The sequence below is a fragment of the Streptosporangium sp. NPDC050284 genome (genome assembly GCF_044459525.1).
Classification (GTDB): domain Bacteria; phylum Actinomycetota; class Actinomycetes; order Streptosporangiales; family Streptosporangiaceae; genus Streptosporangium.
In genome coordinates this window covers 57,672-115,342 of sequence record NZ_JBITIZ010000013.1, presented here as the reverse complement: position 1 = coordinate 115,342, position 57,671 = coordinate 57,672, and the positions used below count along the sequence as shown (strand labels likewise).

General features: G+C 70.9%; 41 protein-coding genes (2 of these 41 cut by a window edge). 27 read left to right on the top strand and 14 right to left on the bottom strand.

Annotation, left to right across the window (positions count from 1 at the left end; translation table 11 throughout):
• Positions 1 to 505: the 5' end (the start) of an MFS transporter gene (locus ACIBH4_RS27985; RefSeq protein ID WP_362515537.1), read on the bottom strand. Its footprint begins 716 nt before the window's first position; the window shows 505 of its 1,221 coding nt (coding positions 1-505); its start codon is at positions 503 to 505; its stop codon lies off the left edge, out of view.
• Positions 506 to 551: 46 nt separating this feature from the next.
• On the opposite strand from ACIBH4_RS27985, the gene ACIBH4_RS27980 reads away from it, so the two are divergent.
• A complete protein-coding gene (locus ACIBH4_RS27980; RefSeq protein WP_362515535.1) occupies positions 552 to 2,006 on the top strand; it encodes a PLP-dependent aminotransferase family protein in 1,455 nt (484 codons plus the stop codon).
• Positions 2,007 to 2,160: 154 nt separating this feature from the next.
• Here ACIBH4_RS27980 and ACIBH4_RS27975 read toward each other — a convergent pair whose 3' ends face one another.
• A complete protein-coding gene (locus ACIBH4_RS27975) occupies positions 2,161 to 3,018 on the bottom strand; it encodes an NmrA family NAD(P)-binding protein (protein WP_362765920.1) in 858 nt (285 codons plus the stop codon).
• A gap of 115 nt (positions 3,019 to 3,133) precedes the next feature.
• Between ACIBH4_RS27975 and ACIBH4_RS27970 the strand changes: the two genes are divergently transcribed.
• From ACIBH4_RS27970 to ACIBH4_RS27950, 5 genes are all read left to right on the top strand, one after another.
• The gene (locus tag ACIBH4_RS27970; RefSeq protein WP_362515530.1) at positions 3,134 to 3,550 is read left to right on the top strand and encodes a helix-turn-helix domain-containing protein; all 417 of its coding nucleotides are present in this window, start codon (positions 3,134 to 3,136) and stop codon (positions 3,548 to 3,550) included.
• A gap of 139 nt (positions 3,551 to 3,689) precedes the next feature.
• Entirely contained in the window at positions 3,690 to 3,818 is a 129-nt protein-coding gene (locus tag ACIBH4_RS27965) for a hypothetical protein (RefSeq protein WP_362515528.1), read from the top strand.
• A 197-nt stretch (positions 3,819 to 4,015) separates the two neighbouring features.
• Positions 4,016 to 5,419, top strand: coding sequence for a helix-turn-helix transcriptional regulator (locus ACIBH4_RS27960; protein WP_362515526.1), 1,404 nt, complete (start codon positions 4,016 to 4,018; stop codon positions 5,417 to 5,419).
• Positions 5,420 to 5,522: 103 nt separating this feature from the next.
• On the top strand, positions 5,523 to 6,575 hold the full coding sequence (locus ACIBH4_RS27955) for a hypothetical protein (protein WP_362515524.1): 1,053 nt from the start codon (positions 5,523 to 5,525) through the stop codon (positions 6,573 to 6,575).
• 59 nt (positions 6,576 to 6,634) lie between these two features.
• The gene (locus ACIBH4_RS27950; RefSeq protein ID WP_362515522.1) at positions 6,635 to 7,471 is read left to right on the top strand and encodes a maleylpyruvate isomerase family mycothiol-dependent enzyme; all 837 of its coding nucleotides are present in this window, start codon (positions 6,635 to 6,637) and stop codon (positions 7,469 to 7,471) included.
• 150 nt (positions 7,472 to 7,621) lie between these two features.
• On the opposite strand, the gene ACIBH4_RS27945 is transcribed toward ACIBH4_RS27950, so the two are convergent.
• A complete protein-coding gene (locus ACIBH4_RS27945) occupies positions 7,622 to 8,263 on the bottom strand; it encodes a response regulator transcription factor (RefSeq protein WP_350947273.1) in 642 nt (213 codons plus the stop codon).
• A 173-nt stretch (positions 8,264 to 8,436) separates the two neighbouring features.
• Between ACIBH4_RS27945 and ACIBH4_RS27940 the strand changes: the two genes are divergently transcribed.
• On the top strand, positions 8,437 to 9,456 hold the full coding sequence (locus ACIBH4_RS27940) for an iron chelate uptake ABC transporter family permease subunit (protein ID WP_362515519.1): 1,020 nt from the start codon (positions 8,437 to 8,439) through the stop codon (positions 9,454 to 9,456).
• A 40-nt stretch (positions 9,457 to 9,496) separates the two neighbouring features.
• Here the strand turns inward: ACIBH4_RS27940 and ACIBH4_RS27935 are convergent, their stop codons facing one another.
• Positions 9,497 to 10,693, bottom strand: coding sequence for a transposase (locus ACIBH4_RS27935; RefSeq protein ID WP_362515886.1), 1,197 nt, complete (start codon positions 10,691 to 10,693; stop codon positions 9,497 to 9,499).
• 110 nt (positions 10,694 to 10,803) lie between these two features.
• Here ACIBH4_RS27935 and ACIBH4_RS27930 point away from each other — a divergent pair, with 110 nt between their 5' ends.
• Together ACIBH4_RS27930 and ACIBH4_RS27925 are read left to right on the top strand one after the other, a co-directional pair.
• The gene (locus ACIBH4_RS27930) at positions 10,804 to 11,832 is read left to right on the top strand and encodes an iron chelate uptake ABC transporter family permease subunit (protein ID WP_362515517.1); all 1,029 of its coding nucleotides are present in this window, start codon (positions 10,804 to 10,806) and stop codon (positions 11,830 to 11,832) included.
• A 160-nt stretch (positions 11,833 to 11,992) separates the two neighbouring features.
• On the top strand, positions 11,993 to 15,643 hold the full coding sequence (locus tag ACIBH4_RS27925; protein WP_362765917.1) for an amino acid adenylation domain-containing protein: 3,651 nt from the start codon (positions 11,993 to 11,995) through the stop codon (positions 15,641 to 15,643).
• A 128-nt stretch (positions 15,644 to 15,771) separates the two neighbouring features.
• Here ACIBH4_RS27925 and ACIBH4_RS27920 read toward each other — a convergent pair whose 3' ends face one another.
• Together ACIBH4_RS27920 and entS are read right to left on the bottom strand one after the other, a co-directional pair.
• A complete protein-coding gene (locus ACIBH4_RS27920; protein WP_362520889.1) occupies positions 15,772 to 16,197 on the bottom strand; it encodes a hypothetical protein in 426 nt (141 codons plus the stop codon).
• Between the two features lie 181 nt (positions 16,198 to 16,378).
• Positions 16,379 to 17,668: an enterobactin transporter EntS gene (entS, locus tag ACIBH4_RS27915; RefSeq protein WP_362770010.1), complete on the bottom strand. Its 1,290-nt coding sequence runs from the start codon at positions 17,666 to 17,668 to the stop codon at positions 16,379 to 16,381.
• Between the two features lie 78 nt (positions 17,669 to 17,746).
• On the opposite strand from entS, the gene panD reads away from it, so the two are divergent.
• Both panD and ACIBH4_RS27905 read left to right on the top strand, forming a co-directional pair.
• Positions 17,747 to 18,154, top strand: a complete 408-nt coding sequence (gene panD, locus ACIBH4_RS27910) for an aspartate 1-decarboxylase (protein ID WP_362520883.1) — start codon at positions 17,747 to 17,749, stop codon at positions 18,152 to 18,154.
• A 3-nt stretch (positions 18,155 to 18,157) separates the two neighbouring features.
• Positions 18,158 to 19,726, top strand: coding sequence for an AMP-binding protein (locus ACIBH4_RS27905; protein WP_362770012.1), 1,569 nt, complete (start codon positions 18,158 to 18,160; stop codon positions 19,724 to 19,726).
• A 269-nt stretch (positions 19,727 to 19,995) separates the two neighbouring features.
• Here the strand turns inward: ACIBH4_RS27905 and ACIBH4_RS27900 are convergent, their stop codons facing one another.
• Positions 19,996 to 21,417, bottom strand: a complete 1,422-nt coding sequence (locus tag ACIBH4_RS27900) for a salicylate synthase (RefSeq protein ID WP_362770014.1) — start codon at positions 21,415 to 21,417, stop codon at positions 19,996 to 19,998.
• Positions 21,418 to 21,511: 94 nt separating this feature from the next.
• On the opposite strand from ACIBH4_RS27900, the gene ACIBH4_RS27895 reads away from it, so the two are divergent.
• The 4 genes from ACIBH4_RS27895 to ACIBH4_RS27880 all read left to right on the top strand — a co-directional run bounded on the left by ACIBH4_RS27895 (position 21,512) and on the right by ACIBH4_RS27880 (position 37,141).
• Complete coding sequence (locus ACIBH4_RS27895) at positions 21,512 to 34,240, top strand: amino acid adenylation domain-containing protein (protein WP_362770016.1); 12,729 nt, start codon at positions 21,512 to 21,514, stop codon at positions 34,238 to 34,240.
• 92 nt (positions 34,241 to 34,332) lie between these two features.
• The gene (locus tag ACIBH4_RS27890; protein WP_362770018.1) at positions 34,333 to 35,364 is read left to right on the top strand and encodes an iron-siderophore ABC transporter substrate-binding protein; all 1,032 of its coding nucleotides are present in this window, start codon (positions 34,333 to 34,335) and stop codon (positions 35,362 to 35,364) included.
• 76 nt (positions 35,365 to 35,440) lie between these two features.
• A complete protein-coding gene (locus ACIBH4_RS27885) occupies positions 35,441 to 36,715 on the top strand; it encodes a lysine N(6)-hydroxylase/L-ornithine N(5)-oxygenase family protein (protein WP_362520867.1) in 1,275 nt (424 codons plus the stop codon).
• A gap of 120 nt (positions 36,716 to 36,835) precedes the next feature.
• Positions 36,836 to 37,141: a hypothetical protein gene (locus ACIBH4_RS27880; protein ID WP_362770020.1), complete on the top strand. Its 306-nt coding sequence runs from the start codon at positions 36,836 to 36,838 to the stop codon at positions 37,139 to 37,141.
• Positions 37,142 to 37,237: 96 nt separating this feature from the next.
• Here ACIBH4_RS27880 and ACIBH4_RS27875 read toward each other — a convergent pair whose 3' ends face one another.
• Positions 37,238 to 37,648 (bottom strand): DUF2000 domain-containing protein, encoded by a 411-nt coding sequence (locus tag ACIBH4_RS27875; protein WP_362770022.1) that lies wholly within the window; start codon positions 37,646 to 37,648, stop codon positions 37,238 to 37,240.
• Positions 37,649 to 37,714: 66 nt separating this feature from the next.
• Here ACIBH4_RS27875 and ACIBH4_RS27870 point away from each other — a divergent pair, with 66 nt between their 5' ends.
• From ACIBH4_RS27870 to efeB, 6 genes are all read left to right on the top strand, one after another.
• The gene (locus tag ACIBH4_RS27870; protein WP_362770024.1) at positions 37,715 to 38,545 is read left to right on the top strand and encodes an AraC family transcriptional regulator; all 831 of its coding nucleotides are present in this window, start codon (positions 37,715 to 37,717) and stop codon (positions 38,543 to 38,545) included.
• Positions 38,546 to 38,625: 80 nt separating this feature from the next.
• Entirely contained in the window at positions 38,626 to 39,411 is a 786-nt protein-coding gene (locus tag ACIBH4_RS27865; RefSeq protein ID WP_362770026.1) for an SDR family NAD(P)-dependent oxidoreductase, read from the top strand.
• Entirely contained in the window at positions 39,401 to 40,054 is a 654-nt protein-coding gene (locus ACIBH4_RS27860) for a TetR/AcrR family transcriptional regulator (protein ID WP_362520843.1), read from the top strand. Before ACIBH4_RS27865 ends, ACIBH4_RS27860 begins: the two co-directional genes overlap by 11 nt.
• A 181-nt stretch (positions 40,055 to 40,235) precedes the next feature.
• Positions 40,236 to 41,087 carry an iron uptake transporter permease EfeU gene (efeU, locus tag ACIBH4_RS27855; protein WP_362520840.1) on the top strand — a complete coding sequence of 284 codons (852 nt, stop codon included), beginning with the start codon at positions 40,236 to 40,238 and terminating at the stop codon, positions 41,085 to 41,087.
• Between the two features lie 21 nt (positions 41,088 to 41,108).
• Positions 41,109 to 42,254: an iron uptake system protein EfeO gene (gene efeO / locus ACIBH4_RS27850; protein WP_362520837.1), complete on the top strand. Its 1,146-nt coding sequence runs from the start codon at positions 41,109 to 41,111 to the stop codon at positions 42,252 to 42,254.
• Between the two features lie 28 nt (positions 42,255 to 42,282).
• Entirely contained in the window at positions 42,283 to 43,536 is a 1,254-nt protein-coding gene (efeB, locus tag ACIBH4_RS27845) for an iron uptake transporter deferrochelatase/peroxidase subunit (protein ID WP_362770028.1), read from the top strand.
• 42 nt (positions 43,537 to 43,578) lie between these two features.
• Here efeB and ACIBH4_RS27840 read toward each other — a convergent pair whose 3' ends face one another.
• Both ACIBH4_RS27840 and ACIBH4_RS27835 read right to left on the bottom strand, forming a co-directional pair.
• Positions 43,579 to 44,190, bottom strand: a complete 612-nt coding sequence (locus ACIBH4_RS27840) for a helix-turn-helix domain-containing protein (RefSeq protein ID WP_362520831.1) — start codon at positions 44,188 to 44,190, stop codon at positions 43,579 to 43,581.
• Positions 44,191 to 45,843 carry an MFS transporter gene (locus ACIBH4_RS27835; protein WP_362520828.1) on the bottom strand — a complete coding sequence of 551 codons (1,653 nt, stop codon included), beginning with the start codon at positions 45,841 to 45,843 and terminating at the stop codon, positions 44,191 to 44,193. It lies immediately after the preceding gene.
• A 110-nt stretch (positions 45,844 to 45,953) separates the two neighbouring features.
• Here ACIBH4_RS27835 and ACIBH4_RS27830 point away from each other — a divergent pair, with 110 nt between their 5' ends.
• Positions 45,954 to 46,595 carry a TetR/AcrR family transcriptional regulator gene (locus ACIBH4_RS27830; protein WP_362520825.1) on the top strand — a complete coding sequence of 214 codons (642 nt, stop codon included), beginning with the start codon at positions 45,954 to 45,956 and terminating at the stop codon, positions 46,593 to 46,595.
• Positions 46,592 to 47,749 carry an acyltransferase family protein gene (locus ACIBH4_RS27825; RefSeq protein ID WP_362770030.1) on the top strand — a complete coding sequence of 386 codons (1,158 nt, stop codon included), beginning with the start codon at positions 46,592 to 46,594 and terminating at the stop codon, positions 47,747 to 47,749. Before ACIBH4_RS27830 ends, ACIBH4_RS27825 begins: the two co-directional genes overlap by 4 nt.
• Positions 47,750 to 47,854: 105 nt before the next feature.
• Here ACIBH4_RS27825 and ACIBH4_RS27820 read toward each other — a convergent pair whose 3' ends face one another.
• The gene (locus tag ACIBH4_RS27820; protein ID WP_399173102.1) at positions 47,855 to 49,183 is read right to left on the bottom strand and encodes an RNA-guided endonuclease InsQ/TnpB family protein; all 1,329 of its coding nucleotides are present in this window, start codon (positions 49,181 to 49,183) and stop codon (positions 47,855 to 47,857) included.
• A 24-nt stretch (positions 49,184 to 49,207) separates the two neighbouring features.
• On the opposite strand from ACIBH4_RS27820, the gene tnpA reads away from it, so the two are divergent.
• Both tnpA and ACIBH4_RS27810 read left to right on the top strand, forming a co-directional pair.
• Positions 49,208 to 49,636, top strand: coding sequence for an IS200/IS605 family transposase (gene tnpA, locus ACIBH4_RS27815; RefSeq protein ID WP_362769871.1), 429 nt, complete (start codon positions 49,208 to 49,210; stop codon positions 49,634 to 49,636).
• Positions 49,637 to 50,078: 442 nt separating this feature from the next.
• Entirely contained in the window at positions 50,079 to 51,446 is a 1,368-nt protein-coding gene (locus ACIBH4_RS27810; protein ID WP_362520814.1) for a family 16 glycosylhydrolase, read from the top strand.
• A gap of 214 nt (positions 51,447 to 51,660) precedes the next feature.
• Here ACIBH4_RS27810 and ACIBH4_RS27805 read toward each other — a convergent pair whose 3' ends face one another.
• Both ACIBH4_RS27805 and ACIBH4_RS27800 read right to left on the bottom strand, forming a co-directional pair.
• Positions 51,661 to 52,422, bottom strand: coding sequence for a Mut7-C RNAse domain-containing protein (locus ACIBH4_RS27805; protein ID WP_362520811.1), 762 nt, complete (start codon positions 52,420 to 52,422; stop codon positions 51,661 to 51,663).
• A 214-nt stretch (positions 52,423 to 52,636) separates the two neighbouring features.
• Positions 52,637 to 54,532: a ricin-type beta-trefoil lectin domain protein gene (locus tag ACIBH4_RS27800; protein WP_362520808.1), complete on the bottom strand. Its 1,896-nt coding sequence runs from the start codon at positions 54,530 to 54,532 to the stop codon at positions 52,637 to 52,639.
• Positions 54,533 to 55,485: 953 nt separating this feature from the next.
• On the opposite strand from ACIBH4_RS27800, the gene ACIBH4_RS27795 reads away from it, so the two are divergent.
• Positions 55,486 to 56,853, top strand: a complete 1,368-nt coding sequence (locus tag ACIBH4_RS27795; RefSeq protein WP_362769875.1) for a PHB depolymerase family esterase — start codon at positions 55,486 to 55,488, stop codon at positions 56,851 to 56,853.
• Positions 56,854 to 56,912: 59 nt separating this feature from the next.
• The gene (locus ACIBH4_RS27790) at positions 56,913 to 57,344 is read left to right on the top strand and encodes a DUF397 domain-containing protein (RefSeq protein ID WP_362769869.1); all 432 of its coding nucleotides are present in this window, start codon (positions 56,913 to 56,915) and stop codon (positions 57,342 to 57,344) included.
• 146 nt (positions 57,345 to 57,490) lie between these two features.
• Here ACIBH4_RS27790 and ACIBH4_RS27785 read toward each other — a convergent pair whose 3' ends face one another.
• Positions 57,491 to 57,671, bottom strand: the end of a protein-coding gene (locus ACIBH4_RS27785) for a PIG-L deacetylase family protein (RefSeq protein WP_362520802.1). Its footprint extends 506 nt past the window's final position; the window shows 181 of its 687 coding nt (coding positions 507-687); its start codon lies off the right edge, out of view; it ends in the stop codon at positions 57,491 to 57,493.

Genomic DNA, 57,671 nt, shown 5'->3' with positions numbered 1-57,671 from the left:
CGTGCTCGCTCAGCCAGAGTCCCAGCGGCAGGCAGGCGATGGAGGGGACCCCGACGGCCACCCCGTACAGTCCCAGTCCCTCGCCGCGCCGATCGGCGGGAACCAGTTCGGCGATCAGGGCCGCACCGGCCACCACCACGAGCCCGAGCCCGGCACCCCGTGCCAGGCAGATCCCCAGTACCGAGGGCATCGACGCCGACGCGGGCAACAGGAGAGCGGGTGCTCCGAGCAGGAACAGGCCCAGTCCCATGACCGCCCGGTAGCCGTGCGCACGCAGCAGTGCGGGCACCGCGAACTCCGTCAGCACGGTCCCCAGCATCATGGCGCCGGTCGACAGGCCCGCCCCCACGCCGCCCGCGCCGGATGTGGCCGCGTACAGGGGGACGACGGGCGCCAGCAGGTAGAAGCCGCCGAGGGCACCGAGCGAGGCGGTCAGCAACAGGACCAGCGGGCGGTTCAGGATGCCGGCGCGAGTCTTCGCGGAGGTGCCCTTCTGGTGATCCATGGGCCGACCCTAGAGCGGAACCGGCTCGGCGGTAAGGTCCGGTTTCATGTCGATCGAGTGGACCGGTTCGGGACCCGAACTCCTGTTGCGTGTCGACAGGGACCGGCCGGAACCGCTGCGTGTGCAGCTCGAACACGCGCTGCGCGAGAGCATCCGCGCCGGTCGGCTGGCAGCCGGGGAGCGACTCCCCTCCTCACGTGTCCTGGCCCGGGACCTCGGCGTCTCCCGAGGCCTGGTGACCGAGTGCTACGCGCAACTACAGGCCGAGGGCTACCTCGTCACGCGTGGCGGCTCGGCCACCCGCGTGGCTGCCGCGGCCCGCCCGCCGGTGGCCGAGCCGCAGCCCGTGCCCGCTGTGCCGTCCTTTCTCACCCCGTCGCCGGAGTCCACCGTGTTCACCGGGCCCGTTCGGATCGACTTCCGGCCAGGGGTGCCCGACCTGTCGAGCTTTCCCCGCGAGCGGTGGAGCCGCGCCCTGCGGCGCGCCTGCCGCGATGCGCCCGGTGACCTGCTCGGTTACGGCGATCCTTACGGTGACCCTGTGCTGCGCGATGTGCTCGCCGCCTACCTGCGGCGGGTCCGCGCGGCGGCCGCGGACCCGTCGCACACCGTCGTGTGCGCGGGGTACGCGCAGGGACTGCGACTCGTTCTGCGGGTGTTGGCGGGGGAGGGGGTGCGCGTCGTGGCGGTCGAGGATCCCGGTGACCCCGACTGCCGCGCCGTCGCCGCGACGCTGGGCTTCGACCTCGTCGCGGTGCCTGTCGACGAGCGCGGTATCGACGTCGGCGCGCTCGCGACCTCCGGCGCGCGTGCCGTGCTCCTCACCCCCGCCCACCAGTCGCCCACCGGTGTCGTACTGGCTCCCGACCGGAGACAGGCACTGATCGCCTGGGCCGTCGCCCGTGACGCGACGATCGTCGAGGACGACTACGACGCCGAGTTCCGCTACGACCGCGAACCGGTCGGTGCCCTGCAGGGCCTCGCCCCCGACCGGGTGGCGCTCATCGGTTCGGTGAGCAAGTCGCTCGCCCCGGCTCTGCGTCTCGGATGGATCCTCTGCCCGCCTCGTCTGTCCGCCGACGTCGCGCATCAGAAGCGGCTCGCCGACCGTGGCTCGCCGGTCTTCGACCAGATCGCGCTCGCCGACCTGTTGAGGTCAGGTCAGTACGACCGCCACCTGCGTCACATGCGGCCACGTTACGCCGCCCGGCGCGCGGCCCTCGTCGAGGCGCTGGGACGGCACGCGCCCGAGGTCGAGCTGCGCGGGCTGGCCGCCGGGTTCCACGCGGTCGCCCAACTGCCGCCGGGCACGGACGAGCGTGTCGTGGTCGAGGCCGCCCGCCGCCGGTCCATCGGGTTGTACGGGATGAGCGGCTATCTCCTCGGTCCCCAGGAAGGGCGGCCGTCACCCGCGCGGCTCGTCCTCGGATTCGGCAATCTGACCTCGGACGCCGTCTCCGACGGCATCGCCATCGTCGCGGACCTGCTGCGGGGCTGTTGAGCCGCGGAAAGCCCTGTTGGCGCGAGAGTGCCGCTGCCGTTTTCTCGCGGGGTTCACACCCACGTCAGAACGGCTTCTTCCTGGGGGTCCACACCCGCGTTGGAGCGACGGGGCCTTCACGCCCGATTCGGGACGGCGGCCTCGTCGTGAGGACTCACGCCTCCTTGAGGATGGCGGCCACCGACTCGCGCAGCGGTGTGGTGGGGCGGCCGATGAGGGCGCTGAGCTCGCCCGGGGTGGGGGAGAGGGCTCCGCGGACGATGTCGAGGTCGATGTCGGCGTACATGGTCGCCGCCGGCTCGGGCAGGCCCGCGTCGATCAGCGCCTGGCGGTAGTCGGCGTGCGGCAGGTCCTGGTAGACGACCGGCCTGCCGGTGGCCGCCGACACCTCGGCGGCCAGCTCGGGCAGGCTCCAGGCGGTGTCGCCGGAGAGTTCGTAGATCTTGTCGCCGTCTTCCTCGCGGGTGAGCACGGCGACGGCCGCGGCCGCGAAGTCGGCCCGGGCCGCGCTGGCGACGCGGCCCTCAGCGGCGGCGCCGAAGATCACACCGTGCTCGACGCCCTGAAGGACGGACGCCGCGTAGACCTCGGTGTAGAAGCCGTTGCGCAGGAAGGTGAACGGGATCCCGGAGGCGCGGATGTGTTCCTCGGTGCCTCGGTGGTCGGCGGCCAGCGCGAGGGGCGTGGTGTCGGCGTGCAGCACGCTGGTGTAGACGATGCGGGCGACCTCGGCCGCTCTGGCGGCGTCCACCACGGCGCGGTGTTGTCCGAGGCGTCGTCCGACGGCGTCGCCGGAGATGAGCAGGACCGTGTCGCCGGGGGCGAAGACTCCCTTGAGCGTCTCCGGCCGCTCGTAGTCGGTCTCCTTGATCTTGACGCCGCGCGCGGTCAGGTCGGCCGCCTTGCCGGGATTCCTCACGGCGGCCACAACATGATCGGCGGGCACGCTCTCCAGCAGTCCGTCCACCACCAGGCGGCCGAGCCGGCCGGTGGCACCGGTGACAACGATCATTTCACTTCTCCTCGCTCGAAGGGTTCGCCGCCAGGTTAGTACTAACTAATAGATAGCGCCAACTAAAAGTTAGTACTCTCTTTGGGGTGGTGTGGCGAGAAAGTAGGGTGGAAGGATGGACGACCGGGTCGCGACCCCGCAGGACGAGTTCAGTCAGCTCACCTTCGACGTCTTCATGCGCGGATGCGTCTCGCGCGAGACGATGGAGCACATCACCGGCCGCTGGGGCATCCTGGTCATGGTCGCGCTCCACGAGGGGACCTATCGCTTCAATGCCCTGCGCCGCCGGGTCGACGGAGTGAGCGAGAAGATGCTCGCCCAGACCCTGCAGGCCCTGGAGCGCGACGGCCTGGTCCACCGCGAGGCCGAGCCGACCATCCCCCCGAAAGTCGAGTACAGCCTCACGCCGCTCGGTGCCCAGGCGGCCGCGCGCCTGCTCGACCTCATCGAATGGCTGGAGGGTGAGATGCCCGCGGTGATGGAGGCTCGTGCACGTCACGACCGGACCAGAGACGATCACCGGACGACGTAGGCGGGCCACCCGTCGCGTCGGTCCGGCGGCCGGGCGACCCTCATCGCGGAACGAGGCTGCGAGGAGAGCGGGGCCGGATCGGTGCGCGGCCGGAAAAGCGGATCAAGAAATGTCGCCGGGGGCCGATAGCGTGTCCGGCATGAGCGACAAGATCATTGATTCCCCCACCGACCGCGTCTCCGCGCCCCTTCGCGCCTACGTCGAGTCGAACGGCGTCGCGGCGGTCGTCGCTGGAGCGCGCGGTGCGCGGTCTCGACCGGGCGGGTAACGAACCGAGCCGGCAGCAGGGGCGAGCGGGCGTGCCGCGCGCTCCGGTGACACTCGCCGTGAAACCCGGATAAAACGGTCAGCCGCTACGGCTCCGCTAGCCAGGAAGAGCAGTACGATCTACTGTAATTGACAGTAAACCGTGCGTAAGGAGTGGGACGTGGATCTTATCGTGCCGCCGACGGAACGGCTCTGGTGATGGCCGGTCAAGCAACCATCGGTGACCGCATCCGCGGATTGCGGTTGAGCAGGCACATGTCCCAGGCGCAGTTGGCCGGGCCAGACCTGTCTGACAGTTATGTTTCGCTCATCGAGTCCGGAAAACGAACCCCCACACCGGTCGTCACGCGCCTGCTCGCCGACCGGCTCGGCTGCGGCATGGAGTTCCTCCTCCACGGGATCGAGCCGCACCAGCGCGTCGACACCGGGCTCGCCCTGCGTCAGGCCGAGCTCGAACTGTGTCACGGGGACCCGGCCGCCGCGGCCGAGCTCTTCGCCGACACGGCCAAGGCGGCGAGTGACGACAGCGCCGTGCTCGCGGCGCAGGCGCGTTTCGGTCATGCTCGCGCGCTGGAGGCCCAGGGGGACACGGCGCGGGCGGTCGAGGCCTACGAGCGGCTTCGCCACGAGGCCGTGACGCATCCCGAGCGTCTCGCCGTCCTTCCCGTCGCCGTGGCGCTCTGCCGCTGCTACCACCGTGCCGGTGACACGATGCGTGCCCGGGATCTCGGGCTGGAGGCCCTGGTCCAGGCCGAGCGGCTCGGGATCGACCGGGGTGAGCTCGCCCTCGACCTCGCCGCGGTGCTCGCCGAGACCGAGATCGACCTCGCGTACGTCGAGCGCGTGCTGGTGATCTCCCCGCTGCCCGACGCCGTTGACCGCGACTCGGAGGTTCTCAGCCTGTGGCGGGCCAGCACGGCCGCGGCGGAGGAGGAGGACTCGTCGCTCGCCGCGCGGCTCGCGGCGGAGGCCGTCGCCGCGGGCCGGCCCGCGCGGATGGCCATCCGCCACGTCCAGAGCGCGATGCGCTGGGCATGGATCGCCACCGTGCGTCCTGAGGACGCCGACCTCGACCGGGCAGGTGAGTTCGCCGCCTCGGCGGTCGAGATTCTCTCGCGGCTGTCGGCCGGGACGATCGAGCACGCCCGTGGCCTGGTCGTTCTCTCCCGCGTACGGCTGCGCTCCGGTGACGTGGAGGTCGCCACCGGTCTGGCCGAGCAGGCTCTCGGCCTGCTCGCCGACATGCGGGGGACGGTGCCGGCGATGGCACACGTGGTTTTGGCCGAACTGGCTCTGGCACGCTCCAAAAACGGAGGCGCGGCACTGGTGAAGGCGCAGGAGCTGCTCACCGATCCGGACGCCTCCGCGGCTCCCGTCGTCGACCGGGAGTCGGCCAGGCTCTGGCGTGAGATCGGTGACCTCTGGGGCCGGACCGGGGCGGCCGAAGAGCAGATGAACGCCTATCGCAGGGCGCTCGAAACGGTGGGGGTCGGTCCACGCACGGAAACGCCGTCCAGTTCGAAGTGGCGTGAGGTGGTGATCCCGGCGAGTCCGGCGATCCCCGCGCACCTCGGGGTGTCGCACGAGTCGAGAGCCGGGTGAGATCTTCGCCCTGACGCATTGACGCCGTGCCCCTCCGGCCTTTTGGAGTGGGCACGCGTCGATGAAGCCGGTGGATTTCACCCGGTTACCGTACGTCGATCCCATGACGAAACGGGACGTCCGGCCAGGAACCCCGTACATCAGCGAGGAGAATCTCCCGGACCCCTTCGAGGGACAGGACTTCCTGCTCGGGCCGGGAGTGCACCTGCACTGGTCGCTTCCGGACGCGCTGACCCGGCTCGTCCAGGAGGGCGGGAAGACGCGGGTGCCCGTCGTGCCGAACCGGTGGCTGGTGACGCGCCGCAGGGAAGGGGTATTGGAACGTTCCCGGTTGGTCGAGAGCGACTACCTGGCCGCACCGGACGACGCGAACGCGGCCGGGATCGCGTTCCCCGTGACCGACGGCGGAGTTCCGTTCCGCAGGCTCGGCCGGGCCGTGCCCCTTGGGAGGTGGCGGCCCGGCCTGTCGGGAGACAGGCTGCCGCAGGTGACGGCGATCGGGTGCGGCGATCCCACCTTCGCGGCCTTCTACCCGGGCTGCCACAGCGTGTTCGGTTTCCACGACACCGACTTCACCGGCTCCCGCCCGCCGAGCGGCACCCGGTACGAGGTCGCGGGCTGGTTCTCGGCCGCCGCGCAGGACACCCTCGCCGACCTGACCACCGGAGCCGGATGGCGGGCCGCGCCGGCGGACGGGTTCGGCTGGGGTGTCCCCGACGGCAACGCCCGCCCGGCGTCCACGGTGTGCTACGCGTCGCTGATCTTCAGACCGGACGTAAGGGCCGCCACGTCCCTGTCCAGCGACCCGGCCTTCCCCTGGACGAAGCTACCGGCGTTCACCCGGGCCGCCGACCAGGGGCTGGACCTGGCGGCCGGGGCGCGGACCCGCTCGGCCCAAGACCCTGCGCGCCGCCGACGGCTCGCCGAGCCCGTCGATCCCCTCCCAGACGCTCGGCACGTCGAGAACGGTGCCCGTTACGGCCCTGGCGAACGCGATGGCGGAGACCCTGAGGGTGTCTCCCTCCACCTTCGACTCGGCCGCCTTCGCCCGCCAGATGATCGAAACCGCGGAACGGGTCACGTTCCTCCGCATCCCCTGAGGCCGTTCACGGCGCGGCAGCCGATATCCGGCACGCGCCCCCCTGCGGTGTCGTGAAGCCCTCGGCACGAAAACCTGTGGCCAGGTGTCGTGCCGAGGCGGTTTACTGTCACGGCATGATGATCTTCGGTCCCGTGATCGACACCCGGCCTCTGTTCTCACGCGAACGTCGCGCGCTGCTCGACCTGCTCGGATCACTGGATCCGCAGGATTGGGAGCGGCCGACGGTCTGTCCGGGGTGGAACGTTCATGATGTCGTCGGACACGTACTCAACGACTACCTGCGTCGGCTCTCGGGCGGTCGGGACGGGTACCATGGTGCCGTTTTCGCCGACGATGAGACGTTGCCCGCCTACCTGGCACGTGTCAACGAGGAGTTCGTCCGGGCGTTTCGTCAATGCAGCCCGCAGGTGATGATCGAGCTGCTGGCCCACCTGGGCCCCGAGCTCGACGCCCTGTGGTCGGTCCGCGACTTGGACGCCCCCGCCGATCTGGACGTGTCCTGGGCCGCCACCGATCTGACCAGTCCCGCCTGGCTCGACATCGCCCGCGAATACACGGAGTTCTGGGTCCACCAGCAGCAGATACGCGATGCCGTCTCCCGCCCGGGCGCCGACGACCCGGATCTGCTGGGCCCCGTCATCGACACGTTCCTGCGTGCGCTGCCCCATACCCTGCGGGCCGAGACCCGCCCCGAGGGCACGGTCATCCGATTCGACGTCACCGGCCCGGCAGGCGGTGTCTGGTTTGTCGCACGACAGGCCGGTCGATGGCACATGGCTCCTGGCGACACGGTGGACGAACCCGTCGCGCATGTCACGATGGATCAGGATGTGCTCTGGCGTCTCGCCAGCCGTGGAATCACCGTTGAGGAGGCGCGACGACGCTCGGACACGCGCGGCGACCTCGGCCTCACCTCGGCCGCCACCACTCTCCTCGCGGTCGTCCGGTAACCCACACGGCGGGTCCTTCGTCACCGAGACACCGGAACGGGGTGGCACCCGGCCAGGGTGGAGCGTCCCGCGCGACCGGAGTGGTGGCGACGACCGAAGCGGTGGCGATCCGCCCGATGCCGGTGACCCCGGCGTCGGGCGGAGGTCCTGTCAATCCTGCCGGCGGGACTTCAGCCGCGCGGACAGGGCCGCCGCCTGGGTGCGGCGCTCCATGCTGAGCTTGGACAGCATGTTGGAGACGTAGTTCTTGACGGTCTTCTCGGCCAGGTGCATCCGCTCGCCGATCTGCCGGTTGGTCAGGCCCTCGCCGATGAGTTCCAGGATGTGCCGCTCCTGGTCCGTCAGCGCCTCCAGGGGATCCTTGCGGGCGGCCTGCTCGCGCAGCCGCGCCAGCATGGCCGAGGTCGTCTGCGGGTCGAGCAGCGACTGGCCGCCGGCCACCGTACGCACGGCGCCCACCAGGTCCGAGCCGTGGATCTGCTTGAGCACGTAGCCGGACGCGCCCGCCATCACCGCGTTGAACAGGGCGTCGTCGTCGGCGAAGGAGGTGAGCATCAGGCAGGCCAGATCCGGGACCCTGGAGCGGACCTCCCGGCACACGTCCACCCCGTTGCCGTCGGGCAGGCGTACGTCCAGGACGGCGACGTCGGGCCGCAGCGCCGGAATACGGGCCACCGCCGACTCGGCGGTCCCCGCCTCGCCGATCACCTCGATGTCGCCCTCGGACTCCAGCAGCGCGGCCACGCCCCGCCGTACCACTTCGTGATCGTCGACCAGGAACACGCGAATCATGCCTCGGATGGTAGTCCTCCCACGACCTCGCCTGTAGGGACCTAGGTCCTTAGCGGGTCCTCAGCGGGTCCTTGGCGCCGCCGCCGTACGACCTCGCGGGTCACGGGCCGGGCTCCCCGGGGAGCGAGATCTTTCCCTCGCCACCCGGGTTAGGTTAGGCTAACTTTAATCGCGTGCCTCCTCCCGTAAAGAGCGCGTACCTCGCCAAACGGCTCGCCGGTCTGTGCCTGCTGGGCGGCCTGCTGCTGCTCGCCGTACTGGCCGGAATCGTGATCGGCGCCAAGCACATCCCGCTCGACCAGGCGATGGCCGGGGTGTTCTCCCCGGACGGCTCGGAGAACGCGCTGATCATCCAGGAGTTGCGGCTGCCGCGCACACTGCTGGGGGTCGCCGTGGGGGCGGCGCTCGGACTGGCGGGCGCGCTCATGCAGGCACTGACCCGCAACCCGCTGGCCGAGCCGGGACTGCTCGGCGTCAACGGCGGCGCGGCGGTGGCGGTCGTGACGGTGATCGGTCTCTTCCAGGTGGACGACGTCCTCGTCTACGTGTGGGCGGCGTTCCTCGGAGCCGCCGGAGCCGCACTGCTCGTCTACCTGATCGGGTCGCGCGGCCGTTCCGGCGCCACACCCGCGCGGCTCGTCCTCGCGGGCGCCGGGATCAACGCGGTGTTCAGCTCACTGACGGCGGGGATGATGCTGATCAGCCCGCGCAGTTTCAACGGCTTCCGCTTCTGGCAGGTGGGCTCGCTGTCCGGACGCGACCTCGCCCTCTTCGTGCGGATCGGCCCGTTCCTGCTGGCGGGAACGGTGCTGGCGCTTCTCCTGGCGCGCCCGCTCAACGCCCTCGCCCTGGGGGAGGACACGGGGCGCGCACTGGGTGCCAGACCAGGCAGGACCCGTGCGCTGGGGGCGCTCGCGATCGTGGTGCTGTGCGGCGCCGCCACGGCGGCGGTGGGCCCGATCGCGTTCGTCGGGCTGGCGGTGCCCTTCATGGTCAGGGCGCTGGTCGGCCCCGACCAGCGCTGGGTACTGCCGTACTCGCTGCTGCTGGCGCCGGTGCTGATGCTCGCCGCCGACGTCATCGGGCGCGTGGTCGCGGCGCCCGGCGAGCTGGAGACGGGCCTCGTCACCGCGTTCCTCGGCGCTCCCCTCCTGGCACTGATGGTCCGTCGCGGAAGGGTTCCCCAGCTTTGACGTCCTCCGCCCGCCTGAAAGCGGGGGATTCCAACGCCGCTTACCCCATGGGGAGGAGGTCGCGTTGAGGTTCACGGTTCGCCGGCTCCGGCAATCCGGAGCCTCCCCGTGCAGCCACCGCATGCCCTGCGGCAGTGTCGCGAACGTTTTTGGCCGCGTTCACGTCGGCGTTGGCCCGGTGCCCGCAGGCGACGCACAGGAAGAGAGCTTGGCTCTCGCGGCTCTCCCTGGCGAGGTGCTTGCAGGTGTCGCAGGTCCGCGACGTGTAACGGGGGTCGATCTTCTGGACGCGTCCCGGGGCTTTCTGCTCCAGCCGGGCCACGAGCTGACCCCAACCTGCGGCGAGGACGCCCCGGTTCAGGCCCGCTTTTTGGCGGACGTTCCTCCCGGGCGCTTCGAGGGTGCCCTTAGCCGACCGCGTCATGTTGATGATCTTCAGGTCCTCGACCGCGATGACGTCGAAACGGCGCGCGAGATCAGTGGAGGTCTTCTCGACCCAGTCTTTGCGGCGGTCGGCCTCACGGGCTTTCAGCTCCGCGATGGCGGCCTTGACCTTGCCGCGCCGGTTCGATCCCCGCTGAGCGCGGGCGAGCTTCCTCTGAAGTTTGAGCAGCCGCTTCTTCTCGGTGTCGCGCAAGGTGGGCGCGTTCAGCAATTCGCCCGTGGACAGCGCCGCCGACACGACCACGCCCCGATCCACGCCAACGACCTCACCCGAACCGGGTGCGGGGACCGGCTCAGGAATCGCGGCGAACGCCACATGCCAACGACCCGCCCGATCACGGGTGACGCGGTAGGACTTCACACCTTCGGGGACGGGACGCGACCAGCGCAACCGCACCCACCCCACCTTGGGGATCCTCACTTCGCCGACATTACGCGACAGGCGGCGCACGTCACCGGGTTTGACCGCGACGATACGGAACCCCTCACCCTGCCCGCGTTTACGCCACGTCGGACGGCGGTGGGTTTTGCCGAAGAAGTTCGCCATCGCCTGGTGGAAGTCCTTGAGGGCTTGCTGCTGGACGATGATCGACCCGCCGCGCAGCCACTCGAACTCGGCGCGCGCTTCGGTGAGCTGTCGGCACTGCTCAGCGAATCCCGGCGCGGACGTACGGCCCGGCTTCCGGTGGGCGTGCTGCTCAACCGCGAGGTTCCACACGAACCGGGCGTGCCCGCAGTGCTCGGCCAACGCCTGCCCTTGGGCAGGCGTTGGCCGAAGCCGGAAGCGGGACACGTCGATCAACCTACCGAAGCCCACCGACAAAACCCGGAGACCCTCATGCGCGACCGTTCCGCGTTTTCTCCCCGCCCTGAAGGACGGGGCATCCACGCTGTAGGTGTTCGGTGAGCACGAGTCGTGTCCTGCGCGTCGGGGCGATGTCCCTGCGGTGGGAGCCGCGCGTCGTCGCGGTGTGCGTCGCGCTGGCGGCCCTCGCGCTGGGGACGGCGGTGGCGGTGGTCGGCAGCGGTGACTTCCCCGTCTCCGCCGCCGAGGTGGTGGGGGCGCTGACCGGTCGGGGGGAGCGGGCCACGGAGTTCATCGTGCTCACGTTGCGCCTGCCCAGGGCGCTCACCGCCCTGCTCGCCGGCGCGGCGCTCGGCCTGAGCGGGGCCGTCTTCCAGAGCATCACGCGCAACCCGCTGGGCAGCCCCGACATCATCGGGTTCACCACGGGGTCGGCGACCGGCGCGCTGCTGCAGATTCTGGTCATCGGCGGCGGCGCTTTCGCCGTCGCGGCCGGCTCCGTCCTCGGCGCGGTGCTGACCGCGCTCGCCGTCTACCTGGTCGCCTACCGGGGCGGGGTGCACGGCTACCGGCTGATCCTGGTCGGGGTCGCCGCGGCCGCGATGCTCGAGGCGTTCAACGCCTATCTCGTCACCCGCGCCGAGTTGCGTGAGGCGTACGAGGCGGCGTTCTGGCTCACCGGCAGCCTGAACGGCAGGGGCTGGCTGCACGCGTGGCCACTCGCCCTGGCGATGGCCGTGCTCGTGCCGGCCGTGCTGGCCTTCGGGGGCCGGCTGCGCATGGGCGAGCTCGGAGACGACGCGGCCCAGGCGCTCGGCGTGCCGGTCCAGCGGACGCGGGCCGCGCTTGTAGTGATCGGGGTGGGGCTGGTGGCGGTGGCGACCGCGGCGGTGGGGCCGGTCCCGTTCGTCGCGCTCGCCGCGCCGCAGCTGGCGCGCGGGCTCACCCGCAAGCCCGGTACGCAGCTCGTACCGGCCGCGCTGATGGGCGCGACGCTGCTCGTACTCAGCGACCTGGTGACGTTGCACCTGCCGGTCGCGGTGCCGGTCGGCGTGGTCACCGGGGTGCTCGGCGGCGTCTATCTGGTCTGGCTGCTCTCGACCGAGGGAGTGAGAGGACGGGCGTGAGCGGCCGGGTGTTTCGAGGTGACGGCGTGCTGAGGAGTCCTTCCGGCTGTGGCGCTCAGAGAGGCCGCGCGCCCTGGATCACGCGAGTCGTCATAAGACGTACGTTGACGGTCGAATGCCTCTAAATTAGGTTAGCCTTACCTGACTTAAGGGGAGCTTCGTGCTGACCAGGGAAGAACTGCACCGTTCGCTGACAGACCTGCTCGGAGAGGGGGTGGAGGCGCACGACAATCTCATCGAGCTGGGCATGGACTCGATCCAGCTGATGGGACTGACCGGCCGCCTGCGCCGCCTCGGCGTCGAGGTCGGCTTCGCCGAACTCGCGCGGCGGCCCACCCTGGCCGAGTGGTGGGAACTGCTCGCCGAGCGCGGCGCCATCGCGCCGCACCCGCTTCCGTCCCCGAACTCCGCTTCCGAGTCTGTTTCCGGGTCTGTTTCCGAGACCAAGGCCGGTTCTGCTTCGGATTCCGGACCCGAGTCAGGCTCTGGCTCCGGGCTCGGCCCCGGTGTCGCCCTCGACGGCGTTCCCACCCTCGCCGCGGAGCGGGGGGACGTCGAACCGGACGGGCCGTTCCCTCTCGCGCTCATGCAGCACGCCTACTGGATCGGCCGGGACTCGGGCCAGTCGCTCGGCTCCGTCGCCGCGCACCTCTATGTGGAACTCGACGGCCGCGAGATCGACCCCGCCCGATTGGAGGCGGCCGTCGTGGCACTCGTCGAGCGGCATCCGATGCTGAGGGTCGCGATCTCCGACGAGGGAACCCAGCGCATCCTGCCGGAGCGGCCGGGACCCGCCGTCACGGTGCACGACCTGCGCACCGTGCCGGATCCCGCCGAAAAGCTGGAACGGCTGCGCGCCGAGATGTCCACCCAGCGCCTCCCCATCGAGGCGGGCCGGGTCTTCGACGTGCGACTGAGCCTGCTGCCTTCCGGCGCGACGCGGCTGCATCTGGACGTCGACATGGTCGCCGCCGACGCGATGAGCTACCGCACGCTGCTGGCCGACCTCGCGGCGCTGTACGAGGGCGAGAACCTGCCGCCGATCGCGTACAGCTATGCGCGCTATCTCGCCGCCGACCCGCGCGCCGAGGCCCGCGCCCGCGACCGGCGCTGGTGGGGTGAGCGGCTCGGCGAGCTGTCCGGGCCACCCGAGCTGCCGGTCGTGCCGCAACCGGGCGACCGCGTCGTCCGCAAGCACCACTGGCTGCCTCCCGAGGACAGGCAGCGGCTCATCGCCCGCGCCCACCGCGAGGGTGTCACCCCTGCGATGGCGCTCGCCGCCGTCTTCGCCGAGGTGATGGGCGCCTGGTCGGCGACCCCGCGCTTCCTGCTGAACCTGCCGCTGTTCCACCGCGAGCCGATCCACCCCGACGTGGACGCCGTGGTCGGCGACTTCACCGGTTCCATCCTGCTTGAGGCCGACCTGTCGAGGGAGTCGCCGTTCACCGAGCGCGCCCGCGAGTTGCAGGCGCTGATGCACACGGCCGGTGAGCACAGCGACTACTCCGGCCTGGAGGTACTGCGGGATCTGTCGAGGTCGCGGGGCGAGCAGGTGCTCGCCCCGATCGTCTACACCAGCGCGCTCAACCTCGGCGAGCTGTTCGGCGACCGGGCGCGGCGCAGCTTCGGAGAGCCGGAATGGATCATCTCCCAGGGGCCGCAGGTGCTCCTGGACGCCCAGGTCACCGAGGTCTCCGGCGGACTGCTGCTGAACTGGGACGTACGCGACCCCGCCTTCCCCGAAGGCGTCGCCGACGCGATGTTCGCCGCCTACACGGGGGCGATCACCCGCCTGGGCGCGCCGGACGCCGACTGGAGCGAGCCGCTGCGGATCGGCGCCTCGCCGGACCGGCTGCGCCTGCGGCACGAGCTCAACGGCCAGCCACCGCCGCCCGCGCGGACGCTGCACGAGGAGTTCTTCGCGCGGGCGCGCCGCACCCCCGGCCTCCCCGCGCTGCACTGGGGCACAGACGGGACCGGCGACATCGGTGACGATGGCGGCACGCTCACGTACGGCGAGCTGGCCGACCGTGCCCTGCGCGTCGCCGCCCATCTCGTGGAGCGGGGGGTGCGGCCCGGTGACCGGGTCTCGGTCGAGCTGCCCAAGGGGCCGGACCAGGCCGTGGCGGTGCTCGGCGTGCTGGCGGCCGGGGGCGCATACGTGCCCGTCGGAACGGGGCAGCCCGCCGTCCGGCGGGAGAGGATCCTCAGGACGGCCGGGGTCGCGGTCTCGCTCACCTCGGCCGTGACGCACCCCGCGCCGCTGGACGGGCCGGTGCCCGTCCCTCCCGACCAGGTCGGCTACGTGCTGTTCACGTCCGGCTCCACCGGGGAGCCCAAGGGCGTCGAGGTCTCGCACCGGGCCGCGATGAACACGATCGGCGATCTGGTCGAGCGGTTCTCGATCGGCGAGGCGGACGTGTCGCTCGCCGTGTCGGCCCTCGACTTCGACCTGTCGGTGTTCGACCTGTTCGCTCTCTGGTCGTCCGGCGGCGCCGTGGCGATCCCGCTGGAGGACGACCGCCGCGACGCCACCCGCTGGGCCGAACTGGTCGAGCGGTGGTCGGTGACCGTGCTGAACTGCGTGCCGTCGGTGCTGGAGATGCTGCTGCGCACCGGCCCCGCGCCCAGCCTGCGGCTGGTCCTGCTCGGCGGCGACCGGGTCGGCACGCACCTGCCCGCGCTGCTGCGGGAGCGCTCACCGGGGGCACGGTTCGTCGCGCTCGGCGGTACGACGGAGACCGCCATCCACTCGACCGTGATCGAGGTCGACGGCGAGGTGCCCGCGGACTGGACGACGGTCCCGTACGGCGTGCCGTTGCGCGGGGTGGCCTGCCGGGTCGTCGACGAGGCCGGGCGCGACCGCCCCGACTGGGCGCAGGGCGAGCTGTGGATCGGCGGCGCGGGTGTGGCGGACGGCTACAGCGGCGACGCCGAGCGCACCGCCGACCGTTTCGTCGTCCACGAGGGCATCCGCTGGTACCGGACCGGGGACATGGCCCGTTACCGGCCCGACGGCACGCTGGAGTTCCTGGGACGGCGCGACCACCAGGTGAAGGTGCGCGGGTTCCGGATCGAACTCGGCGAGGTCGAGACCGCGCTGGAGAGCAACCTCCGGGTGCGCCGAGCCGTCGCGCTCCTCGCCGACTCGCGCCTGGCCGCCGCGGTCGTGCTCGCCGGGGAGGCGGGACGGGAGGCGGAGCCGCGGAGGACGGGGCAGGAGAAGGCCAGGACGGAGGAGGCGGGGCAGGAAGGGGCGGGCCTGGAGAAGACCGGGCAGGGAGAGGCGGGGCCCGAGGAGAGCGTGACACGGGAACTGCTCGCCCATGTGCGGGAACTGTTGCCCCCGCACATGGTTCCCGACCTCCTGGTGCCCCTGAAGGCGCTCCCGCTCACCGCGAACAACAAGGTGGACCGCAAGGCGCTCGCCGCCCTCGTCGCAGCGGCGGCGGGGGAGACGGGCACGCCTTACGCAGCGCCGGGCACGGCGCTGGAACGGGTGCTCGCCCGGGTCGTCGGCGAGGTGCTCGGCGTGCCGAGGGTCGGCGCGCACGACGACATCTTCGCGCTCGGCGGCGACTCGGTGCTGGCCACCACGGTCATCGCGCGGCTGCGCGAGGCGCTCGACGCCTCCTCGCTCCCCTTGCGCGCGCTGTTCACCGAGCGGACCGTGTCGCGCGTCGCCCGCCGGTTCGCCGAGGTGGAGGAGGTCCCCGGCAGGCTGGAGGCGGTCGCCGAGATCTGGCTCATGGTCGAGGACATGTCAGAGGACGAGCTCACCGAGCGCCTGGGCGCGGAGGAGCCCGGCTGACGGTCCGCGACCGCCCCCGGCGGGACGTGACCGCCGGGGGCGGTCGCGGACCGTCAGCCGGTCGCCCGGGACCGCGCCTCCGGTACGAGATCCCCTCCGCTCACGAGCGGAGGGAATGGTCGTCGCGGTCAGCGGACGGGGGAGAGCTTCAGCACCGCCTTGCCCCGGGAGAGCGAGACCACCCGTACGCCGATGCCGTTGACCGACCCCGTCGAACGGAGGCCGAGCACCGCCTGCGAGGTGACACCGGGGCCGGTGGCCCGCACCCGCACGAAATCCCGGCCGAAGGAGACGGACAGCCGGGTGACGCCGAATCGAGGGCTGACCCGGAACCGTACGGTCTTCGAGATGGTGAGCTTGCACCTTCCGTCGTAACACGCTCGGAGGTTCGGACCGGTGGCCTTCCCCCGCGCGACGGCGTCCGTCCCCAGGGCGGCCGAAACCGGTGCGAGGGCGGCCGTTGGTGTTTCCGCCGGTGTCAGGCCTGACTGCGCCGGTGCCGTGCCGCCGGTCAGGGCGACGAGCAGCAGGAGGGCGGCGGTCGTCTGAGCCATGGTCTTCCTCTCGTCGTTCCTGCGGGTTCCCCCCGAGGCCGGGCCGTGGTTCGTCGGGCGGGCGTCACCGGCGGTCCTGCGTCGGCTCGGGACATGAGGGGTTTGCTGCCACTTCTCACGATCTGACAGAGGCGGTTGTTTTTCCAGCCGTTTCTTCGCGGCGTCTTTGCCTGGGCGGTTCTCACCCGGGCTGACGCGGCTCGGCGTCCCGGGAGCGGGCCTTCCCCGATTCGGTGTCCTGCGGGTCGGTCTTCAGGGTCGCGCCGCGCAGGCCGGTGAGCGTGAGGGCGAGGCCGAGGGCGAGGGCGGCGCTGGCCGCGCCGTACACGACGATCGCGGTGCCGGGTGCGAGGTAGCGGCCGAGGACGCCCGCGCCGAGCGCGCCGACGGCCTCGCCGCCGGTCTCCTGGGCGGCCCACAGGGCGTTCACCCGTCCGAGGTAACCGTCGGGGGTGTGCGCCTGGATGAGGCCGTAGCGCAGGATCTCCTCGACGGACGCGACGAGGCCGTACCCGAAGAGGATCGCGACGGCGAGCGCCGGGTGGGTCGCCAGCCCGAGGCAGGCGAGCAGTGCGAAGCCGCAGACCGAGGCGACGAGCAGCGCCTTACCCGGCGCGCGCGACCGTCCGGCCCAGCCGCTGGTGATCGAGCCGAGCACCGCGCCGCAGGCGGGCGCGGCGTAGAGCAGGCCGATCGTGGCCGGGCCGCCGCCCAGCCGCAGGGTGGCGAACGCGGGCATGAGCACCGGGATACCGCCCGCCACCATGAACAGCAGGCCGAGCAGCATGAGCGAGCCGACCACGCGGTGCGAGGCCACGAACCGCAGCCCCGAGCCGATCGCCCTCAGCGGGTTCTCCGTGACCTCGACGGTCGGTCTGAGCGCGGGCAACCTCGTCAGCAGGCCGAGGGTGGCGAGCGTTCCCACGGCCGCGGCCGCGTAGTTCCACCCGACGCCGAACGCCGACACGGTCAGGCCGCCGAGCGCGGGGGAGAGCATCGAACCGAGCCGTACGGTCAGCGCGTTGAGCGCGCCCGCCGCGACCAGTTTGTCGGAGGGGACGAGGGCTGGGGTCGCGGCCAGCAGCGCGGTCACGCTGACGCCGGTCGCGAGCCCGTCCCAGGCGGCGAGCACGTAGATCGCCGCCAGAGAGGGGGAGGGCAGGAAGGCGTTCAGCGTCAGCAGCGCGAAGCCGATACCGGCGGCGGTGCGCGCGACGAGCATCAACCGGCGCCGGTCGTGCCGGTCGGCGAGCACGCCACCCCACAGGAACCCCGCGAGCAGCGCGAAGCCCTCGGCCGAGGAGACGGCGCCGACGTGCACGGTCGATCCGGTCATCGCGTAGACCTGCACGGGCACCCCGACCATCAGCATGCCGATCCCGAAAACCGACACGGTGCGTGCCACGAACACGTCACGGAAGGCTCTGCTGGTCCGGAGGGGGCTGATGTCCATGGCCAGACGGCGCAGCATCTTCGGGGTTCTCCTCGTCGGGCACAGTGGATAAGGTGAGGCTAACCTTAGTTGACCTTAGGGAAAGAGGACAGACCAGTGCAGCGGGTCCTTATGAACGGAAAAATCCACCGTGCCACCGTGACCCAGGCGGATTTGCACTACGTGGGTTCCCTGACGATCGACGCCGACCTGATGGCCGCCGCCGACATCGTCGAAGGTGAACAGGTCCATGTCGTCGACATCGACAACGGCGCCCGCCTGGTCACCTACGCGATCACCGGCGAGGCGGGCAGCGGGGTGATCGGCGTCAACGGCGCGGCGGCCCACCTGGTTCATCCGGGACACCTGGTCATCATCATCTCGTACGGGAACTTCGACGACGCGGAGGTGCGGGCGCACCGGCCCAAAGTCGTGCACGTGGACGGAGCCAACCGCGTCGTCGCGCTCGGTACCGACCCGGCCGAGCCGGTCGCGGGCGCGTTGGCCCAGATCGCGGGGAGGTGACCCGTGGAGGGATTCACCCCCTGGCCACAGGAGTTCGCGGCGCGCTACCTGGCGGAGGGCTACTGGAGCGACCGGCTGCTCGGCGACGTGCTGAACGGGGGCGACCCCGAGCGGACCGCGCTCGTGGCAGGGGACGAGCGGCTCACCTACGCCGAGCTGGACCGCCGCGCCGAGCGCACCGCCACGGGTTTCGCGCGGCTGGGCATCCGGCGCGGTGACCGCGTCGTGGTGCAACTGCCCAACACCACCGCCTTCGTCGTCGTCTTCCTCGCCCTCGTCCGGATCGGCGCCGCCCCGGTGCTCGCCCTGCCCGCGCACCGCAGCAGCGAGATCGGCTACCTGTGCGAGCTGAGCGAGGCGAGGGCGTACGTCATCCCGGACGCGCACGGCGGATTCGACTACCGCGACCTGGCCCGCTCGCTGGCCGTGGAGCACGTCGTGGTGGACGGGGACGCCCAGGAGTTCCTCGCCCTCGCCGACCTCGACCTCGACCCTGACTCCTCGTACGAGCGGCCGGAGCCGGCCGACGTGGGGGTGTTCCTGCTCTCCGGCGGCACCACGGGACTTCCGAAGCTGATCCCGCGCACCCACCGCGACTACGTCTACAACCTGGAGGCGAGCGCCGGGGTCTGCGGCTTCACCCGCGAGACCGTCTACCTCGTGGTCCTCCCGGTCGCGCACAACTTCGCGCTCGCCTGCCCCGGGGTACTGGGGGTGTTCGCCAAGGGCGGCACCGTCGTCCTCGCCTCCTCAGGATCACCCGACGAGGCGTTCCCCCTCATCGAGCGGGAGCGGGTGACGGTGTGCGCGGTGGTGCCGCCCATCGCGCTGCTCTGGCTCGAGGCGGCCTCCTGGTCGCGGGAGGATCTGTCGTCGCTCCGGCTGCTGCAGGTGGGCGGGGCCAAGTTCGCCGCCGAGCGCGCCGAGCGGGTTCCCGGCGTACTGGGTTGCGCGGTGCAGCAGGTGTTCGGAATGGCCGAGGGGCTGCTCAACTACACCCGGCTGGACGATCCTCGCGAGCTGGTCGACACCACGCAGGGCAAGCCGCTGTCCCCGGCCGACGAGATCCTCGTGGTCGACTCCGACGGTGCGGAGGTCGCCCCCGGCGAGGTCGGAGAGCTGCTCACCCGCGGCCCGTACACCCTGCGCGGCTACTACCGCGCACCGGAGCACAACGCGCGCTCCTTCACCCCCGACGGCTTCTACCGGACCGGAGACCTGGTGCGGGTGCTCCCCTCGGGACACCTCGTCGTGGAGGGCCGCGACAAGGACCAGATCAACCGGGGCGGCGACAAGATCTCGGCAGAGGAGCTGGAGAACCACCTGCTCGCCCATCCGGCGGTGCACGACGCCGCGGTGGTCGGCATCCCGGACCCGGTGATGGGGGAGCGGACCTGCGCCTTCCTGATCGCGCGGGACCAGGCGCCGACCCTGAGGGAGATCAAGAGATTCCTCAGGGAGCGCGGTGTGGCCGGATACAAGTGGCCCGACCGCGTCGAGCCGGTCGAGGTTTTTCCCCGCACCCCGGTCGGCAAGATCAGCAAGAAGGAGCTCGCCGCGAGCCTGCGCTGAACCCTTCCACGCGGAAGGCTCGCGGGGAGGTGCCGGGCGTCCTCGTGAGCCTTCCGTGTGGGGGATGCCGGGCGCTCTCAGCCGAAATTCGCATGCGACGGCGGGTGCCGGACGCTCCCTCGTGGGAGGCGCATGCGGCGAGTGCCGGTGCCCTCACGCGCGGGGACCCGCTCGTGGAAGGCGCATGCGGTGGCGAGTGCCGGCATCCTCACGCGCGGGGAAGGCGCGTGAGGGCGGATGGTGTGCGGAAAGACCGGAGCGACGTCTCCTCAGGCGCGCGGGACCACGTACGGAGCGATGCTGGAGAGCTTCTCGCAGGTCTCCTCGTACTCCCGTTCGGGCGTCGAACCCGACACGATGCCGGCGCCGGCCCGTAGCCAGGCACGGCCGTTCTCGCTGTAGACGGCGCGCAGCACCAGGGCGGCGTCCATCGCCCCGTCGTGTGAGACGGCGAGAACGGCTCCGGCGTAGAGCCCTCGGGGCTCCTCCAGCCTGGCGATCGCGTCGACGGCTCCCGCCTTGGGGATACCGGAGGCGGTCACGCCGGGGAACAGCGCGTCGAGCGCGTCCCAGCCGGTGCGGCCGGGCGCCAGCTCGCCGCTGACGCTCGACCCCAGGTGCTGCACGCTGCCGCGTTCCTTCACCGCCATGAAGCCGGTGACCCGGACCGTGCCGGGCACGCACACCCGGTACAGCTCGTCCTGCGAGGCGCGTACGGACACCGCGTGCTCGAAGATCTCCTTGGGGTCGTTCTCCAGCTCGCGGCGGGTCCGCGAGTCGGCGTTCTCGCCCTGGCCGAAGGCGCGCGTGCCGGCGAGCGGCTGGGTCGTCACCGTGCCGTTCCCGTCGACGCTCGCCAGCACCTCGGGGCTGAACCCGGCGGCCTGGAAGCCTTCCAGGTCGAGGAGGAACGAGCGGGCCGGGGTGTTGGCGGCACGGCCGCACGCGTACGTCGCGGCGACGTCGACGGGGAACGGGATTGGCAGCCGCCGGGAGACGATGACCTTCTCGTAGAGCCCGGCGTCGATCTCGGAGATCGCCTGGGCGACCCGCGACCTGTAGAGGTCGCCGCCGGTGCGCACGTCGACCGGCGACGGCGACGACGGCGATCCGGGGACGACCTGGCCCGACAGCAGCTCGGCGACCCGCTCGGCCTCCTCGGCGTCCGCGCTCACCACCAGCGCGCGCCCCGCCTCGACGCGCACCTCGGTACGTGGCACGACCAGGTGGGCGAGCCTGTCCGCCGGGGCGAGCGCGGCGAACTCGAACGCGATCCAGCCGTAGGCGTTCCACCCCGGCCACGGGGCGGTCCGCAGCGCCGCCTCCAGCGCCGCGGCCGGTCGGCCCGACCACGGCTCGTCGACCCAGTCCACCGGGTCCAGCGGGTCCAGCGGGTCCAGCGGGTCCAGCACGTGCAACGGATCCAGTGGGTCCAGTGGATCCGGCGCGCGCGGGGGGTCGGCGAAGGCAGGGGAGGGGGCGTCCAGCCAGCGGCTGCGGACGACTCCGGCTTCGAGGATCACCTCACCCGCCACCCCGCCCGCGAAGGTCCACAGGCCCGGCCGCTCGTACACGACGTAGTCGTCGAACAGCCCGGACCGGGCCAGGTGGGTGACCAGACGCAACGGGTCGGCCGCGCTCTCGACGACTATCTCCGTGCGCGTCTCATCCGTGCGGACACCAGAGGACAAGGAACCCACCCCTTTATGAAACCGGACAACTTCCAGCAATTTAGGTAAGGCTAACCTTGTGTGGATTTAAGAGGCAAGGCTAACCTAAGTTCCGATGCGGGACAGAGTGCCCGACCCCCGGCCCCTAAGGACGTTGAGCGTGCGGGAACAGCGGCAGGACGTCGCGCAGCGGCGCGAACTGATGCGGCGGATGATGACCGAGGCGGGGTTCGGACCCGGCAGGGACCGGATCACTCCACGCGCCTGCGGTGGTCCCGCCCCGCTGTCGTACGCGCAGCAGAGCATGTGGCTGCACCACCGGACGTTCCCCTCCAGCCCCGCCTACAACGTCTGCCTGCTGGTACGCATGTCGGGCGCGCTCGACCCCGAGGCGCTCCGCGAGGCGCTGCGTGCCCTCCTGCGCAGGCACGCGGTGCTGCGCACCGTCTACGACGAGAACGACGACGGGACGCCGGTGCAGTACGTCCTCGCCGACGACTCCCTCGACCTGCCGGTGCGTGACCACGCAGAGGACGACGCCGAGGCGTACGCCGAGCGGCTCGCGGCGATCCCCTTCGACCTGCGCGCCGAGCGGCCGATCCGGCTCGAACTGCTCAGGATCGGCGTCGACGGGTACGCCCTGGTCCTGGTCGTGCACCACATCGCCTGGGACGGCATGACCTGGGGTTCGCTCTCACGCGACCTGTCGGCCCTGTACCGCGCCGCCGTCTCCGGTGAGCCGGACGGTCTGCCCACGCTCACCGTCCACTATCCCGACTTCGCCGACTGGGAACAGGGCCGCCCGCACCCGGTCGAGGAGATGGACTACTGGCGGCGGCGCCTCGACCCGCCGCCCGCACCCCTGGACCTGCCCGCCGACCGCCCGCGTGGCGCGACCGCCTCCGAGCGCGGCGGGCGCAGGGCCCGCCGCTTCGACGACACCGTCACCGCAGGCATGCGGGAGCTGGCCGCGAGGGAGAACCTCACCCCGTACATGGTGATGCTCGCCGCCCACGCCGTGCTCCTGCACCGCTACACCGGCGCGACCGACATCGCGATCGGCTCGGCCGTGATGAACCGCGAGCACACCGAGATCGAGCGGCTGGCCGGGAACTTCGGCAACACCCTCGTGCTGCGCACCGACCTGTCCGGCGCGCCCACCTTCCGCGAGGTCCTGCGCCGGGTCCGCGACACCTGCACCGAGGGGTTCGCGCACCGGACACTGCCCTACGACACGATCGTGCGGGAGCTGCGGCCCGCCCGCAGGCGCGGCGGCTCGCCGTTCTTCGACACCATGCTGCTGTTCCTCGCCCAGGAGATCGGTGACCTGGACCTGCCGGGCGTCACCACGAGCTGGACGCACATCCACAACGGCACCACCCACTTCGACCTGTCGCTGGAGGCCTTCGTCAGGCCCCGGGGGATGACCGTCGAGGCCACCTTCCGGCGCGAGCTGTTCGACGACGAGCGCGTCGACGCACTCCTCGGCCACCTGGAGACGCTGCTCGGCGACGCGGTGAGCCGCCCGGACCGGCGGATCGCCGACCTGAAGCTGCTCGGTGCGGCCGAGGCGGCCCTGCTGGAGGAGTGGAACGACACCGCGCGCCCCGTCCGGGACACGACGGTGACCTCCCTGTTCGAGGAGCAGGCCGCCCGCACTCCCGGCGCGGTCGCCGTCGAGGGCACCGGCGGGGCCACGCTCACCTACGCCGAGCTGGACCTGCGGGCCTCGGGCCTCGCCCGAGTGCTGCGCGAGCGCGGTGCGGGACCCGGCCGGGTCGTCGCGCTGGCACTGCCCCGCACCCCCGACCTGGTGGTCGCGCTGCTCGCCGTGCTGAAGTCCGGCGCCGCCTACCTGCCGCTGGACCTGGACCACCCGGCCGACCGGATCGCCTACATGATCCGGGACGCCGCCCCGCTCTGCGCGATCGCGACCTCGGAGACGGCCGCCCTCATCCCGCAGGGAACCGAGACGCTGACACCCCAGACGCTGACAACCGAGACTCTGACAACCGAGAATCTGACACCGGACGGCGCGCTCCGCCCCGCCCATGTCCCCCCGGTGATCGCCGTCCCCCGCGCCGAGACGCCGGCGCAGGACGACGCGCACCCCGGAACACCCCCCGGGCCGACCGCAGGCCAGGAGTCGTATCCGGTCCGAGGCGGCGACCTGGCGTACGTCATCTACACCTCGGGCTCGACCGGCCGGCCCAAGGGCGTGGCCATCCCGCACGCCGCGCTCACCACGTTCCTGCTCACCATGAGGGAGCGTCTCGCCCTGGACGCCGACGACCGACTGGTCGCGGTGACCACGATCGCGTTCGACATCGCCGCGCTGGAGCTGTACGCGCCGCTGATCAGCGGCGCGACCGTCGTGCTCGCCGGGCGCGAGAGCGTTCGCGACCCGGCGGCGCTGGGCGCGCTGCTCGCCGGGGCGACGATCGTCCAGGGCACCCCGTCGCTGCTGGGCTCGCTGGACCCGGCCGCGCTGCGCGGGCTGCGGGTGCTCGTCGGCGGTGAAGCCCTTCCGGCCGCGCTCGCTGGAACCCTCCACGCGGTGGCGGCGTCGGCGGTCAACGTGTACGGGCCGACCGAGGCGACGATCTGGGCGACCTCCACCGAGCTGCCGTCCTCGGGGATCGGCAGGCCGTTCCCCAACACCCGCGCCTACGTCCTGGACGCCGCGCTGCGCCCCGCCCCGGTCGGCGTCCCCGGCGAGCTCTACCTCGCGGGGACGCAGCTGGCGCGCGGCTACGCGGGCAGGCCGGGACTCACCACGGAACGCTTCGTCGCCGACCCCTTCGGCCCGCCGGGCGAGCGCATGTACCGCACCGGCGACCTGGCCCGCTGGGCCCGCGACGGATCGCTGGAATACCTGGGGCGTACCGACGACCAGGTGAAGATCCGTGGGTTCCGCATCGAGCCCGCCGAGGTGCAGGCCGTGCTCGCCGCCCACCCCGGTGTCGCCCAGGCCGCCGTCGTGGTCCGCGAGGACGCGCCCGGCGAGAAGAGGCTCGTCGCGTACGTGGTGCCGAACGGAGACCTCGACGAGGCGGACCTGCGGGCGACGGCGGCCGAGACGCTGCCCGAGTACATGCTCCCCTCGGCGATCGTCCTGCTTGAGGCACTGCCTCGTACCGTCAACGGCAAGCTCGACCGGGCCGCGCTGCCCGCGCCCGAGGCGCGGGTGTCGAGCCGGGGGCCGCGCGACGACCGCGAGGCGGCGCTGTGCGCGGTCTTCGCCGAGACCCTCGGCCTGCGCACCGTGGGCATCGACGACGACTTCTTCGCCCTGGGCGGCCACTCCCTGCTGGCCACCCGCCTCGCGGGGCGGGTGCGCGCCGCGCTCGACGCCGAGCTCACCATCGCCGACGTCTTCGAGGCGCCCACGGTCGCCACGCTCGCGCCCAGGCTGGTACGGGGCACCCGGCCGAGGGTCCGCGACGTGACCAGGCCCGAGATCGTCCCCGCCTCTCCCGCCCAGCGCGGCTTCTGGTTCGAGGAACGCCTGCGCGGCCCCTCGGCCGCCGACGCGCTGCCGCTGGGCCTGCGCCTGTACGGGCCGGTCGACGTCGACGCGCTGCGCGCCGCGTTCGCCGACGTCGTCACCCGGCACGAGGCGCTGCGCACCCTGCTGGAGGAGGGCCCCGACGGACTGCCGGTCCAGCGCGTCCTCGACACCGTCGAGATCGCCTTCGACGTGGTGGACGCGCGCGGCCGGCCGGAGGAACGGCTGCGCGCGGCCGAGACGAGGGCCGCCTCGCACGTCTTCGACCTCGGGGCCGACCTGCCCATCCGGGCCACCCTGCTGCGGGTCCGTGCCGAGGAGTCCGTGCTGGTCGTACTCCAGCACCACGCCGCCGCCGACGAGTGGTCGTTCACCCCGCTGCTCGCCGACCTGTCGCGCGCCTACACCGCCCGCAGGACGGGCACCGCGCCTGACTGGGCGCCGCTGCCCGTGCGGTACGCCGACTACGCCGTCTGGCGGAACGAGTTCCCGGCCCCCGCGGACCAGCTCGACTTCTGGGAGCGGACGCTGCGCGGGCTGCCCGAGGAGAGCGCGCCACCGGCCGACCGGCCCCGCCCCGCCGAGGCGAGTCACCGGGGCGGGCTGGCATCGTTCCGGCTGCCGTCGGCCGGGGCGCGACGGCTCGCCCTGGAGACCGGAACCAGCGTCTTCATGGTCCTGCACGCCGCCGTGGCCGCGCTCCTGCACCGGGCCGGAGCGGGCGACGACGTGGCGCTCGGCTCGCCCGTCGCGGGCCGCACCGACGCCGACCTCGCGGACCTGGTCGGCGTGTTCGTCAACCTCGTCGTGCTGCGCACCGACCTGAGCGGCGACCCCACCTTCACCGAACTCCTGGAGCGGGTCCGCCGCACCGACCTGGCCGCGTTCTCCAACGCGGACGTGCCGTTCGAGCAGGTCGTGGAGCGGCTCGCCCCCGAACGCTCGCTCGCCCGCAGCCCGCTGTTCCAGGTGATGATCGTCCATCAGCGGCTGGAGGACGTGCGGCTGCGGCTGCCCGGCGTGCGCGCGGAACCTTTCCTTCCCGAGACCGGCGGCGTCAAGTTCGACCTGGACATCTACTTCGCCGAGGGCGAGGAACTGATCGAGGGGTTCGTCGCCTACGCCACGGACCTCTTCGACGCCGAGACCGTCACCGGCATGATCGCCGACCTCGGCGAGCTGCTCGACCAGGTCACCGAGGATCCGGCACGGCGCCTGTCGTCGCTCCGCGCCCCGATCGGGCCGCTCGCGGGACCCGGCCCCGTGGACGAGTTCGCCCCGCTCGCCGTCGCCCGGCGGATCGAGGTGCAGGTGGCGCGCACCCCGCACGCCACCGCCGTCGTCTGCGGTGACGTCTCCGGCGACGGCGGGATCACGCTCAGCTACGCCGAGCTTGACGAGCGCGCCGAGGTCCTCGCCGACCGGCTCGCCGCGGCGGGGGCGGGCCCCGAGGAGATCGTCGCGATCGCGCTGCCCCGCTCGGCCGAGTTCGTCGTCGCCCTGCTCGCCGTGCTCAAGACCGGCGCGGCCTACCTGCCGATCGACACGACCTACCCGCGCTCCAGGATCGACCTGATGCTCGACACCGCCGGGCCCCTGCTCGTCCTCGGCGCCGACGAGCGGCTACCGGACGCCCCGCCTCGCGCGAAGACCCCGATCCTCCCCGACCATCCCGCGTACGTGATCTTCACCTCGGGGTCCACCGGGACCCCGAAGGCCGTCGTCGGCACCCAGCGTGCCCTGGCCAACCGGCTCGCCTGGGGGGCGGACCTCGCCACCGTCGGCGTGCGGGTCGCCAAGAGCTCACCGGCCTTCATCGACGGCAGCACCGAACTGCTCGGCGGCCTCGTCGCCGGTGACACCGTCGTCGTCGCGGACGACGACACCGCCACCGACGCGCTCGCCCTCGCCGAGCTGATCCACCGCCACGGTGTGAACCTGGTGACGGTCGTGCCGAGCCTGCTGGCCGCGCTTATGGAGAACGAGGAGACGGAAAAGGCAGGGGAGGCCGCGCGCAGCGGACGGTTTGGAGAAGTCGGTGAGTCCGGGGAGAACGCGCGACGTGGGGAGGTCGGAGAAGCCAAGGAGCCGCAGGAGTGTCGGGAGGCAGGGAAGAGCGCGCGAACCGGGAGGCTCGGCTCGGTGACCACCTGGGTGAGCAGCGGCGAAGCACTGCCCGTCTCTCTGGTCCAGCGGGTCCCCGCCCGGCTGGTCAACCTGTACGGCTGCTCGGAGGCGGCCGGGGACAGCCTGATCGCCGAGGGCGGCGGCGGACTGGTCCCGATCGCCAACACCGTGGCGTACGTCCTGGACGCCGGGCTCCGCGAGGTCGCGGTCGGTGAGCTCTACCTCGCCGGGGACGGTCTGGCGCGCGGCTATCTCAAGGACCCGGCCCGCACCGCAGAACGGTTCGTGGCCAGCCCCTTCGGCCCGCCGGGATCGCGGCTCTACCGTACCGGCGACCGGGTGCGCCGCCGCCGCGACGGAAGCCTGGACTTCCTGGGCCGGGCCGACGACCAGGTCAAGATCCGAGGCTTCCGCGTCGAACCGGGAGAGGTCGAGGCGGTGCTCGCCGCGCAGCCCGGCGTGCGTCAGGCGGCCGTGGCGGCCCGCTCGGGGCCACGCCTCGTCGGCTACGTCGTGGGTGACCCCGGTTCCGAACCCGACCTCGACGCGCTGCGGCTCCGGCTCCAAGAGATCCTGCCGGACCACCTCGTCCCCGCCGTGCTCGTCGGCCTCGACCGCCTGCCGCGCACTCCCAACGGCAAGCTCGACCGCCGCGCGCTACCCGAGCCCGTCGCCCGCGAGGGCAGGGCGCCGCGAACCGACACCGAGCGCGCCATCGCCCATCTTGTCGCCGAGACCCTCGGGCGGGACGGCGTCAACGCCGACGACGACTTCTTCCGCACCGGCGGCGACAGCATCAACGCGGCCCTGCTGGTGGGACGTGCCCGCCGGGCCGGGTTCCCCTTCGCCGTCCGCGACGTCTTCCGGCTGCGTACCGTCGAGGCCCTCGCCAGGGTCGCGGATCTTTCCCGCGCACCCGCCGAGCCCGCGACGGCTCCGCTCGGCGGCGTGTCGGCTGAGACCGTGGCGACCCCGTTGGGTGATGTGTTCGCGGAAGGTGCGACGGGGCGGTTCGAGGATGGAGAAGAGAAGGACGCGTCTGTCCCGCCCGATGGGACGGCCGCGATCCTGCCGGGTGAGGTCGTGGCGGGCGGGCCGACGTGGGCCGAGTCGCCGCTCTCGCCTTTGCAGGAAGGACTGCTCTTCCACCTGATGCTGGCCGGTGGGGACCGCGACGTCTACGTACAGCAGGCCGTGGTGACCCTGGCGGGGCCTGTCGATCCCGACCGGCTGGCCGGGGCCGCGCGAGAGGTGCTGCTGAAGTTCCCCAACCTGCGGGCCGGGTTCCGCACCGACGGCGGCCGCAGCGTGCAGTTCGTCCCCGAACGCTTCGAGGTCGACTGGACCTACGCCGAGACCGGTGACCAGCGGACGCTGGAGGAGTTCGTCGAGGTCCAGCGCGCCCGGCCGTTCGTCCCCGGCGAGCCGCCGCTGATCCGCTTCGCGCTGGCCAGGGTGGGCGAGGACGACTTCCGGCTGGTGCTCACCTCCGAGCTGATCCTGCTGGACGGCTGGTCGGGTGGCCTGCTCGTCACCTCGCTGCTGGAGTTCTACACCGACGCCGGCGCCGAGCGCGCCCGGCCCGTGGTCCCCTTCCACGCCTATCTCGACTGGGTGAACGGGCGGGACCGGCAGGCCACGATCAAGACGTGGGGCCGCGCCCTCGAAGGGCTCGACGAGCCGACCCTGCTGCGGCCGGACCTGATCGACCGGCCCGCCGACCTCGCCACCGCGGGGGAGATCCACCGCGCGCTGCCCGAGGACCTCGCCGCCCGGCTCGACGCCCTCGCCCGCGAGTCCGGCCTCACCCTCGGCACCCTGTACGAGAGCGCCTGGGGGCTGCTCCTGGCCGCTCTCACCGGCCGCGACGACGTGGTCTTCGGCGTCTCGGTGTCCGGCCGCCACCCCGACGTCGACGGCGTCGAGTCCGTCGTCGGCCTGCTGTTCAACACCGTCCCGGTCCGGGTGCGCGCCTCGGCGGCCGATCCGCTGCGCGCCGTCCTGGAACGAGTGCAGACGTTCACCTCGGAGCTGTTCGACCACTCCTACGTCGCGCTCGCCGACGTGCAGCGGGTGGCGGGTCTCGGGACCCTCTTCGACACCCTCTTCGTGTTCCAGAACTTCCCCGGCATGCCCACCGGGCGCGGCTTCGGCCCCGGCGGCGACGTGCGGGTGACCGGCCGCCAGGTGCGCGACGCGACCCACTACCCGCTCACCATGGTCGTCGAGCCCGGCGCGGGCCTGCGGGTCATGTATCGGGGCGACGCGTTCACCGAGGCCGAGGCCGGACGTCTCACCGACCGGTACGTAAGCCTCCTGGAGACCATCGCCGCCGAACCCGACACCCCCTGCCACCGGCTCGACCCGCTCCTGCCCGACGAGCACGACCGGATGCGCCGCGACTGGGCCGAGGCCGAACGGTTCGTCCCCGACCTCACCATCGCCGAGCTCCTCGCCGACCAGGCCGCGCGCACCCCGGACGAGCTCGCCCTGGTCTCCCAGCCGGACACGCGACTCACCTACGCCGAGCTGGACGCCGCCGCCAACCGCCTCGCCCGGCTGCTGAAGGCGCACGGCGCGGGTCCGGAACGGGTGGTCGCCCTTGCCCTGCCCCGCTCCGCCGAGATGGTCGTCGCGCTGTTCGCGGTGCTCAAGACGGGCGCCGCCTACCTTCCCCTGGAGCTGGACTACCCGGCCGACCGGCTCGACTTCATGCTGGCCGACGCCGCCCCCGTCTGCCTGGTCTCGCACCGCGACATCGCCGCCGGGCTGGCGAACCCCGGCGCCTCGATCCCGCTCGACGACCCCGCCGTACGGGAGACGCTGGCGGGCCTGCCCGGAACCGGGCTGACGGACGAGGAACTGCCCGGCTTCGGCAGGGACGTGCCGGGACGGCTGGAGCACCCGGCCTACGTGATCTACACCTCCGGGTCGACCGGGCGTCCCAAGGGGGTGGTCACCCCCTACCGGGGCCTGACCAACATGCAGTTCAACCACCGGGCCAACATCTTCGACCCGGTGGTGGCCTCGGCCGGGCGGCGGCTGCGGATCGCGCACACCGTGTCGTTCTCCTTCGACATGTCGTGGGAGGAGCTGCTCTGGCTCATCGAGGGCCACGAGGTGCACGTCTGCGACGAGGAGCTGCGGCGCGACGCCGAGGCGCTCACCGAATACCTGCGGCGTCACCGCGTCGACGTCGTCAACGTGACGCCGACCTACGCCCAGCAACTCCTGGAGGAAGGGCTGCTCGACGGCGAGCACCGCCCGCCGCTCGTGCTGCTGGGCGGCGAGGCCGTCCCGGCCGCCGTGTGGGACCGGCTCGCCGAGGCCGAGGGGGTGCTGGGCTACAACCTCTACGGCCCGACCGAGTACACCATCAACACGCTGGGCGGGGGCACCGAGGACAGCGCCACCCCCACGGTCGGCAGGCCGATCTGGAACACCCGGGGCTACGTGCTCGACGGCTGGCTGCGCCCGGTACCGCCCGGCACGCCGGGAGAGCTCTACATCGCCGGGGCTGGTCTGGCCAGGGGTTACCTCGACCGGCCGGGCCTGACCGCCGAGCGGTTCGTCGCCGACCCGTTCGGCGGCGGCCGGATGTATCGCACGGGAGACCTCGTGCGGGTGCGCCAGGACGGCAACATCGACTTCCTCGGCCGTACCGACGAGCAGGTGAAGATCCGCGGTTACCGGGTCGAGCTGGAGGAGGTCGAGACCGCGCTGGCCGCCGAGCCGGGCGTGGGGCAGGCCGCGGTCGTCGCCGTCGGCACCGAGGTGCCCGGCGTGAAGCGCCTCATCGGCTACGTGGTGCCCGACGGAGCCGCGCGGCCCGACGCCGAGCGCGAGCACCTGGCCGAGTGGCGGCAGGTCTACGACGCCGAGTACACCGAGATCGGCACGGCCGTCCACACCGAGGACTTCGCGGGCTGGGACAGCAGTTACGACGGGTCGCCGATCCCGCTGGAGCACATGCGCGAGTGGCGTGACACCACCGCGGCCCGCGTCGAGGCCCTCGGCCCTCGGCGGGTGCTGGAGATCGGCGTCGGCACCGGCCTGCTGCTGTCGCGGCTCGCCCCCGGCTGCGACGAGTACTGGGCCACCGACTTCGCGGCGCCCGTCATCGCCAAGCTCCGGGCCGACCTCGGCCCCGACTCGCCGGTACGCCTGAGCTGCCAGGCCGCGCACGACACCACCGGCCTGCCCGCGGGCCACTTCGACACGATCGTCGTCAACTCCGTGGTCCAGTACTTCCCGAGCGCCGGATACCTCGCCGACGTGATCGCCGCCGCGATGGACCTGCTCGCCCCCGGCGGCGCGCTGTTCGTGGGCGACGTGCGCGACCTGCGGTCGGTGCGCTGCCTGCACGCGGCGATCCGGCTCGGCCGGGGCGGCGACGACGGTACGGCGGCGATCGACCGGGCCGTGCGGATGGAGAAGGAGCTCCTGCTCGACCCCGCGTTCTTCACCGCCCTCGGCCTGGCCGCGCGGGTGGAGATCCGTACCAAGCGGGGCGTCCACCACAACGAGCTCAGCAGGTACCGCTACGACGTGACCCTCTGGAAGTCACCCGCCGCGAACCCCGTGGCGAACCTCGCCGCGCAGCCCGGCGCACCGCTCGACCTGCGGACCGACCCGCGGACCGGTGCGCGGCCGGTCGCGTCGTACGCGGGGACCCAGGTCGTGGACTGGGAGGGGGTGGAGGAGCTGACGGCCCGGCTCGCCGCTCGCTCCGGGCCGCTGCGGGTCCGTGCCATCCCCGACCCCAGGCTCTCGGCCGAGCTCGCCGCGCTGCGCGCGCTGGAGGGCGGCGCCTCGCATCGGGAGGCACGCGAGCTGCTCCAGGAACCCCCGACCGGGGTCGAGCCCGAACTGCTGTACGCGCTCGATCCCGGCGTGGTGACCACCCCATCGGACGAGATCGGCCACTACGACGCCGTCTTCGGCGGAGGGGCCGCCTGCCTCCCCGCGGACCCGGAGCGTGGGCCCGCGTCGTACGCGAACAACCCGGCGGCGGCCCGCGACCACGGGGCGCTCGCCGCGCGGGTGCGCGAAGGACTCAAGAGGCGGTTGCCCGGCTACATGGTGCCGAGCGCGGTCGTCACGCTGGACGCGCTGCCGCTCACCGTCAACGGCAAGCTGGATCGGCGGGCGCTGCCCGCCCCCGACCGGCAGGGGCCGCGCGGTTCCGGCCGCGCGGCCAGGACCGCCGTGGAACACCTGCTGTGCACCCTGTTCGGCGAGGTGCTCGACGTCCCCGGCGTCGGCGTGGACGACGACTTCTTCGACCTGGGCGGGCACTCGCTGCTGGCGACCCGGCTCGTCGGCAGGGTCCGCGCGGTGCTGCGTACCGAGCTCGCGATCCGTGACCTGTTCGAGGCGCCGAACGTCGCCGAGCTGGCCACCCGGCTGCACGACAGGGCCGGTGTCACGCTCAGGCCCCCGCTGGCACCGGTGAAACGGCCGGGGCGCGTCCCGCTGTCGTACGCGCAGCGCAGGCTCTGGCTGCTCGACCAGATCCTGCGCGAGGACGACGGGCCGCGCGAGGCGTACCACCTGCCGCTGGCCGTGCACCTGAGCGGCGAGCCGGACGTGGACGCGCTGCGGGCCGCGATCGGCGACGTGACGGCGCGGCACGAGAGCCTGCGTACCGTCTTCGCCGAGCACGAGGGGGTGCCCTACCAGCGGATCCTGCCTCCGGAGGCCGCGCGTCCTGTCCTGGAGATCACCACCTGCTCGCCCGAGGAGGTGATCGCGCGGCCGTTCGACCTCGCCACCGAGATCCCGTTGCGGGTCGCGCTCATTCCCGCGAGGCCCGCAAGACCGCCCGCGAGGCCCGCCGAGGCCGTGGAGTCCGCGAGGTCCGCTGAATTCACGGAAACCGCGGAGCTCACGAGGGCCGAGGTGTTCAGGGGAACCGCGGAATCGGGCGGGGAGGACGAGCACCTACTGCTCGCCGTCTTCCATCACATCGCGTTCGACGAGTGGTCCTTCGGGCCGTTCGCCAGAGATGTGGCGCGCGCCTACGCCGCGCGGCTGGAGGGAAGGGCGCCGGACGAGGGGGCGGACGGCGCGTCGGGTTGGAAGCCGCCCGCCGTGCAGTACGCCGACTACACGCTCTGGCAGCGCGAGCTGCTCGGTGACCCCGCCGACCCCGGCAGCCCGCACGCCCGCCAGCTCGCCTACTGGACCAGGGAACTGTCGGGCATGCCGGAGGAGATCCCGCTGCCGGTGGACCGGCCCAGGCCCGCCACCGTCGGCCAGCGCGGCGGGTCCACGACCAGGCGGCTGCCGCCTTTGCTGGTCGGGCGGCTCCGCGAGCTGGCGCGTGGTGCCCAGGTGAGCATGTTCATGGTCTGCCAGAGCGCGGTCGCCGCGCTGCTGCACCGCACGGGAGCGGGGGAGGACATCCCGCTGGGCAGCCCTGTCGCGGGCCGTACCGACGAGGCGGCCGGTGACCTGGTCGGCTTCTTCGTCAACACGCTCGTACTGCGAGCCGACACCTCGGGCGACCCCTCCTTCGCCGAGCTGCTCGCCCGTGTCCGCGACACCGACCTGGCCGGGCTCGCCAACCAGGACCTGCCGTTCGAGGTGCTCGTCGAGGCGCTGCGGCCACCTCGGGTCCCCGGCCGCAACCCGTTGTTCCAGGTGATGGTCGGCTATGAGAACCAGGCGATGGGCGACGTGCGCTTTCCCGGGCTGCGGCAGCGGGAGGCGCTCTTCAGCCCGCCCGCGGCGAAGTTCGACCTCGACTTCATCTTCCGTGAGAGGGGGGAGGCGCTCCACCTGGTCGTCGACTACTCGGCCGACCTGTTCGACGCGGCCACGATCGACACGATGATCGGGGCGCTCGTCGGCGTGCTGGAGGCCGTCGCGGCCGATCCCGAGACGCGCCTGAGCGACCTGCCCGTGACGCTCACGGCCCGTACGGTCACCGGCCCCGGACACGGCGACGGCGCCACCGACGACGGTGGCGGTGGCGCGACTCGGCGCGACGACGACCGCGAGGCGATGCTGTGCAGGGCGTTCGCCGAGGTCCTGGAGGTGGACGCGGTCGGCCCGCACGACAACTTCTTCGACCTGGGCGGGCACTCGCTGCTCGTCATGGGGTTGGTGCGCCGCATCCGGCGGGAGCCGGGCTGCGCGGGAGTGAAGGTCGCGACGCTCATGACGGCCCAGACCGTCGCGGAACTCATGAATCACCTGGATTGAGGCGCTTCCCACGGCCGCCAAAGATTGTTAATTTAGGTGAGGCTAACCTAACTATTAAGGCCCTCTCGGGCCTCGGAAGGACACCCGTACCCATGCGCGACACGATGCGCCGCCTGGCCGCGACCGGAACGCTGCTGCTCGGCCTCGGCCTGGTGGGCGCGTGCGCCGGTGAGAGCGGCGGAGCCGAACAGCCCGCCGCGAACGCCCCCGCGGCCCAGGCCGCCCCCGGATTCCCGGTCACCATCACGCACAAGCTCGGCACCACCACGATCGAATCCGCCCCCCAGCGCATCGTCGCCCTCGGCGAGGTCGACCAGGACACCCTGCTCGCCCTGGGCGTGCAGCCCGTCGCCATGGCGGAGCTCACCGGCATCCAGGACGACGGACTCACCCCCTGGAGCGCCCCGAAGATCTCCGGCACCGCGCCGACGCTGCTGAAGGCCGGGGAGGCGGGCTTCTCGATCGAGCAGATCGCCGCGCTCGAACCCGACCTGATCCTCGCGGGTGGCGACTACTACATCGACAAGGAGTACGCCAACCTCTCCCAGCTCGCGCCGACCACCGCCTACGAGACCGGTCCCGCGGAGGACTCCTGGCAGGTGGTGGCCCGCCAGGTCGCCAAGGCGGTCGGCAAGACGGACGAGGGGGAGAGGCTCGTCGCCGACGTCGAGGCGAAGATCGCCTCGGTCAAGACCGTCCACCCCCAACTGGACGGTAAGAGGTTCGCGCTGACCAGCGTCTTCCCCTCGGGGAACATCGGCGTGATGAAGTCCGACACCGACATCAGCGTCAAACTTCTCGGCCAGTTCGGGCTCGCGCTGCCCGAAGAGATCAAGGCGCTTCCCGGGGAGGGCTTCGCGTCCGAGCTGAGCATGGAGAAGGTGAAGGTCCTCGACGTCGACCTGCTGCTCAGCCACTACAACGACGACGCCGCCACGCAAAAGAAGATCGAGGCCAACAAGCTGTTCGCCGGCCTCGACGTGGTCAGGCGCGGCTCGTACGTGCCGCTGGACCTCAAGGCGTTCTGGCCGCTGCGCACACCGACGCCGCTCGCGGTCCCCTACGTGATCGACCAGGTCGTTCCCCGGCTCGCCAAGGCGGCCAAGGCCGCGGGTGCCGCCTGAAACACCCCCGTTCCACACCGCCCCCGCCGCCGTCCCGGCCGCGGGGGACCACCCCTTCAGCACGTGAGAGGCGAACATGTCGAGCCCGGTCTATGACGTCGTGGGCATCGGTTTCGGCCCTTCCAACCTCGCGCTCGCGGTGGCCCTGGAGGAGGAGTACGGCTCCGGGGTGAACGCGGTCTTCTTCGAGAGGCAGCCGAGGTTCGGCTGGCACCGCGACATGCTCATCGAGGGCGCCACGATGCAGGTCCACTTCCTCAAGGACCTGGTCACCCTGCGCAACCCCGCCAGCCCCTACTCCTTCCTGTCCTATCTCCAGGAGAAGGGGAGACTGGTCGACTTCATCAACCACAAGACCATGTTCCCCACCCGGCTGGAGTTCCACGACTACCTGGAGTGGGCCGCGTCCTCCTTCGCCGGCCTGGTGCGCTACGACTCCGAGGTCGTCGCGGTGCGCCCGCACGACGACGACGCCCTTGAGGTCGTCGTGCAGCACGGCGACGAGCTGCACACCTGCCTGGCCCGCAACCTCGTGATCGCGGTCGGACTCGACCCCGTACTCCCCGATGGGGTACGGCAGGGCGAGCGGATCTGGCACACCGAGGAACTGCTGACCCGGCTCGAAACCCTCCGCGGGCGCGAGCCCACGCGGTTCGTCGTGGTCGGTGCCGGGCAGAGCGCGGCCGAGGCCGTCGAGCACCTGCACCGCACCTACCCGTCCGCGGAGGTCTATGCGGTCTTCACCCGGTACGGCTACTCGCCGGCCGACGACAGTCCCTTCGCCAACCGCATCTTCGACCCGCAGGCCGTCGACCACTTCTTCACCGCACCCGAGGAGGTGAAGCACATGCTGCTCGCCTACTCCCGCAACACCAACTACTCGGTGGTGGACCTCGACCTCATCGACGAGCTCTACCGGCGCTCCTACGCCGAGAAGGTCGCCGGGGTCCAGCGGCTGCGCATGCTGAACGCCTCCCGCCTGCTCGGCGTGCACGACGACGGCGACACCGCCCGCGTCCGGGTGTGCTTCCTGCCCACGGGCGAGGTGAGCACGATCGAGGCCGACGCGGTCGTCTGCGCCACCGGCTACCGCGAGCGCGACCCGCGAGACCTGCTCGGCGAGGCGGGCGAGCACTGCCTGGCGGGAGAGAGGGGCGAACCGCGGGTGGAGCGCGACTACCGGGTCGCCACCGTTCCCGGGCGGACCTGGGGCGTCTACCTGCAGGGGGCGACCGAGGGCACCCACGGGATCGCCTCCTCGCTGCTGTCCATGACCGCCGTCCGCACCGGGGAGATCGTGCGCTCCATCGCCCGGCGCTCGGCGCAGGTCCCCCAGGGAGCCGAGCCGTAACCGCCCATGTGCGGCCTGCGGGCTCGGGCGTCCCGACACGGGGCGAACGGTTGCGTGACTCCGTGTATTTACTTGATTACCTTTGGTGGCGTTGTGTTCCATAGGTAACCGGGGAGAGTCATGAATACCTTCATCCGCAGTGCCGGTATCGGCCTGGCAGGGGCGGTTCTGGCCGGCACCGGCCTGTTCGGCGTGCTACCCATGACCGCCGCCCACGCCGCGTCGCCCCACGTCGCACCGGCGACGGTCTGCTCGGACACGGTCGAGGACGGCTGGATCTGCTTCCTGCGGTACTGCGACAACTATTACTGCTACTACGACTGCTATCCGACCCTGACCGCGCGCAACAAGGGTGAGAGGCCTTCCGAGACCGTCCGCATTCCCAAGCCCGAGGGGAAACCCCCCGCGCAGATCAACAAGCCCTGACCGGGTGAGCCGTGCGGAGGCGGACCGACCGGGTCCGCGTGGCCATGCCGTCCGCACCGCGAGGGTTCGCGGTGCGGACGGGGGCTCCACCTCGGCTCAGGGGTGCAGGGCGAGCCCCTTGAGCACCTTGTCGACCCCGTTGCGCGGCCCGTGCACCGCGAGCCCGACCAGGCGAAGCTCGTCGGAGGGTACGGCGCGCACCGCGGCCCGGTTGTCCTCGTCGTGGTCGGTCTTGAACAGCTCCTCCGTGTACAGGGCCACCTCCAGCCCGCGTGCCAGCGCACGGGCGTTCGCCACGGCGAGACCTGCGCCGTCCGCGGCGTAGACCAGGACGGGCTGGCGGAACATCGCCAGATAACGGTTGCCGGATCCGTCGGCGTACGGTTCGCCCATCACCTCGGGCCCGCCGCCCGCCACACCGCTCGCCAGGAACGCGGTGACGTTGAGCTTCTGCCAGACGGCGAGGTCCGCGCGCACCACAATGCCGATCTTCGTGTCGAAACGCATGCCAGGCAGCATCGCCGCAACCGCCTCGCCGGGGCTTGAACGCTCGTGCGGCGCGAGAATAGGTCCATGTCCGGTGACTGGTCGCGCTACTGGCGCTCGCCCCGGCTGGGGCTGGAGGCGATGCACGCCCACTTCGAGCGGCACACCTACCACCGGCACAGTCACGAGACCTACTCCTTCGGGATCACCGACGACGGCCGGCAGGCGTTCACCTGCCGGGGGGCGGGCCACACGAGCACGGCGGGGATGGTGCTTGCGTTCAATCCGGACGACCCGCACGACGGCCGGGCGGCCGACGAGCTGGGGTTCACCTACCGGATCGTGCACATCGGTCCCGAGCTCGTCTCCGCCGCGCTGGCCGGGGTCGCGGGCCGCGCGGCCGGGCTGCCGCTGTTCGCCGAGCCGATCGTCCACGACCCGGTGCTCGCGGGAGGGCTGGGCCGCCTGCATGCCGCGCTCCTAGGCGGAGCCCCGGCCCTGGTCGCGGACGAGCTGCTGGACGCGGTCATCCCCGCCCTGGTCCGCCGCGCGGCCCTCAGCGGTCCCGTCACGAGGGGCCCGAGGTTCCGGGCGGGAGGCCGGGGCGCGGCGGGCCTCGCGAGGCGCGTGGCGGAACTGCTGGAGGACGACCACCGGACCGACCACACCGCCGACTCCCTCGCCGCCCTGTCCGGATCCAGCAGGTTCACCGTCTATCGGGCCTTCCGCGCGGCGTACGGGATGGCGCCGAGCGAGTACCAGCGGCAGGTCCGCCTGCGCGCGGCTCGCGGGCTGCTGTCTCGGGGCCTGCCGATCGCGGACGTCGCCGCGGAGACCGGCTTCGCCGACCAGAGCCATCTGACCCGCTGGTTCGTCCGTTGCTACGGCATCACCCCGGGCGTCTACCGCCGAGGATGAACCGCCGGACCGTCAGCGGGTCCTCGTCCGGCGGTCAGTCGATTCTAGAGAGACTCTCTAGAATCGACTACGATTTCGCTATGAGACCTACCGTCGTCATCACCGGTGGCAGCCGCGGGATCGGTTTGGCCACGGCCGAGGAGTTCACCCGTCGTGATCACCGGGTGGTGCTCGTGGCCAGGAATCCCGCGGCGGCGGGCGAGGCCGCCCGGCTCGGCGCCGACCTGGTCACCGGAGACCTCTCGACGTGCAAGGGGGTCCGGGCCGTCGCCGAGGCGCTGGCCGAAACCTGCCCGAGGCTCGACGTGCTGGTCCACAACGCCGGGATCTGGCCGGCGGCGCGGCGGCTCACCGAGGACGGATTCGAGGAGTCCTTCGCCGTCAACCATCTGGCGCCCTTCCTGCTCAACCATCTGCTGGAGGATCGCCTGAGCAGAGTCGTCCAGGTCACCGCGGGCCTGTACGGTACGGGCCGGGTCGATCTCGCGCGCACCCCGACCGGTGCGGACTTCTCCCCGCTGCGGACCTACGCCACCACCAAGCTCTGCAACCTGACGCTGATGCCGCTGTGGGCCGAGCGCTGGAGGCCGCGGGACATCACGATCGACGCCGTCCATCCCGGAGTGATCAGGACCGGGCTCGGTGACCGGAGCGGTCTCGCGGGGGCGCTGCTGAAGGTCGCGAAGCGGCTGTGGAAGGCACCGGCCGACGGCGCGGCACCGGTCGTACGGCTCGCGCTCGACCAGGCCGGCACCGGACGGTACTTCGACGTCGACCGCGAGCTGCCTCTCGCCCCGGTGGCCGCCGATCCCGCACAGGCGGAGAGACTGTGGGCGCAGGCGGCGGAGCTGACCGGTGTCGCCTAGACAGCGGCGCGGCGAGGAGACCCGGGAGCGGCTGCTGGCGGCGGCGCTGGAGCTCTACGCGGAGAAGGGCGTCGACGGCTTCACCATGACGGCGGTGACCGCCACGAGCGGTGTCAGCGTCGGAAGTCTCTACCACCACTTCGGCAGCTTCGACGGGCTGGCGGCGGCCCTGTACGCCCGCTGCCTGGCCGACCTGCTCGACGCCCTCATCGCCGCGCTCGACGCGGTGCCGCCGGGGCGGGCGGGAGGCCCAGGCGAGGGCACCGAGGCACGGGCCGCCGCCGGTATCCGGGCCGTGGTCACCGGATATCTCGATTTCACCCGCGAACACCGGGCCGCCGCGCGATTCGTCCACGCCTCCGCCTACGCCGACTTCCTGACCGCGCACACGGGTTCGATCGCGGCGGAGAAGGCGCCCAGACTGACCGGGATCCAGGGCTGGCTGCGACCGTACGTCGAGGCGGGGCTGGTCGTGGGACTGCCCGACGAGCTGATCGAGATGCTGGTCATCGGCCCGGTCGCGGAGACGGCCCGCCGCTGGCTGGCCGGGGCCCCCGGCATCGACCTGGACGAGGCGTCCCGGCTGCTTCCCGAGCGGATCTGGCGATCCCTGCGGGATCCCGGGGCGCCGGCGCCGAGATAGGAGAGGGCGCTCACCCACTGCATCTGGAACGTCCTGAGCCGGTGTGAACCTTTGACCGCACACATACGGCGATATCGCCGTCTCGTTCACGTCTTACAGCCCTCGGTGGGAATTACCTCCTTGCGAAGAGTAAGGTTGCCCTGCCCTAATTTAGGTAAGGCTTTCCATCTATGGAGTGACGGTGTTCGCCAGCTACCTCATCGGATTGCGCGAGGGCTTGGAGGCCACGCTCGTCGTCTCCGTGCTCGTCGCGCTCCTCGTCAAGAGCGACCGGCGCGACCGGCTGCCCCTCGTGTGGGCCGGGGTCGGGGCCGCCCTCGTCCTGTCGGTCGCGTTCGGCGCGCTGCTCACCTTCACCGTCGCCCATCTGGAATACCGGCAGCAGGAGTTGTTCGAGGCGATCACCTCGCTGCTCGCCACCGCGTTCGTCACCTGGATGATCTTCTGGATGCGGGGCGCCGCCCGGACGATCTCCGGCGACCTGCGCGCCAGGCTGAGCGAAGCCCTGGAGGTCGGTGCGGTCGCGGTGGTCGTGATGGCCTTCCTCGCCGTGGCACGTGAGGGCCTGGAGACCGCGCTGCTGTTCTTCGCCTCCGTGCAGGGGGCGACCACCACCGCCGTCCCGCTGATCGGGATCAGCCTCGGCCTGCTCACCGCGGTCGCGCTGGGCTGGGCCATCTACCGAAGCGCGATGCGGATCAACCTGTCCAAATTCTTCACCTGGACGGGCCTGCTGCTGATCCTGGTCGCCGCCGGCATTCTCAAGTACGGCGTGCACGACCTGCAGGAGGCCGGTGTCCTGCCGGGCCTGTCCACCTACGCCTTCGACATCAGCGGCGCGTTGCCCGCCGACTCCTGGTACGGCGCCCTGCTGTCCGGGATGTTCAACATCACCCCGCAGCCGAGCGTGCTGGAGACGGTGGCCTGGGCCGCCTACGCGGTGCCCACGTTCATCCTCTTCCTGCGGCCGCGGCGCGACCGCCCGACCCCGTCAACCGTCGCCCCCTCCACCGACCCGCAGCCCGCGGGCTGAGACTTCCCGAACAGGACGATCATGCGTACCTCTCTTGCCGTCGCCGCGGGCGTCCTCGCCCTCGCCGGTCTCGCGGCCTGCTCCTCCGAGCCCACCGCCGCTCCGGGCGCGGGCACCTCCGCCGCACCGGCGAAGGGCGGCCCCATCGCGGTGGCCGCCACCGATACCGAGTGCAAGGTCGCCGTCACCGAGGTGGCCGCGGGCACCTCGACGTTCGCGATCACCAACGGCGGCACCAAGGTGACCGAGTTCTACGTCTACGCCCCCGGCGACCGGGTCATGGGCGAGGTGGAGAACATCGTGCCGGGCCTCACCCGTGAGGTGATCGTCGAGCTGCCGACCGGTAGCTACGAGACCGCCTGCAAGCCCGGCATGATCGGCAAGGGCGTCCGCGGCCCGCTCAAGGTCACCGGCGAGCACAAGCCGCTCAGCGACGACGCCCAGCTCGCCGGGGCGACCGCGAGCTACAAGCGCTACATCAAGTCGCAAAGCGACACCCTGCTGGTCAAGACGCAGGAGTTCGTCGACGCGGTCAAGGCCGAGGACATCGAGAAGTCCAAGGCGCTCTTCCCGGTCTCCCGCACCTACTGGGAGCGGATCGAACCGGTCGCGGAGATCTTCGGGGATCTCGACCCGGCCATCGACGCCCGGGAGAACGACGTGGCCGAGGGGGAGGAGTGGACCGGCTTCCACCGGATCGAGAAGGACCTGTGGGTCAAGAAGGACGTCAGCGAGGACGGCCCGATCGCCGACAAGCTGATGGTGGACATCAAGACCATCGTGGAGCAGTCCAACTCCGCCGAGCTGTCGCCGGTGCTGCTCGCCAACGGCGCCAAGGGCCTGCTCGACGAGGTGGCCTCCGGGAAGATCACCGGCGAGGAGGACCGCTACTCGCACACCGACCTGTGGGACTTCGACGCCAACCTGCAGGGTTCCAAGGCCGCGGTCCAGGCGCTCCGCCCCGTTCTGGAGGAGCGCGCCCCGGAACTGGTGAAGACGCTGGACGAGAAGTTCGCCGGGGCCGAGGCGGCGCTCGGCGCGCACCGGAAGGGCGACGGCTGGAAGTTGCACACCGAGCTGTCCAAGGACGACCTGAAGAAGCTGTCGGACGCGATCAACGCACTCGCCGAGCCGATCAGCAAGATCGCCGCAGTGGTGGCGAAGTAACGATCGTCCCAGCTGGAGGAGGGGTTCGGTGAGCGAGCGGATCAGCCGCAGGAAACTGTTCGGCATGGGGGCGGCCGGCGTGGCGGCCGCCGGCGCGGGTGTGGTCGCGGTACGCGGGATCGGTGGCGAGCCGGTTCCCACCACGGTCGCCGCCGTCTCCGACGCCGTCCCCTTCTACGGCGAGCACCAGGCGGGCATCGTCACCCCGGCACAGGACCGGCTGCACTTCGTCTCCTTCGACGTGACGACCGACAAGAAGGCGGAGCTGGCCGAGCTGCTGCAGGAGTGGACCGCCGCTGCGGCGCGGATGACGCAGGGCCAGGAGGCGGGCACGTTCGGCGCGATCGGCGGCCAGCCCGAGGCGCCCCCCGACGACACCGGTGAGGCGCTCGGCCTGCCCGCCTCCGGGCTGACGCTCACCGTCGGCTTCGGCGGGTCGCTGTTCGACGACAGGTTCGGGCTCGCCTCTCGCCGGCCGGCCGCGCTCGCCGACCTGCCGCACCTGCCCGGTGACGCGTTGCTGCCGGAGATCTCCGGTGGCGACCTGTGCGTGCAGGCGTGCGCGCACGACCCGCAGGTGGCGGTGCACGCCATCCGCAACCTGGCGCGGATCGGCTTCGGCCGGGTCTCGGTGCGCTGGTCCCAGCTCGGCTTCGGCCGCACCTCGTCGACGTCGCGCGCGCAGGCGACGCCGCGCAACCTGATGGGGTTCAAGGACGGCACGGCCAACCTCAAGCTGGAGGACGTGGAGCTGCTGAAGGAGCAGCTGTGGGTGGGACCCGGCGACGGCGCCGACTGGATGACCGGGGGCAGCTACCTGGTGACCCGCAAGATCCGGATGATGGTCGAGACGTGGGACCGGGCGCCGCTGGCCGAGCAGGAGCAGATCTTCGGCCGGGACAAGGGAGAGGGCGCCCCGCTGGGCAGGAAGAACGAGTTCGACGCGATCGACTTCGAGGCGAAGGGCGCCGACGGTAAGCCGCTCATCCTCGACGACGCGCACGTGCGGCTCGCGCACCCGTCCCACAACGGCGGTGCTCGCCTCCTGCGCCGCGGCTACAACTACGTGGACGGCTCCGACGGGCTGGGCCGGCTGGACGCCGGGCTCTTCTTCATCGCCTACCAGCGCGACCCGCACCGGCAGTTCGTCACCGTGCAGCGCTCCCTGGCGGGCAAGGACTCCCTCAACGAGTACATCAAGCACGTCTCCAGCGGCCTGTTCGCCTGCCCGCCGGGCGTGCGCGACGCGGGCGACTACTGGGGCCGCGCCCTGCTCTCCTGACCACCGAGGCCAGGGCTGAAGCGCACCCGGTGAAGTGGAGGGTCAGCGCAGGGTCCGGCAGAACATGTCGAGGGTGATCTCGATGATCTCGGTCGTGTCCTTCGCGCCGGTCTCGCCGGAGGACTCCGAGGCGAGGCGTCGGGTGCCCGCGCGCAGTACGCCCCAGGCGAGTTCGGCCCGCAGGGCGGGGTGGTCGTATCCCGCCTCACGGAGCACCTCGCAGAGCGGTTCGATGAGCGACGCGTGCAACTCCTCCAGGCGCGCCAGGCACTCGGCCGGCAGTCCGAGCGTCTGCATCGCCGGGACCAGCGCGTAGTCGGTACTGCCGACGAACTCGAGCGCGACCCTGCCGTACGCCACAAGCCGCTCGTCGAGTGGGGTGGCCGATCCGCCGGGCGAGGGGTCCGCCACGGTGGCGCGCAGACGGCCGGCCCAGCGGGGGAAGCCCTCCTCGGTGAGCTGGGCGAGGATGTCGGCGGTGGAGGAGAAGTAGCGGTAGACACTCGATCGGGCCAGGCCGATCCGGGCACCCACCGCCGCCGGGGTGAGCGCGTGCACACCTTGCGCGGCCAGGATCTCGCGCGCCGCCTCCAGTAGGGCGGCGTGCTGATTGGCTCGGTGGTCGGCGACGGTCGCCGCGCTGATCCTTGGCATCTACACCTCCTGTCGGCGCCCTCCGCCGTCCGGCTCGGGCGTCCCCGTTCCGTCACGGTCATTCTCCCCGTCTTCTTCCCCGTCCGCGCCCTCACGGCCCCGGGTGGGAGCGGCGGTACGCGGGAGCAGGAACGTGAAGCCGAGCCCGGCCAGCAGGATCAGCCCGGTGATGACCGGCACCCTGCGGGTCGCCTCGGTGGCACCCGCGACCGCCGCCGCGTGGACGGCAGGATCGCTCAGCCCCGGGATGGCCGCGCCACCGCTCTCCCGCACGGCGTTCGCCACGCTCGTGCGGACCTGCTCGGGGTAGGAGGCCATGGTCTTCTCGACCGACGAGCCGAGTCCGGTGACGAGCACGCCGCCCAGGATGGCGACCCCCAGCCCCGCACCGACCTGGCGGATCGCGCTCTGCAACCCGGAGGCCTGGCCCGCCTGCCGGGCGGGTACGTCGGCCATCAGCACGCTGGTGAGCTGGGCCGTGGCGAAGCCGATGCCGAAGCCGTAGACGACCATCCAGGGCACGATCCGCCACACGCTCATGTCGGCCTCCAGGGAGAGGCCGAGGCCGATGGCGCCCACGACCTCCAGGGCGAGGCCGATCTGCACGACCGTCCGTGAACTCACCTTCCTGGTCAGGGCGGGGACCGCACCGCCGGCGAGGAAGGTGCCCACGGCGAGGGTGGCGATGACGAGGCCGGCGGTGAACGCGCTGTACCCGAGCGCCGCCTGCAGGAACAGCGGCAGCACCAGGATCACGCCGAACTCGCCCAGCGCCACGATCATCGCGGTCATCGAGCCGTAGCGGAAGCCGGGCAGGGTGAACAGCGTCAGGTCGATCAGCACGGGACGCCCGGCCCGCCTGCGTCGCCGCTCCAGCAGGATGAAGACGGCTATGGCCAGGATGCCGACGCCGAACGCGAAGGGCACGGGGGAGACCTCCTCGAACCGCAGTCCGAAGAGTTCGGCGGCCCGCAGGGGAGTGAGCCAGCCGTACTTCTGCCCCTCGATGAGGCCGAAGACGATGGAGAACATGCCCAGCACGATCAGCACGATGCCCAGCGGGTCGTGGCCGGTGGTCCGATCCTCACGGGAGGCGGGGATGCGCAGTGCGCCGAGCAGGACCAGCGCACCGATGGGCAGGTTGATCCAGAACGCCGCGCGCCAGCCGTAGTCAGTGACCAGCCAGCCGCCGACCAGTGGTCCGATGGCGGCCATACCGCCGATGATCGAGCCCCAGATCGCGAATCCGATCACTCGCTGCCTGCCGAAGTAGGTGGAGTTGATGATCGCGAGCGTCATGGGCGTGGCCATCGCGGCGCCCACTCCCTGGATTCCCCGGGCCGCGATCAGCATCGCGCCGCTCCCCGCGATCGCCGCCAGCAGGCTCGCCAGCAGGAAGACCACGATGCCGGCGGCGAACAGCTGCGGCCTGCCGCGCTGGTCACCGATGCGGCCAAGCGGGATGAGCAGGGACGCGAACACCAGCAGGTAGAGGGAGTTGACCCACTCCACATCGGTGACCGTGAGCCCTAGATCGTCGATTATCGCCGGAACGGCGACGTTCACGATCGTCGCGTCGATGACGATCATCGACACACCGACCGCGAGCACGAAGAGAGGCAGCCAACTTTGACGAGAATTTGGCGACGACATGTCGCGAACTATAGCAACACGATGTGGCTATCTACCCGGACGCGTCCTGTCCCCGAATTTCCGCGCCCCGTCGGGTTGCGGCCTCTGGCCGTTCGCACTATTTTTTGACCATGCGGCCAAAAAATAAGTCGGGTGGCCAAAAATCGTTCATCGAGGAGGCCCGCCGCAAGCAGATCGTCGACAGCGCCATCGAGACCTTCACCGAGCTTGGCTACGCCAACACCTCGCTGGCGCGTATCGCCGAGCGCGCCGGGATCAGCAAGGGCGTGATCTCGTACCACTTCGCCGGCAAGACCGAGGTGATGGAGCAGATCGTCGAGCGGGTCTACCACGAGATCGCCGATTTCGTCCTGCCGCGGACGGACGAGGAGACCACGGTGGCCGGCGAGCTGCGGGCGAGCATCCGCGCCGTCGCCGAGTACATGCGGGGCCACCGTGCCCAGCTGCTCGCCCTCGGAGAGATCTTCAACAATCTCCGCACCCCCGACGGCAGGCCGCGCTACGGCATCGCCTTCAACGAACCCATCTACGAAGCACGGGAGGCGCTGTTCCGCCGCGGCCAGGAAAGCGGCGAGTTCCGCTCCTTCGATCCCCGCGTGATGTCCGTCACCGTGCAGGCCGCGATCGACGACATGTTCGCCTACTGGGTGGCCCACCCCGGCCACGACCTGGAAGCGCACGCCGAAGAACTGGCAGACCTGTTCGAGCACGCCGCTCGGGCCGAACCTCGTGGAGAGACGTCGAATCGATGACACAGTCCGTCAACCGGCCGACCGCGCCGCCCGGCACGTACCCGCGGCTCCTCCACGTCGACAACCTGCGCACCGCCCTGATGGCACTCGTGGTGGTCCACCACTCCGTGATCGCCTACAGCAACGTCCCGCGCTGGTACTACATCGAACCCCCGACCGACTCCTCGGGAACGCTGCTGGACATCCTGCTCGTGCTCAACCAGGCGTTCTTCATGGGCGCCTTCTTCCTCGTCTCAGGGCTCTTCGTGCCGGGCTCCTACGACCGCAGGGGGACCCGGCGATTCCTGAGGGAGCGGCTGCTGCGCCTGGGAGTCCCGCTGCTGCTCTGGCTGCTGGTGCTCCGTCCCCTGGTGACCGTCGGCCAGTACACCGCCGCGAGAGACGCCGCCCTCCAGCGGGGGAGTGAGCTGCCCTACTGGCAGTTCTACCTGCGCTCGTTCACACCCGGGCCGATGTGGTTCGTCGAGGTGCTGCTGGTGTTCAGCGTGCTCTACGTCCTCTGGCGGCACCTCACCGGCGAGGACCGGCGCGCATCCGAACCGGCCCCGGCCACAGGGCGGGCGCCCGGCGCCGTCGCGATCGTCGGGTTCACCGTCGGACTGGCCCTCGTCACCTACCTGTGGCGCATCGTGGTGCCGATGGGGATCTCCGTGCTGGGGTTGCCCTCACCCGCCTACCTGCCGCAGTACGTGGCACTGTTCGTCGTCGGGCTGGTCGCGGCCAGGCGCGGCTGGCTGGAGGGCCTCTCCAGAACGGCCGGCCGGGCCGGGTTCGCCGTCGCGGCCGTCGCCGCGGTCGTGCTCGTCCTCTGCCTGATCTTCGCGGGAGAGGGGATCCTGGGCCACGGCACCCCGGCGTCCCTGATAGCGGCAACCTGCGAGTCGGTGCTCGCCGTCGGCGTCATCCTCGGCCTGCTGGTGCTGTTCCGGGAGCGGCTCGGCCACCAGGGACGCCGCCGCCGGTTCCTGTCGGCGCACGCCTACGCCGTCTACGTCATCCATCCGGTCGTGCTCGTCGCACTGGGCCACGCCCTCCGCGACGTGCAGGCGCCCGCGGTCGCGAAGGCCGCGTTGCTCACCGCCCTCGCGCTGCCGCTGTGCTGGGCGACGGCGTACCTGGTCCGCGCCCTGCCCGGTGCGCGCAAGGTCCTCTGAACCGGGTAAATGAGCTGGGCAGGTGCGGGGGGATAAGGTGGCGATCAACAGCGATGACGGAGACGATTGAAGTGCTCTCTCGCCTGAAGGGCAGGAGATTCCCCCCTACCTTGCGGTGGCGGGCTTGACGCGGCGAGCGTGCCTGACGACTGCCCTCCCGGCAGCCGGGACGAGCGCGAGGCCCGTCCGGTACAGGTGCAAGATGTTTCGGGCGGCGTTGTGGTCGGCGTTGCCGGACCAGTCGCAGCCTTCGTTCTTGCACACGAACACGGCCTGGGACTCCCGGCTGCCCGGCGTGGTGAAGCCACACGCTGAGCAGCGGCGGGAGGTGCCGGGGGCGGGAACCTTGTACAGGGCGCCACCATGGCGGGCGGACTTGTACGTCAGCATCGTCACGGCGCGACCCCATGCCTCCTGGCTGATGGAGCGGTTCAGGCCGGACTTCTGCGCGACGTTCTTGCCCGGTTCCTCGACGGTGCCCTTGGCGGAGGTGACCATGTTCGGGATGTTCAGGTGCTCCACCACGATCACGCCGTAGGTGCGGGCGATCTCGGTGGTGGTTTGGTGCTGCCAGTCGATGGCCCGGCGCTTGGCTCTCGCGCGAAGGCTTGCGATCTGGTCATACGTTCGCTTCAGCCGGTTGGAGGGGTGCCTGCCGGGCTTGTGGAGGCTTTTGCGGTGCGCGGCCCGCTGTTGCAGCCGCAGCAGTTTGGCTTTCTCGTCGGCGTTGAGCCACTTGTCCCGGTCGGCCTTACCGTCCGAAAGCCGGGCAGGGCGGCCGTGGTTTCGATGGCTGCCGTCGGACAGGGCCAGGGGGATGTTCACTCCGGCGTCGATGCCGACGTCGGGGCCGGTGTGGGGTTGGGGTTTCGGTTCGAGGGTCTGGACGCGCAAGGCGATGTGCCAGCCGAGGGCGTCCTTGACCAGCCGCGCCCCGGTGATCCGGTTGTCGGCGCCGGCCTTCTTGCCGACCGGTAGGTCTTTGGTCCAACGGAACCGGACCCGGCCCACCTTGGGGATATTCACCATGCCCCAGCGCCGGTGCACCCGCTGGAGGTGGAGGTCTCGGCCCTGCGGAATGTCCACGCCCATCACCGTGCGCAGGCGGGCCTTGAAGGTCGGTGCGTCGGCTCGGCCGTCCCAGCGGTTCTTCCACGCCTGGAAGTAGGTCTTCAGTACCGCTTGTGCGGCCTGAGCGGGAAGGACGGCGAGCCAGTCGATGTCTTTTCTGGCCTGCCGGATCGCGGCGTCGGCCGCGGCCAGGGAACGCTTGTGCTTGGGGAGCATCGTCCACCACTCGTGCAGCAGGTTCCACATCGTGCGGGCCGCGTGCGCCTGGTCGTCGATGAGCCGGACCTGCGCGGCAGTCAGCACCAGCCGAGCGCGATGCCCGAACTGCCGGTGCTCCACACCAAGCTCCACACCGAGTCCCATGCGGGGCATCGTATCGTTTGGTTTATGTCACCGCGCTGGAATTCGAATCCTGACGTACGCACGGGCCGTCACGTCGTCCACCACCTTCATGTCCATTTGGTTTTCGTTACCAGGTACCGACACGGCGCCTTCACCGAGGCCATGCTCAACCGGTGCGAGGAGATCATGCGGGATGTATGCGCGGACTTCGAAGCGCAGCTGAAGGAGTTCAACGGCGGGGGCGATCACGTGCACCTCCTGGTGCACTACCCGCCCAAGGTGCAGCTCTCAAAGCTGGTCAACAGCCTCAAGGGCGTCTCGGCCCGACTCCTGCGCAAGGAGTACGAGGCGCACGTCCGCCGGTACCTGTGGGGCGGACGCTTGTGGTCCGGCTCCTACTTCGCCGGGTCAGTGGGCGGCGCACCGATCAGCGTCCTGCACCACTACATCGAACAGCAAAGTCGTCCGGCTTAGGGCACGCCCGGGCCTTGGAAGCCCTCCCGCGCGGGCCTTCACCCCGGTCCGAAGGCCGGAGCGCCGGCCCATATTTCGGTAGACGACTCGATCTCCGCCCTCCTGACTCCCATGCCATCCGGATGGCGATCGCCCCTGGAGGCTCGAAGGAGAGCTGACCGGCAGGGTGAGATTTTCGTCAAAGATGCTGGTGAACGGCAGTATCAGAATGGAACCGTCCAAATTTTCAAAAAACGACAGATCCTGATTTTCACTGTTACCTTCATCCCGTTCACATGATCATGGACCGCTTGCAGCAGCGGTTCGATGACATCAATGGGGGAAGAAGATGACAGGTTCACGATCGGAAAACTCGCGGCCGAGAGGCTCGCGACTCCCGAGAAGGCGCGCTGTCGCGGCGTTCACCGCGACCTGTGCCTTCGTCACGATCTGGGGAGGTGGTGTGGCCTCGGCGGCGGCGCAGAGCGTCACGATCAAGCCGTCGGCCGACACCTCCTACTCGCAGGTGGCCCAGGACGGTAACGGCAGCGCCAAGACGACGCTCGCGACCTGCCCGCAGTCCTGCGAGGGGAACTCCGCCGGAGAGCGGCAGGCGGTCGTCGCCTTCACGGTCACCGGCCTGCCCGCCGGAGCCACCAACGTGAAGGCCCGCCTGGAGCTGTACTCCTGGAACGCCTTCGCCGCGACCACGACCACCGCCCACAAGGCGAGCGGCGGCGCCTCGGGCGCCGGAACCTGGGAGACCAGGCCGACGCTCGGCTCCGCGCTGGACTCCTCCACCGCGGTCACCAAGGGCTACAACGCCTGGGACGTGTCCTCGGCCGTCACGGGCAACGGCGCGGTGACCTTCGCCGTCCGCCAGTCGACCAGGAACACCCGCACCTACTGGGCCTCAGCCGACAACTCCAACGCGGCGATCCGGCCACGCCTCGTCGTCACCTACACCGCGGGCGGCACGGCCACTCCCACGCCGACCGTGAAGCCGACCGCGACGCCGACGCCGACGGTGAAGCCGACCGCCACACCCACGACCACAGCGACCGTGAAGCCGACCGCCACGCCCACGGCGACCTCCACGAACCCGCCCGGATGGAAGCTCGTCTGGTCCGACGAGTTCGACGGCACCGCGCTCGACACCAAGAAGTGGAACCCCAAGGACAGCTCCGTGGACTACGACCGCGCCTGCATCACCAGCCGGCCGGAGAACCAGTTCGTCCGCGACGGCAACCTGACGGTGCGGGCACTCAAGGAAGACTGGAAGTGCGCCGGCACGACCCGTCACTACACGACCGCCTACCTCGACACGAAGGGCAAGGCGTCGTTCGCCTACGGTCGCTTCGAGGTGCGCGCGAAGTCGCCGAACGGGCCGACCAACTCCACGGGCCTGTGGCCCGCCTTCTGGATGAGGCCGGACGACGGGGGCAACGGCGAGATCGACGTCACCGAGCTTCCCGGCGGTTCCAAGTACTACAAGGCCGCGACCGCCGCGATCTTCCGTGACTACACGCCCACCAAGAGCGACTTCCGCTACACCTTCCCGAGCGGTTACCCGGGCGACGGCTTCCACACCTACACCACCGAGTGGGAGCCCGGGGTGATCCGCTGGTACATCGACGGCAAGGAGATCTGGCGCCGGGAGGGCAACACGCCCGCCTGGCTGAAGGAGACCTTCGGCTCCGACGCGAGCTACAAGCGCAAGTTCCACCTGCGGATCAACTTCCAGGTCGGCGGCTGGCTGGGCGACCCGGACGCCTCGACCACCTTCCCGGCCGACTTCAAGGTCGACTACGTGCGCGTCTGGCAGCGCTAGCCCTACCGTCCCCGCACCGCTCGGGTGCGGGGACGGTTGTAGTGGGGTGAGGGCCTTCGGGGCCGGTGCGGATCCGCGACATCCGCAGCGCGACCCGAAGGTCCTCATGCCGCGCCGCGACATCCCGCAGCGTGACCCGAAAGCTCTCATACAGCGCCGCGACATCCCGCTGACCGGGACCGGCGAAAACCGGGTAAGCCGTGCCCGGCCTGCCTCAGCGCGACTCCCCGCCGGCCTGCGACTCCTGGCGGGTCGTGCGCAGGGCCGACCGTACGATCTCCTCCAGATGCTCGCTGTGCGCGCCACGCCAGTAGATCTGCCCGCACTCCGAGCATCGGCCGTAGACGTCGTAGGAGCGCCTCGTCCCGGTCTCCAGCAGGCGGTCGATCTCGCTCTTGTCGACGGGCGCCAGCTCCCCGTTGCAGGCGGTGCAGCGGGTCCACGGCCGCAGCGGCGGCGCGAACCGCTCCAGCAGGTCGCGAAGCTGGTCGTTCGCCTTGGTGCCTCGTACGTAGGCGCCGAGCCAGAGCGCCCGGCGGCACAGCAGGCCGTGATCCTGGGTGAGCAGCACGCGGCGTTCCCTGTTCGCCTCGGCGACGAGGGAGGGATCGTCCATGTCGTTGTGATAGGTCGCGTCCACGCCCAGTAGCCGGAGCCGTCGCGCGAGAGTACCCAGGTGGACATCGAGCAGGAACCGGGGTGCGTGCCGGCCGGGTTCGAGCGGCACTCGCTGAGGGCGGGGCATGGCGTGAACGTGGACCACGTCACCGGCGACGGGCTGGTAGGACGTGCCGACCTCCGCGCCCTCGACGATCAGAGGCCCCACCTCGGGCAGCGGAACGCCGATCGACTCCACGACATGGCCCAGCGTCGACGTCCCGTCCGGCGTCACCCGCTGCCACTCGCGCCGCCGGCGCGCGGGCAGGAACAGCAGCAACTCGGGGGCGATACGCAGGTGGACGTCGGATTCGCTCACACCCTCAGCATGCCATCCGCCCCAGGAGCCCCGACACGCATTCAGAGGAGGCGGCCCGTGATCATGCGCGCTCCCCGGTTCGTCGAATCGATCCGCGAACAACGGGCCCGGCGGCGAGAAGGATCTCGCCGCCGGGCCTCTCACAGCCGTCCCCGCCGCGAAGGCAGGCGCGGCCAGGTCCGGATGGAGTCCAGGCACTCCACGTGCCGTTGGGTCAGCTCCTGGTCCATTTCTGGCTGCTCGTGCCGGTGCAGGACCACAGCTGCACCTTGGTTCCGTTGCCGGTCCCGAAGTTGCTCGCCTCCAGGCATTTGCCGGACTGCACGCCGGTGATGGTGCCGTCGCCGTTGATGTTCCACTGCTGGTTGGTTCCGCCGTTGCAGTCCCAGATGATCACCTGGGTGCCGTTGGCGGTGCCCTGCCCGGAGGCGTCCAGGCACTTGTTGCCGTACACCTGCAGCTGCTTACCGGAGGTGGAGGTGAAGCGCTGGTTGGTGCCGCTGCCACAGTCCCACAGCTGGAGCTGGGTGCCGTTGGTGGTGGTCGCGTTCGGGACGTCCAGGCACCGGCCGGCGTTGACGTTGCGCAACACCGACGTCGACCCGGGGTCAGGGCCAGGGCCAGGGCCGGGGCCGGGGTCGGAGGGGGGCAGCAGCGTGACGGTGTAGGAGTCGTCGATGGCGGTGTGCGGCAGGTTGACCGTCGTGCCGTTGCCGGACAGGGTCACCACGGAGTTCTGGACGGTGACCGGGGCCGTGACGGCGCCGCCGCCGTTGTGAGGGATGCGCTCGGCCACGACCCTCACCTGGTTGTTCTCCACGATGCCGCTCGTGGCGTCCAGGCGCCGCAGGTTGACGGCGATGTTGCCGGTCGTGGTGCCGCCGCCGACCAGGATCTTGGCCGTCCCCGCCGCCTTGGTGGCGAACGCGTCGTACGAGGCGCTGGGGGTGACGGACACGATCTGGCCGGTCTGCGAGCCGTAGAAGCGGTAGGCCCACCATTCGCCCTTCGGCTGGTACTGGCCCGCCGAGTTGCGGACCAGCAGGTTGCCGAGGTCGTTGTGCAGGTTTCCTCCGCCCGCCCAGTTGGCGCGCAGGCCGTCGGCGCCGGCCCGCTCCAGGCGCGCGATGTACCAGGAGCCGTCGGCGGGGTTCTGCTCGTTGGACGCCCCGTATTCGTTGATCTGGTAGGGCCGTGGGTGCGGGATGCCACGGGAGTTCAACGTGGTGTCGGCCGCCGCCACGTTGGCCACCGGGTCGCCCGGCAGGGAGTGCCAGCTGATGATGTCGGGGACCACGTTGTTGGCCTTGACGTAGTCGAGGTACTGGTTCCAGAAAGCGTGGCCGGTGGACGGCACGCACGCGCAGCTCGGTCCGACGATGAGCTGCGTCGGGAACGCGGCCCGGACGCGCTGGTAGGTGCGGCGCCACAGTTCGAGGTACTGGGAGATCGGACGGTTCCAGAACAGGGTGATGTTGGGCTCGTTCCACAGGTCCCACTGCACCGGGGCGCCGGTGGCCTGCACGTCGTTGATCAGACGGGTGAGGAAGTTGTCGTAGTCCGTCCAGTTGCCGTTGTCGCCGGGGAAGCGCGAGATCGGGTAGCCGTCGGCGCCCCACAGGTCGTGGACGAGCAGGATGAACTCCCCGCCCAGTGACCGGGTGCGCAGCAACTGGGCACGGGTGGCGTTCCACCGTCGGTCATACTTGCCCGACACCCAGCCACCCGGGCTGTCGAGCTGTGCCCCACCGGCCCGCATGTACCGGAACTTCACGTCGGTGAAGTACTGGTTGGGCGGGCCCGACGCGTTCTCGGTCATGCCGTAGATCCAGCCGGAGGCACGGTAGGTCGGAGTGCCACTGCCGGCGGAGAAGTCGACGGCGATGGACTGGTCCGCGGCCTGGGCCGGCGTGGCGGACGTCACGACGGGGCCCGCGACGAGGGCGCCGACGGCGAGAAAGGCGGCGATCGCGCGGCGGCCTCTGTGCCGCCTGCCGGGGGTGATGTCCGCCTCTGGCGTCTCAGACGCGTGAGGGCGGGGCGGATGGGCTGGGAGCGATGGCGTGAGACGCCACAGTCGGGCTCGGCGGACGATGTCGCCAACGTTCATCTTGGGCTCTCCTCACTCGTGGGTGCTGCGCGCACATGTGAGTGGAATGGCTTCGTGGGGGGTGGGGGCTCGAAAACCAGGATGTCCCTGCGTCGAATCGATTCGACCGAAGCCTAGATTTCGCTGTCAGTGATGTCAACAACGTGTGTTACAGAAGTAAACGCCTGGTTTCGAGCGCTACTGACTCCTGCCAGACGTCGGCCGGGTCCCGGTCGACCCCCAGATTCCGTGGTTGAGGCGAACCGGTTCGATGATCCGGCTCGGAATCCACGGGGTGACGCAGGCCGTCAAGGACCCTCGATGACAACCCGCCGGTGGGTGCACGGAAGAGGAGCCGGTCCGACGGTCGTCGGCAGAATGATCACGCCATACCGTGCGGCAGGAAATCAGGGCGCGAGCCGGATCCGGGATCATGCTGATCTTCGGATGACTGAAAGTTTCATCACGGAGGCCCTGCCCGGGCGCGACCGCCGCCGCGGAGGAGAACACTCCACGGCGAAGTGCACCCGGCGACCCTGCACGGTTCGACGCAAGGTTGTCCCATGGATGCACGCTCTCCAATTAGTACGACACATTTGAACGGTTCATATGAGGATGCTTGGCGCGGATACCCATGGTGCTGGGCATCGCCGCTGGTAAAGGGGTAAAACGGCTAACCATGGTCGGATTCTCGGTGTGCGAATGGCGAAATAAGCAGGTTTAAGGTCTTGACGGGCCTCATGACTCCGACCGTAATTAGAGGCGAGGCCCTGGGGGTGCGCTCCTTCCGGAACCTCTGCGCCCGATCACATGGGCGCAGTGTGGAGGCGCTTCGCGGCCCTCCGCATCGTGGCCGTCCACGTCGACATCCACAACCTCGCTTCGCCATGCGTCCTTTCATGGCGTCCCGGTGAGGAGCAGCGGGCTCAACCGGCGCGGGTCGACCGGAAACGAAAGGCGAACGAGTGAAACGCATGATCAGAGCGGTGCTGGCGGCCGTCGTCCTGTGCCTGGCCTCCGCCGGAGTCCTCGTCGGGCTACCGTCGGCGTCCGCCGCGGCCCTGACCCGGGTGACGAATTTCGGAACCAACCCGACGAACCTCAACATGTACATCTACGTGCCGGACAGGGTCGCGGCACGGCCCGCACTGCTGGTGCTGACCCACTACTGCGGCGGGTCGGCCGGTGCGATCTTCAACGGCAACGGGCACGACTACGTGACCGCGGCCGACAGGTACGGATACGTCATCGTGGTTCCGGAGGTCACTCGCAGCGAGAAATGCTTTGACGTGTCCACCCCCGCCGCGCTGCGGCGCGACGGCGGCGGCGACTCCACCGGTGTCATGGCGATGGTCGCCTGGGCGCGGCAGCGCTACAACGTGGATCCGGAACGGATCGTGGTCAGCGGGTTCTCCTCGGGGGCGATGATGACCAACGTGCTGGCCGCCCAGTATCCGGACGTGTTCGCCGCCGGTTCGGCGTTCTCCGGAGTTCCCGCGGGGTGTTTCGCGACCACGAACGGATCGCTGTGGAACAGCCAGTGTTCGGGCGGGCAAATCATCAAGACGGCGCAGCAGTGGGGTGACCAGGCCCGGTCGATGTATCCCGGATACACCGGGCGCTACCCACGGATGCAACTGTGGCACGGCAGCACGGACACGACGCTGCACTACAACAACTTCGGTGAAGAGATCAAGCAGTGGACGAACCTGCACGGGCTGAGCCAGACTCCGGCGTTCACCGACCGCCCGCAGTCGAACTGGACCCGGACCAGGTACGGCGTCACCTCGGCCCAGGCCACGGTGGAGGGGATCAGCATCAGCGGGGTCGGCCACCAGCTGCCGATGAGCGGCCAGCTCGCCTATGCCATCACCTTCCTCGGCCTCGACGGCGGCTCTTCCACACCGTCTCCCTCGCCGTCCACCTCGCCGTCCCCTTCGCCTTCGCCGTCGGATGGCACGGGTGCTCTGCGGGGTGTGGGGTCGGGGCGGTGCCTGGACGTGGCCGGTGCCTCGCAGGCCAACGGTGCCGCGGCGAACATCTGGGACTGCAGCGGGCAGTCCAACCAGCGGTGGACCTCCACCGCCGCCGGTGAGCTGCGGGTCTACGGTGGCAAGTGCCTGGACGTCAACGGCGCCGGGACCGCCGACGGCTCCGCGGTGATCATCTGGGACTGCAACGGGCAGAACAACCAGAAGTGGCGCCTGAACGCCGACGGCACCATCACCGCGGTCGGAGCGAACAAGTGCCTGGACGTCTCCGGGTACGGCACCGCCAACGGCACCAGGGTGCAGATCTGGACCTGCACCGGCGCCACCAACCAGAAGTGGACCCGAGCCTGACCGACGCGTACCCGACGCGGCAGGGATGGGGAGGCCGACGTCCCGGACCAGGGGGAACAGTGACCGACGAACACGGTTGGATCACCAGCAGCTACACCGGTAGCGGCCAGCAATGTGTCCAGATGAAGCCGATGCCGTCCGGGGTCGCCATCCGCGATTCCAAGAACCCGGAAGGACCCAGGCTCCTGTGCACCCCCGATGCCTGGAGATCCCTGGTGACCGAGGCGCGGAACGGCTCCTACGACCTGCCCTCTCACCTTCCAGAAACACCATCTCACCTGCCCAAACCGGCAGCAGCAGCCCTCGGGTTGGCCGCTGCCGAATGGCTGTCCACTCCCAACCCCGGCGATACCCACCTGTCGATCGCGTTCGTCGACGCCCACATAGCGATGCGTCTCACCTCCACGGAGGAGACGCTCGTGTTCACTCCAGGGGAGTGGAACGCGTGGTTGTCCGGAGCCAGAGACGGCGAATTCGACCATCTCTCCTGAGCTGCTCAAACTCCGTAGGCAAAGGCGAGTTCTCAGCTGAGATCCGCCGGTTATGTCCAGTGGCCGCTTGAAGTGAGGGGCCCCGTCGCGGTGGGACCCTCACCCGTCTGCGAGTGCTCACCACGAGCATCGCCGCGTGGTCCCTCCTACGCCTCCTTATTTTCATGGAGACCGGCGGGGTTTCCACCCAGATGTATAACCTCGAAAACCTCCGCGGCCCCTCTTCCCTGAGCGGATGCGCCGCGATATCGGGCAAGACCCTCGATCGCGGCGTCCCACGGTACGTGTCGCAGCTGCGACCGGTATGCGCGCATCGCATGCACCTTC

Bases quoted from the DNA above. Each gene is read 5' to 3' on its own strand.
- ACIBH4_RS27980 (WP_362515535.1), top strand. From the start codon at position 552: ATGTCGATCGAGTGGACCGGTTCGGGACCCGAACTCCTGTTGCGTGTC.
- ACIBH4_RS27975 (WP_362765920.1), bottom strand. From the start codon at position 3,018: ATGATCGTTGTCACCGGTGCCACCGGCCGGCTCGGCCGCCTGGTGGTG.
- ACIBH4_RS27970 (WP_362515530.1), top strand. From the start codon at position 3,134: ATGGACGACCGGGTCGCGACCCCGCAGGACGAGTTCAGTCAGCTCACC.
- ACIBH4_RS27965 (WP_362515528.1), top strand. From the start codon at position 3,690: ATGAGCGACAAGATCATTGATTCCCCCACCGACCGCGTCTCCGCGCCC.
- ACIBH4_RS27960 (WP_362515526.1), top strand. From the start codon at position 4,016: ATGGCCGGTCAAGCAACCATCGGTGACCGCATCCGCGGATTGCGGTTG.
- ACIBH4_RS27955 (WP_362515524.1), top strand. From the start codon at position 5,523: ATGACGAAACGGGACGTCCGGCCAGGAACCCCGTACATCAGCGAGGAG.
- ACIBH4_RS27950 (WP_362515522.1), top strand. From the start codon at position 6,635: ATGATGATCTTCGGTCCCGTGATCGACACCCGGCCTCTGTTCTCACGC.
- ACIBH4_RS27945 (WP_350947273.1), bottom strand. From the start codon at position 8,263: ATGATTCGCGTGTTCCTGGTCGACGATCACGAAGTGGTACGGCGGGGC.
- ACIBH4_RS27920 (WP_362520889.1), bottom strand. From the start codon at position 16,197: ATGGCTCAGACGACCGCCGCCCTCCTGCTGCTCGTCGCCCTGACCGGC.
- entS (WP_362770010.1), bottom strand. From the start codon at position 17,668: ATGCTGCGCCGTCTGGCCATGGACATCAGCCCCCTCCGGACCAGCAGA.
- ACIBH4_RS27895 (WP_362770016.1), top strand. From the start codon at position 21,512: ATGCGGGACAGAGTGCCCGACCCCCGGCCCCTAAGGACGTTGAGCGTG.
- ACIBH4_RS27890 (WP_362770018.1), top strand. From the start codon at position 34,333: ATGCGCGACACGATGCGCCGCCTGGCCGCGACCGGAACGCTGCTGCTC.
- ACIBH4_RS27885 (WP_362520867.1), top strand. From the start codon at position 35,441: ATGTCGAGCCCGGTCTATGACGTCGTGGGCATCGGTTTCGGCCCTTCC.
- ACIBH4_RS27880 (WP_362770020.1), top strand. From the start codon at position 36,836: ATGAATACCTTCATCCGCAGTGCCGGTATCGGCCTGGCAGGGGCGGTT.
- ACIBH4_RS27875 (WP_362770022.1), bottom strand. From the start codon at position 37,648: ATGCGTTTCGACACGAAGATCGGCATTGTGGTGCGCGCGGACCTCGCC.
- ACIBH4_RS27870 (WP_362770024.1), top strand. From the start codon at position 37,715: ATGTCCGGTGACTGGTCGCGCTACTGGCGCTCGCCCCGGCTGGGGCTG.
- ACIBH4_RS27865 (WP_362770026.1), top strand. From the start codon at position 38,626: ATGAGACCTACCGTCGTCATCACCGGTGGCAGCCGCGGGATCGGTTTG.
- efeO (WP_362520837.1), top strand. From the start codon at position 41,109: ATGCGTACCTCTCTTGCCGTCGCCGCGGGCGTCCTCGCCCTCGCCGGT.
- ACIBH4_RS27840 (WP_362520831.1), bottom strand. From the start codon at position 44,190: ATGCCAAGGATCAGCGCGGCGACCGTCGCCGACCACCGAGCCAATCAG.
- ACIBH4_RS27835 (WP_362520828.1), bottom strand. From the start codon at position 45,843: ATGTCGTCGCCAAATTCTCGTCAAAGTTGGCTGCCTCTCTTCGTGCTC.
- ACIBH4_RS27830 (WP_362520825.1), top strand. From the start codon at position 45,954: ATGCGGCCAAAAAATAAGTCGGGTGGCCAAAAATCGTTCATCGAGGAG.
- ACIBH4_RS27825 (WP_362770030.1), top strand. From the start codon at position 46,592: ATGACACAGTCCGTCAACCGGCCGACCGCGCCGCCCGGCACGTACCCG.
- ACIBH4_RS27820 (WP_399173102.1), bottom strand. From the start codon at position 49,183: ATGGGACTCGGTGTGGAGCTTGGTGTGGAGCACCGGCAGTTCGGGCAT.
- tnpA (WP_362769871.1), top strand. From the start codon at position 49,208: ATGTCACCGCGCTGGAATTCGAATCCTGACGTACGCACGGGCCGTCAC.
- ACIBH4_RS27800 (WP_362520808.1), bottom strand. From the start codon at position 54,532: ATGAACGTTGGCGACATCGTCCGCCGAGCCCGACTGTGGCGTCTCACG.
- ACIBH4_RS27795 (WP_362769875.1), top strand. From the start codon at position 55,486: ATGATCAGAGCGGTGCTGGCGGCCGTCGTCCTGTGCCTGGCCTCCGCC.